Genomic DNA, 57,671 nt, shown 5'->3' with positions numbered 1-57,671 from the left:
GACCGAAGGCGTTAAAAAGCTACAGCAATTAGCTGGTTTACCTGGAGTTGCTACAGCCGTACCAGTTACTTTTGCGCTAACACTTAAAAAACAGTGATCTCGTTAACGGCGCTTAGTAAGCAATTAAGCGAGCCTAGCAAACCGTTTGATAGTTGGCGGCCTACCGAGTGTGGTGAGCTGCCGATTATGATTAACGAGCATGGGCAGTGGTTTTACGATGGCAGCGAAATTACTCGTCCTGCGATGGTAAAACTGTTTGCCAGTGTTTTATGCAAAGAAGGTGAGCAGTTTTATTTAAAAACACCCATCGAAAAAATAGCGATAGAGGTGCAAGATGCGCCTTTCGTTATCGTAAGCTGGCATATTGAAAGCACAGCGCAAGGGCAGGTTATGTGTTGTATAGATAATTTAGCACGGCAATGGTTAATCAGTGCTGAGCAGCCTCTTTATATAAAAAACTATAAAAATGCAGCGGTGCCTTATTTGCAATTACCTTATGGGTGTAGCGCGCGGGTATCACGGAGTGTGTTTTATCAGTGGGCTGAAATAGCCGACGCTGATGAGCGCGGCTATTTTATAAAATCAGCAGGGGGAAAGTTTTATCTTTCGTAGGTGCTTATTTTTAAGCGTCTGAGCTGTCTTCATCACTTTGCGGTGGTGCAACAGCCACAATTGGCCCTAAATACCACTCATCTAGCTTTTTAGCGACTTCCGGTAAACCTGTTCCCTTAAGTGATGAAAAAGCGTGTACAGTAATATCACCGTCTAGTTCACTTAATTCACGGCGTACTTGCAGTACTTGTGCTTTACGCGCACCTTGCTTGAGCTTATCGGCTTTAGTTAAAAGCGCCAGTACTGGGATTTCGCTGCCAATAGCCCAGTTAATTAGATCTTTGTCTAAATCTTTTAATGGGTGGCGAATATCCATTAATATAACAATACCTTTTAAACTTTGACGTTTTTGTAGGTACTCACCCAGTGACTTTTGCCACTTCTTTTTCATTTCAATAGGTACTTTAGCAAAACCATAACCGGGTAAGTCGATTAAGCGCATATCATCTACTTCACCTAATTCAAAGGTGTTGATTAACTGCGTACGACCTGGCGTTTTACTGGTACGTGCAAGTTTTTGATCTGTAAGTGCATTAAGAGCACTTGACTTACCTGCATTAGAGCGACCTGCAAACGCGACTTCAATTCCCGTATCAGCAGGTAATTTAGTGATGTCTGGCGCGCTTGTAACAAAAGACGCAGTATTATATTTGATACGAGATTTGAGCACAGGCTCTCCTAAAAACGTAAAAGTTAATCTTATTGAGCTAAATTCACTCAGGGCGCGTATTTTATACTATAAAGGATGTATTAAAAAGCGTATTTAAACACCTAAAAACTCGATAAATGGCACTATTAAAGCTGCTTAAAGGTTAATCTAGGTCAAAACCCTATAAATTATAAGCTTAATATGAGTAGAAAACGTGCCAGAGAATTTTTTATCGTGTAGAATACATGAATTACAACATCCATATTGTAGATGATACAGGGTCGGAAACAGAGAATTCACCATGAAAAAAATAGCACTATCTTTAACAATATTGCTTGGTGCGTTGTCAGCAAGCAACGCAACAGCATTTGATGGCGATGTAAACGCAGGTAAAGAAAAATCAGCAACGTGTGCGGCTTGTCACGGCCCAGACGGTAATGCACCGGTTAATATTTACCCTAAACTTGCAGGCCAGCACCCAGATTACATCCTTAAACAACTTAAGGATTTAAAATTAGGTATGACTTCAGGCGGTAAAGAAGGCCGTATGGATCCTGTAATGAGCGCGATGGCTATGCCACTTAGCGAACAAGACATGAAAGACCTATCTGCTTATTTTTCTTCATTGAACATGACTGAAGGCGCCACCCCTAAAGACGTGGTTGAAGTTGGTCAGATGCTTTACAAAGCAGGCGATGCTGAACGTGGTATTCCGGCTTGTGCGGCGTGTCATGGTCCGCGAGGCAACGGTTCGTCTCTTGCTAAGTTTCCTAAAATTTCTTTTCAGCACCCAGAGTACATTAAAGCTCAGCTAGAGAAGTTTCGTGATGGAACCCGTAAAAACGACCATAACGGTATGATGCAAGATATAGCGAAAAAGCTAACTGATAAAGATATTGAAGTACTATCTCAATACTTAGGTGGCTTACACTAAAGTCGTATTTATTTAGTATTAGCTAGTGTAATACTATGTAATATGATTAAAAAGCAGCTTGCGCTGCTTTTTTTGTGTCCACATTTTAACGATATCACCCTTTAGTTTGTGAGACATTTGCTATGCTGTTTTGTAAGAAATAGCTTATTTTAAAAATAATTTTACAGTTAAATTTATGTTTATTATAAGTTTTTTGTTTTTTATATGTGCTCTATGTAAGAAAAATTATATAAACCAGTTGTAACAAAAATATTAACGGGTAAATTAACCACTGTCGCAAAACAACAATAACAACATGGATTATGCTAAAGGAAAATGGCGCGACACGACTGAATAGCACATTGAAGGTGCTACAAAAGGAAATAACAAGAAAGCGTCAGGATGACCGTAAATAATAAAATCTCAAGGAAGTTTAATAATAAAAACAAAATGGAATGTAACAAGGAAGGTTAAAATAATAACAATACGGACTGATAATAATAAAAATAATAAAGACTAAAAAAAGTCGAAGGGAGAAGTGTCCAGATAATGGCGCTCAGATTAGTAGGCGGTAGAGATGTTTTCTCTACCGCCTTTTTATTTGTCCTGTTACAATACCCACCGTTTAGCAATAAGCTAATGCGCTAATTCAACGAGCAACCCAAGCTTTATAATGCGCAAATCGAATTCTTCTGGCTAGGCCAGCACTGCGATGCTCATGTTATGTGCCTCGCTCAAAACCTCTTAAGTGAGATGATCAAGATATGAGTAGAAAGAAAAAATCACGCAAAATTCCTTCAAACGGCCCTGTTCGTTTAAGCCAAGATAAGCTTAAAGAAATGCGTGCGTTAAAAGAGCAACGAGTTAAAAAGCCAAAGGGCGCTAAGCCTGGTTCTCGTAATGCGCCTGAGCTATTAGATAGCGATACTAAAAAAGCAAACTCAGCGCCAAAAGATAAGCGCGTCGGCAGTAAAAAAGCCGTGCCTTTAGTGGCTAGTGCACCACAGCCGCAAGTAGAAATGAAGCGTAACTTAAAGCCAACAGTTGAGCTTAAAAAGGTTACAGAGCCAGAGCTTACGCCTGAGCAAGAGCTAGAAGCGCTTGAAAACGATGAGCGTTTACTTAAGCTCGTTGAGCGCCATGAGCAAGGTGAAATGCTGACGGGTAAAGATGCGAAGTACTTTAATAGCCGTATTGCTCGCCACCAAGTACTTTGTAAGTTACTAGGTATCGAAGATGAAGACGAAGACGAGTTTGAAGATGATTTTGAAGATAACTTCGAAAGCGACGGTAACTCAGATTTCGATAAGTACCTTTCAGATGATTTAGCCAATGAGTGGCTAGATGATGATGACGACAAATAGTAAGGGCGCTTAATGAGTACCGCAGTGATTGTAGCCTTGTTTGTAGGTGCTGTTATTATTGCTGGCTTAGCATTTTATGCAGGTCAGTTGCTCTATAAGCTTAACGCGCAAAAAAAGTTAATTGCGCAAAAGCAAGCTGAGCAACAGCAAAAGCTTAAGCAGTCGCGCTTAAAGCGTAACGCTAAACTTGCAGATAGCATTCATCTAATTGCTCGTGCAATGGCTGAAGAGCAATGTGAGTACTCTGAAGGCTGTTTACGAATTTGGGTTTTAATGTCTCAGTACGCTTTTGAAGATGAGCGAGATTTAACGCTAGCGTACCCAGGCATTTATAAAATGTATAACGTTGTGAAAGAAATGCCGACCCACGATGCACGCAAAAAATACTCTAAAAAAGAGATTTTTAAGCAAGATACAGCACGTTGGCGAGCTGAAGAAAACTTTAGTGATGAGATTAAAGCCGATTGCGACAAAATCATTGTTGAGTTTAAAGCTGCGCCGGGCAGCGAAAACATCGTGTTTAATTAAACCCTCTAGAAAATACAAAAAGCAGACTCAGGTCTGCTTTTTTTATGCCTGCTTATCGACACGTTTTTACCACCTCAAACGTGATAAGCGAATTGGTATAGCACTAATTAAATCACACGTGAGAAACGGGTTTTACTTATTTGCTTTTGTAAGTGAGCATCAAAGCACATACATATAATACGAATAAATAGATTTCCGCGAGGCGTGACGCGTATTACCTTATCGTTTATATGCACCATGTCATCGTCTATTAAAGGCTTTAGCGCTAACAGCGCATCCGCAAAATACTCATTAAAATGTATAGAATGCTTTTTCGCAAATGCGTGCGTGTCTAATTCAAACTGGCAAATAAGTGATTTAATAGCCTCCGCGCGTATTACATCATCGTGCGTTAAATGCATTCCTTTATGTATAGCACTGCCGGCTTGCGTTTCAATTGCGTGATAATAATGCTTAAGCACTTTTTGGTTTTGTAAAATGGCAGTGCCAATTTGCGAAATAGACGAGACCCCTAAACCTAATAAGTCGCAATTACCGTGGGTGGTATAGCCCTGAAAGTTGCGATGTAGCTGCCCTTTATTTTGCGCGACTGCAAGTTCGTTGTCGGCTTTTGCAAAATGATCCATACCAATAAACTGATAGCCTGCAAAGGTCATTTGCGCCAAGGTGTTTTTAAACATGGTTAGCTTGTCGTGGGCACTGGGTAAGTCAGCCTCTTTTATTTTACGTTGCGCTGCAAAGCGCTCTGGTAAATGCGCGTAATTAAATACAGAGACTCTATCTGGGCTTAAGGCAATTAATTGCGCTATTGTTTTTTCAAAGCTTTGGGGTGTTTGTTTAGGTAGGCCATAAATCATATCTGCATTTATTGACTTAAAGCCAAGCTCGCGGGCTTGGGTTATCAGTGCTTTAACGGTATCTACTTGCTGTGTGCGGTTAACTGCTTGTTGTACTTCATCGTTAAAATCTTGAATACCAAAGGATACGCGGTTAAAGCCTAAAACCCGTAAGTGTATAAGCATATCTTTAGCAAGGGATCGTGGGTCTATTTCAATGCCTCGCTCAGTGTTGCGGGTAAAGTGAAAGTGCTGCTCTAATAAGTTAATTAAGCGCGTCATTTGCTTTACAGTTAAAAAGGTTGGCGTACCACCCCCTAAATGTAATTGCTCCACTGTGTAGTGTTTAAATAAAGGGGCATGCGCTGCTATTTCTTTTGTTAAGTAATCTAAATATACATCGGCTTTAGACTGATGGCGTGTGATCACCTTGTTACATCCGCAGTAATAGCAAAGCTCACTGCAAAATGGGATATGAATATACAAAGAAAGTGAGCGACTAGAGGATGATTTTATAGCGCTAACAAGGTCTTGTTGCTGATACCCCTCGCTTAAAGATAAAGCGGTAGGGTAGGAGGTATAGCGTGGCCCTGACACGTTATACTTATTTATAAGAGTTTGATCCCATTTCGGAAGCTTTATCATCACGCGCACCTTATGTATTAATGAGGTGTTGAGTATAAAAAGCTTTTAAGGGAGGGGTTTTGATCTACAACAAAAAAGGTGCCTAAGCACCTTTTTAAAAGAGTATTTTTTGTTAATACGTTATGTTGTGGGCATCTTTTAAGTATTGAAACAATTCTTTATAGCCTTTGCCTGGCTTTTCAGCTTTAACTTCTTTAGCGGCGTTGCGTACCAATTGGCGCATTTTTTGGCGCTCAAGGGTTGGGTATTGCTCAATAGTTTCGTTAATTAAATCATCGCCTTGCTCAATTAAGTCGGTACGTAATTGCTCAATTTTTTTAATTAAAACCTCAGCTTGGTTATTTTTATTAAGCATTACGTCAATAATGGCTTTAATTTCTTCAACGTTTTCTACTGTGCGTAGCGTTTTAGCAATGTAATTTAAGTGGCGGCGGTACGCATCGCTTTTATTACTGATTTTATCAGCAACTACCATGGCTGCTTTCAAATCGTCATTGAGTGGTAAGCGTTCGCGTTGCTTTTTCCCCATTTTAGCAATTTCAGAACCTAACTGATGAAACTCTTGCGCGTCGCGCTTTAGTTCACTTTTTGATACGTAAATAATTTCTTCTTCAATTTCAGCAGGCTTGCCTTTTTTCTTCGCCATGGGGTGCTCTTAAGTAAAAATAACTTTTGCCATTATACGCGATTCTTTTAGTGATTAATATTAGCTGATGTGGTGCAGTGAGTGTGTTAGCATTTAAAGATAAGAAATGCGTGCAATATTGCCTTAAGGCTCAGGACTTAATTTATGAAAAGCCAACAACACGATCCAATTTATTCTCAAATCTCTCAAGTAAAAGATGCCGTAGCTGAAGTGCTCGAGCATGCTAAAAAATTGGGTGCCACTGCCGCAGAAGCTGCTATGTCTAGTACATCGGGTTTATCGGTAAGTACACGCATGGGTGAAGTAGAAACCATAGAGTTTAACCAAGATGGTGGTTTAGGTATCAGTGTTTATGTAGGGAATAATAAAGGCTCGGCGTCTACTGCTGATCTAAACCCAAAAACACTGCGCACGGTAGTAGAAAAAGCCATTGATATTGCCAAATTTACCTCAGACGACCCTTTTAATGGTATTGCCGATAAAGAATTACTCGAGTTTGCCCCTAAGGACCTTGATTTATATCACCCGTGGGATGTAAGCCCTGAGCAAGGTATTGAGCTATGTCATGCTGCAGAGCAAGCCGCTTTAAATGCTGATGAGCGTATTGTTAATTCAGATGGTGCAAGTTTTTCATCGCACCAAGGCTTACGTGTGTATGGTAATAGCCATGGTTTAATTGCTGGTTTTCCACGTACGCGCCACAGCATTAGCACTATGGTAATAGGCAAAGAAGGCGAGCACATGCAGCGCGACTCTGCTTATACTGTTGCTCGCGATCAGGGCGGACTTAACGACGCTGCTGCGGTAGGCCTAGAAGCCGCCACCGAAACTCTGGCTAAACTAAATAGCCAAAAGCTGGGTACTATGAAAGTCCCTGTTATTTTTAGAGCCGATATTGCCAACTCATTGTTTGGCCATTTAGTGTCGGCAATTGGCGGCGGGGCGCTTTATCGTAAATCGAGCTTTTTACTCGACAGCCTAGGCACCCAAGTATTTAGTAAGAACGTTAATATTGCTGAGCGTCCTCATATATTAAAAGGATTAGCGTCGTCGCCTTTTGATAGCGAAGGGGTAAAAACGATTGACCGTGAAATTATTCAAGGCGGTGAGCTGCAAACCTACTTATTAGCAAGTTATGCAGCGCGTAAATTAAATATGGCTCCAACAGGCCATGCAGGCGGTATTCATAACTGGTTAGTTGAGCAAACGCACAACGATTTATCGGCTTTATTAAAAACCATGGGAACAGGCTTATTAGTTACCGAGCTGATGGGGCAAGGCGTAAACACCGTTACGGGCGACTACTCGCGTGGAGCAGCTGGTTTTTGGGTAGAAAACGGTGAAATTCAGTACCCTGTTAGTGAAATTACCATTGCCGGAAATTTAAAAGACATGTTTAAAGGTATTTCGGCCATAGGGGGCGATATTGAGCGCAGAGGCGGCATTCAAACCGGCTCAGTACTTATAGAGCAAATGCAAATAGCAGGCGCTTAATAGCAATTAGCAATAATACTTAATTAAGCGAATTGGTATAATATAAAAGCACATATTTAAGCCGAGTATTTAAACGCTTGGCTTAAACGTGCTTTATTTAAATTTTTGAGGTGTTGAATGGCTAAAGATAGGTACGCACCAAAACCCCTGACTGACATTATGGCAGGCCTTAATAATCGCTTATCAGCCTATGCAGGTAAAAGCCAAGCGCTTGATAAGCAACAGGTGTTGCTTAAAGAGTTTTTAGGCCCAAAGCTTGCTGAAAAATGCCGTGTGAGTAATTACCGCGATGGCACGTTGATGATTGAAGCTGTATCGGCGGCAATTGCCCTTAAACTTAATTATTTAAAAATGGATATGCAGTCGCATTTTAGAGCGGCAGGCATGGCAGAGCTCGGACAAATTAAAATTGTTGCAAACCCTCAAGCAACAGCGCGCTTAAGCCCAACAACAGATAAACCCGGCCCCGCAGGTAAAGCACCTGGCAATTCAAGAAAAATGAGCCAGCAAACTTCAGATTACCTTAATGCCATTGCCGCATCAGCCCCACCTTCGCTGAAAGAAAAGCTAGAGCGCCTTGCTCGCCATGGTAAAAAATAACTCGCAAAAGCGCGATTATGGTTGTTGGTAGGGCTATTTTGTTACCTCGTCTCATAGAAAATACTTTGTTACATATTCTATTTTATTGTTTCTTTAATGGGGTTTATCATACAAATTCGGCGTGTTGTTTTAACCGCCTAAATATTAATTTCATTAAGTGAAAGCATTGCAGGGCGCTTTTATTTTTTCTCTGCCATGCAATAGTTTAATGAAATAGATATTTTATTCTTTACTAACAAACGGAATAATTATGAAAAAAGTAACTATTACCGCTGCAAGTATCGCACTTGCACTGGGCCTAGTAGGTTGCGGTGAAAAACAACAAGAAACGCAAGTGGCCGACACCGCTGCCGTTACAGCACCAGCAGAAAAAACGCTTGAGCTAGGTGTAAACCTTGCCAATATGGATGAGTCGGTTCGTGCACAAGATGACTTTTATTACCATGTGAATGGACAGTGGCTTGCTAAAACAGAGATCCCTGGCGATAAGTCGAACTACGGCTCGTTTACACAATTATACGACGAGTCGCAAAAAGCGATGAAAACAGCGCTTGAAAGTGCCGCTAATAATAGCAGTGCTAAAAAAGGCAGCGATGAGTACAAAATTGGCGCTTTTTACAAAAGCTACATGGATAAAGACACACGTGATGAGTTAGGTATTACACCTTTACAACCTTCACTTAATACCATTGATAGCCTAGATTCAAAAGCTGATCTTGCTCCTTTAATGGCTAAGATTCAGCAGCAAGGCGCTAGCTTACCATTTGGCTGGTTTGTAAATAACGACGCTAAAAATTCAAGTGAATACGCGCTGTACTTATCGCAATCTGGACTTGGCTTACCTGATCGTGACTATTACTTAAAAGATGATGAAAAATTTACTAAAATTCGCGCATCTTACGAGCAATACATAACAGATATTTTAGCTAAATCAGGCGTTGAAAATGCCGCTGATGCCGCGAAAAACGTTATCGCATTTGAAAGCGCTTTAGCTGAGGCGCAATGGAGTAGAGTACAAAGCCGTGATGCAACTAAGTCATACAATAAAATGACCGTAGCTGAGGCAAATAAGCTAACAGGCGACTTTGATTTAGCTGCATTTTTCAAAAGTGCAGGGGTAGATACCTCAGACATTATTGTACGTCAGCCAAGCTACTTAGAAGGGTTTGCTGATGTGTACAAAGAAACAGATTTAGCAACGTGGAAAAACTACTTAAAGTTTCATTTTGTAAGTGGTTACGCGCAGTTACTGAGCACTGACTTAGTTGATCTTAAATTTGATTTTTACAGCACCACATTACGCGGCGTAAAAGAGCAAGCGCCACTTTGGAAAAAAGCGGTTGATGCATCTAACAGCGTACTTGGCGAAATTTTAGGTAAAGTATACGTAAAAGATAACTTCCCGCCTGAAGCAAAAGCACGTATGGAAGAGCTGGTAGATAACGTTATTAAAGGTTACGGCGTTGCTATTGAAAACCTGGAGTGGATGAGCCCTGAAACCAAGCTTGCAGCCCAAGAAAAGCTAAACAAATTTACCCCAAAAATTGGCTACCCAGATAAGTGGAAAGACTACTCACAGCTGAGCATTAACCCTGGTGAATTAGTGGGTAACTACATACGTTACAGCCAGTGGGCTTATAGCGACATGATTGCTAAATTAGGCAAGCCAGTGGACCGCTCTGAGTGGCACATGACGCCACAAACAGTGAATGCTTACTACAATCCAGTAAATAACGAAATTGTATTCCCAGCTGCTATTTTACAGCCACCGTTCTTTAATTTAGAAGCCGATGACGCTGTAAACTACGGTGCAATTGGCGCAGTAATTGGCCACGAGCTAGGTCACGGTTTTGACGACCAAGGTGCTAAATACGATGGTGACGGTAACTTACGTAACTGGTGGAGTGAGTCTGACCTTAAACAGTTTGAAGAGCGTACCGGCGCGTTAGTAGCGCAATACAACGAATATAAACCATTTGAAGATGCGGGTGTTAACGGCGAGCTTACCCTTGGCGAAAACATTGGCGACCTAGGTGGTTTAACGGTGGCTTATAAGGCGTATCAATTATCGTTAAGTGAGAACAAAGCGCCTGTTATTGATGGCTACACCGGCGATCAGCGTTTCTTTATGGGTTGGTCACAAATTTGGCGTCGTAAGTACCGCGATGAAGAGCTACGAAACCGCTTAATGACAGACCCGCATTCACCAAGTCACTACCGTGTTATCGGTATCTTGTCGAACATGCCTGAGTTTTACCAAGCGTTTGACGTAAAAGAAGGCGACAAAATGTATATCAAACCAGAAGACCGCGTAAAAATTTGGTAATTGATAGCCTGTTAGTTAACTTGAATCTGGTTATGAGATAAATTAGCCAGCATTTAGGTTGATAAATAAAAGCCAGTAAGTGTTTAGCTTGCTGGCTTTTTTATATTTAAATACTGAGTACTAATACCAATGCGCAATAATACCAATGCGCAATAATACCAATGCGCAATAATACCAATGCGCAATAATACTTAATTTAGGGCTACTCTATGAGTGTTTTATGCATCCAGCTTTGATTGCTTAAAATATTTTTATACAAAGCCAGCTGGTTTTGCGCACGTTCTAAATTATGTTCTGCATGGGTGGTTTTAAAGTACACGTCGTTATTTAAGTAATCAGTTAAAAACCGCACACTGAGCATTAGCGGCATAACTTTAGCGCCAAGTAGCAAACTTGCTTGCTCTTTGTTGCTAATAGCCGATTTAAGGGGGGCAAGGTAGCCTTTAACAAGCGCTGTAAATACCTCTTTACGAATAACCACTTTATCAAGATTAATTGAATCTTCTGCCTCAGCGCAGCAAAATGTGCGCACCATGTCTCCAAAGTCATATAATAAAAAGCCTGCCATACATGTATCTAAATCGATAACTGCTTTTGCTTTATATGTATTGCTGCAATACAGCATATTATTTATTTTAGTGTCGTTGTGGCACACTCGGGTGGGCAAATCGGCTGTTACGTCAGCGAGTTCTTTTACTAAATGCTGTTGTGCAATGCAGTAGTCAATGTCGTTTTTACACTGCTGGAGCCGCTCTTTAGTGGCGGTGCTAATAGCTGTATTAAGCTGCTCAAAGCGCATAGCTAAGTTATGAAAGTCAGTAATAACAGGGTAGAGACTTGATGCGTCAAAATCGAGCAAGGCACGTGTAAAGGTGCCAAATGCAAATGCGGCTTGCTGTGCGTGATGGGGCTCTGTAACCACATCTTCGCTAATACTTTGGCTAATAAAATTAAGCACGCGATAGTACGCGTTGTTAATTGTAATAAGGTATTCACCTTGGCAGGTACTTATATGCTTAACAATGTCGAGCGGGTAAGTATTTGCTTGTTGTTTAGCGCTTAGGTGCTGCTCAATTAACTGTGCGTTATTAACCAGTTGTGCTGGATTTTTAAATACATGAGTATTAAGCTTTTGAACAACAAATTGCTGCGCAGCATTAGTTAACAGCCACGTGGTGTTTATATGTCCGCTGCCTAAAGAGCTCACCTGAGTAAGCTCAGGGTTTAGCGCTAATAGCTCACTTAATTTATTTTGTATTGCTGTATTCATGTACTTTAGGCGTATCGCGCTTGTATTTTTTCGATAATCTCAGCGTTAGCAGCAGGGAACTCATAGTTACTAAGCTGATTAATAGCGACCCATTCACTTGGTTGCCCTTCGGCGCCATGTGCTTCACCGCTAAAGTTACTCACAACGTGAATATCAAGTTTTACACATTTATCGCCATAGTCATGTTCAATTACCATAAGTTGGCTAGAGCTATGAATAGTAATGCCAACTTCTTCACTTAATTCACGCTTAAGTGCAGCAAATACGCTCTCGCCAGCTTCTACTTTCCCGCCTGGAAATTCCCATAAGCCACCTTGATGTTGCTCATCGGCGCGCTTGCAGATAAAGATGGCGTTATTTTTTTTTATTACGCCTACCGCTACATTTACAATTTTTGTTGTCATGTTTTTTCTCCATAAAAAAAGCGACGCTAGCGTCGCTTTTTAATTACATACAATGCGTCGTTACTTTAATTTACCACAACATTGCTTAAACTTTTGTCCTGAGCCACACGGACACGGATCGTTACGGCCAACTTTAGGCGCTGTTCTTGCCATTACAGTTGCGCTTTGAGGTGCTTCACCGCCTACATGTTCAGCTTCTTCGTGTTGGTACTCGCGAGGGGCATTTTCACTTTTACGGTGTTGCTCTTCTACTTTTTCAACATCTTCTTCGGCACGAACTTGTACTTTACTTAAAATGCCCACTACATCAACTTTTAAGTTTTCAAGCATTTCGGTGAATAGCTCAAACGACTCGCGCTTGTATTCTTGCTTAGGATTCTTTTGTGCATAGCCACGTAAGTGAATACCTTGGCGTAAATGATCCATTGCAGCAAGGTGATCTTTCCAGTGCTGATCAAGACTTTGAAGCATAATCGCTTTTTCAAACTGACGTAGTACAGAGTCGCCAACTTGCTCTTCTTTTTGCTTGTAAGCTTGCTCAACCGCTTGCTCAATACGTTCACGAAGTTTTTCTTCGTATAGTTTATTGTCATCAGCTAACCACTGCGTGATAGGCAGCTCAATCAGGAAGTCTTGTTTTAAGCGCTCTTCAAGGCCTGGGATATCCCACATTTCAGCAAGGCTTTGTGGTGCAATGTATTGATCAATAACACCGGCAAGTACATCACCACGGATTGCTGTAATGGTTTCTGAAATATCGCCTTCTTCAAGCAGCTCGTTACGTTGAGAGTAAACAACACGACGTTGATCGTTTGCTACATCATCGTACTCAAGTAATTGTTTACGTACATCAAAGTTACGTGCTTCTACTTTACGCTGAGCGTTTTCAATTGCACGGTTAACCCAAGGGTGCTCAATGGCTTCGCCGCGTTGCATGCCTAGTTTACGCATCATGTTAGTCATGCGCTCGCCGGCAAATATACGCATTAGCGCATCATCCATCGATAAGTAAAAACGGCTAGAGCCGGCATCACCCTGGCGACCAGCACGGCCACGTAATTGGTTATCTATACGGCGCGATTCATGACGCTCAGTACCAATAATGTGTAAACCGCCAGCGTCAATTACTGCATCGTGACGAATTTTCCACGCCGCTTTAATTTCAGCAATTTGCTCATCTGATGGGTTTTCTAGTTTTTCAACTTCGCTGTTCCAGTTACCACCAAGCACAATATCGGTACCACGACCGGCCATGTTGGTTGCAATTGTTACAGTACCTGGTAAACCAGCATCCGATACGATGTCAGCTTCTTGCGCGTGGAATTTAGCATTAAGTACGTTGTGCTTAATTTTTTCTTTGCGTAAAAACTGCGATAAATACTCAGAGCTTTCAATCGAAATAGTACCTACAAGCACAGGCTGTCCGCGCTCTTGGCAATCTTTAATATCGGCTAAAATAGCTTCGTATTTTTCTTCTTGTGTTAGGTAAACTAAATCGGCGCGATCATCACGGATCATCGGCTTATTAGTTGGCATAACAACCGTGTCTAGGCCGTAAATAGATTGAAACTCAAATGCCTCAGTATCGGCTGTACCTGTCATACCGGCTAAAGTTTCGTATAAACGGAAGTAGTTTTGGAAAGTGATTGAAGCCAGTGTTTGGTTTTCGTTTTGAATTTTTACACCTTCTTTAGCTTCAACAGCTTGGTGTAAACCTTCAGACCAACGACGACCTTCCATTGAGCGCCCTGTGTGCTCATCGATAATGATAACTTCGTTTTCTTTAACAACGTAATCAACATCTTTTTGATAAAGCTTGTGGGCACGAAGTGCGGCATACACATGGCTCAGTAAGGTAATGCTACCGGCTGAGTAAAGCGAGTCGCCTTCTTCAATCAAGCCACGTTCAGTAAGTAGGTCTTCTACTTTAATTTGACCGCGCTCAGTTAAATGAACTTGCTTAGACTTTTCGTCGATTGTGTAATCGCCATCGCCTTCAATGCCTTCTTCGTCTTCTTTTTCTTGAAGCTCTAAAAGCGGCACAATTTTATTGATCTCGATGTATAGCTCAGAGCTATCTTCAGCTGGGCCTGAGATAATAAGTGGTGTACGCGCTTCATCAATTAAGATTGAATCCACTTCATCCACTACTGCATAAAACAGTGGGCGTTGTACGCGCTCATCAATGCTAAATGCCATGTTGTCACGTAGGTAGTCAAAACCAAACTCGTTATTAGTACCGTATGTAATATCGGCACTGTAAGCTTGTTTTTTCTGTTGTGGCATCATGCCTGGTACGTTACAGCCCACAGTAAGGCCTAAGAACTCAAATAACTCGCGGTTTGTTTCAGCATCACGTTTAGCAAGGTAGTCGTTCACGGTAATTACGTGCACGCCTTTGCCTGTTAAGCCATTTAAGTAGGCTGGAAGTGTGGCTGTGAGGGTTTTACCTTCACCGGTACGCATTTCTGCAATACGACCTTGATGTAAAACCATGCCGCCTAATAGCTGTACGTCAAAGTGACGCATGCCATTTACACGCTTTGACGCTTCGCGTACCACAGCAAATGCTTCAGGTAGAATGTCGTCAAGGCTTTGTCCGTTATCGTAACGTTCTCTAAACTCAGCTGTCTTAGCTCTTAAATCTTCATCAGAAAGCGCTTCTAATTGCGTTTCTAGCGCATTAATTAGCGCGACCGTCTTTCTTAGGTTTTTAATAGTGCGGTCATTGCGACTACCAAAAATCTTGGTAAATAAATTAGATATCATGATAAAACCGTTACAATGTATTCTTTGTTAACCGAGTGTCGGCTAACCCATTTTTTACAATTGGTAATTAATATGTACTTTTACATAACCTGCAGAACATATTAATTAGCAATTTTGTATTAAAGAGCCTCAAAGCACTGTTTAATACGTGTGCTACTATACCAGACTCTGCCAAACAACAAACTATCTCAACTAAAAGATGTGTATTAAAAACAGAAAAATTTGATCTGATGCGTAAAAACCACTTTAACTGATTTAATTACGCTAAAAAATAGCAGCAAGTTGTGAAGATATGGTGTTAAAAAATTTAAAAACAAGAGTGCTAGGGCATGCGGGCCTTGGGTGATTGAAATTCATTCAATCCACAATGCTCAACACGCCCTAGGTGGGTTAATTTTATACTTAGTTACCCACCTTATTACGCTATGTATTTAAAGCTTAAACTGATTAACCGTTTTGTTTAAGGCAACAGCAAGGTCGCTTAAATCGCGCGCTTCATCTGCTAAAATGTGTGCGTGATCAGCGGTGCTGTTTACTAAGCCATTAATTGCTGCAAGGCTGGTATTAATATCCTCTGCGACAACGGTTTGTTGCTCAGTTGAAGTGGCAATTTGGTGGCTTTGGTCTTGCACTTTAGTTACCGACTGAGCAATGTTTTGTAATGAACTTAGCACTTCTTTTGTTTGCGATACTGAGCCTTCAGTTTGCTCTTGCCCTTGTAGCATCATTACCGACGCTTGTTGGGCAATTTGCTGTAAGCGAGAAATCATATTACGAATATCGTCTGTTGATTCTTGCGTACGGCTTGCCAGTGAACGTACTTCATCAGCAACTACCGCAAAACCACGGCCATGCTCACCTGCACGCGCAGCTTCAATGGCGGCATTTAGAGCAAGTAAGTTGGTTTGATCGGCAATGGAGTTAATTACATCCACCAATGCACCAATGTTATTACTTTCTTGCTCAAGCCCTGCTACCACTTTAGACGCTTCACCTATGTGTAGCGCAAGTTCGGTCATCACACGTTGTGCTTGAGTTGAGCGGTCAGCCCCTTCGGCAGTAATAGCTTGTACTTCTTCGGCGGCGCTGTTGGTATGCTGTGCGTTACGCGATATTTCAAGTACAGTGCTGGCCATTTCGGTCACGGCGGCACTAACGCTGTCTACTTGTTGTTTTTCTTGCTGTATTTCGGTGTTGGTTTGAGCAGACACGTTTTTAAGTTGCGCTGCGGCATTGGTCAACTGCTCAGCTTGTGCGGCTGTTTCTAACATCATGGCGCGCAGCTTATCAATGAATGTATTCATGTGATTGGCAAGCTGGCCGACCTCATCCTGGCTGGTAATATTAATCTTTTGGGTTAAATCGCCTTCGCCCGATGCAATATCACGCATTATATTAGTTAAAGTGGTAATAGGCTGCGAGATCATGTGGGTTGCCCATAATATCATTGCTAAAATGATCACTAAAATAATCACCACTGCGGTGGTTGTGGTGGTAACCGCCTCATTAACGGGGGCTTCAATCATGCTGGTTGGGATCAGTATACCTACATACCAATCTAGATAAGGTTGCTCTAGTTGTAAGCGATGATACACCACATAATACTCTTCTCCTTTTAAGGTCACCAATTGGCTGCCTTCGAGGTTATTACGCATTTGTGCATTAAGCTCTGTAAAGCCTGAAGTATTATTAAACTGGCTTTCAAGGCCATCTAGCCCTTCTTTACCTTTAGGGCCTTCGTCGGTGTTAGACAGCTTATGGCCGGTAGCATTTGAAAAGTGTACAACCTTTTGATTGCCATCGAGTAAAAAGCCATAACCTTGGCCGTTAAAGCGAATACCTTCAACCATATCGTTGATTTTATTAAGCTGCAGATCAACGCCGCCCATACCAATAAGTTTACGCTGTGCATTGTATACCGGCTGCTGTACAACTGCTGAGGCAACCCCAGTGGTTAAATCGACCGATATAGGGCCTACGTAAAGTTTATTAATTTGCAGGGCTTCTTGCCACCAACCACGTTTATAGGCGTAGTAAGGTTGGCCATTGTAATGGCTGGTACGCTCGTTTTCTTTAAAGTATTCACCGGTGGTTGCTGATGCGAAAAACGCCGACAGTACATTTTCGTCATTTGAGCTAATGCGTACAAAGTCTTGATTTACTTCGTTGTAGCCGGGGGCATTTTTAATCGGCTGGTCGCGAGTATCCCAATTTTCAAAAAAATTAACTAAATGCGGGTTATTAACAAACGTAGAAACCAGCTTGCCATACTTTGCAAAGTAGCTTTGCATTGAAAGTTGTTCGCTTTGTAGGTAGCTTTGAGCTTCGCGCTCAATGTTTACTCTGGAAAGGTTCGCGATGTGATTTACAAAAAATGTTGAAGCAATAATTAGCAAAATGGTGATGGTGCCACCAATCAATAATAATATTTTCTTCCGTAATGATAAATTATTTAGCATAAGTGCACGTATTATTGTTTTTTAGTAGGTTGTATCTAATCATATCTTACTTTAAATCTCTATGAAGTTAGATAAAAAGCACTAATTATGCGTTTAAAATGAAGGGTTATGCAAAAATGGAAACAAAAGCTAATAAATTAGTAGTATTAGGCGCAGGCTGGTTGGGTCATACTTTGTGCCTACAAGCTAAACAGGCGGGTTGGCAGGTACAAGGTACGCATAGAAGTGATGAGCACACAGACGATTTTCAGCGTCAATTTGTACTGATTGATGGGCAACTAATACATCAAATAGATTTACACGATGCTTACTGGGTGTGTGCAATCCCCCCACGAAGCAGACACAGTGAAAGTAACTACCCAGAAACACTAAGCGCTGCACTTTCACTTTCTAAACAATTAAATGCAAAGGGCTTTATTTTGTGCTCATCTACCGGTGTGTACGACCAAGAGCCGGGTGTTTACACTGAAAGCAGTGAAATAAGTTGTACTAATGAGCGACAAATAAAACTATACGATGGCGAAGAAAAGGTGCTTGATCAAGACGGTAAGGTACTGCGTTTAGCAGGGTTATTAGGACCTAACCGCGAGCCGGGGCGCTTTGTTGCTGGGAAAAAATTAAATTCATCGAGCCAGCAGGTGGTTAATATGGTGCATCAACAAGATGTGATAAACGCCATTTTTGCGGTAATAGAAAACTATAACTCGGGGCAAAATATTTACAACGTGGTAAATCCATCGCACCCAACTAAAGCGAATTATTATGCACAAAAGTGTGCAGAGCATGGCGGCGAAATGCCAACCTTTACCAGTAATGAAAGTGCTGAGCGCAAAGTACTTGGCTCAGCAATTGAAGCGTTAGGTTTTAGCTATCAGCATGGAATTTAAAATGCGATGGTAGTGGGTTGTGGTGAATAAAGTCGCACAATGCCCCTTGTGCTAAAAGTGTATTGGTTGCGTCTATATCGGGGGCAAAGTAGCGGTCTTTATCGTAGTAACTTACATGCTCGCGCAGCAGAGCTTTTGCTTTTTCTACTTGTGGTGAAGGTTTAAGTGGGGCTCTAAACTCAAGCCCTTGAGCAGCTCCAAGCCATTCAATTGCTAATACCCCGCGGGTGTTATTGGCCATTTCCTTTAAGCGCCTTGCTGCAAAGGTTGCCATAGAGACATGATCTTCTTGATTTGCTGATGTTGGCAAGCTGTCTACCGAGGCGGGGTGCGCAAGCGATTTGTTCTCGGAGGCAAGCGCAGCTGCGGTTACTTGGGCAATCATAAAACCTGAGTTAACTCCGCCGTTTTCAACTAAAAAAGGTGGCAGTGTAGAGAGGTTTGAATCAATAAGTAGCGCGATTCTTCGCTCTGCCAGCGCGCCTATTTCTGCAATCGCAATGGCTAAGTTATCAGCTGCCATTGCAACGGGCTCTGCATGAAAGTTACCACCGGATATAATATCGCCCACATCGGCAAATACCAGCGGGTTGTCGGTAACGCCGTTTGATTCACATAACAACACTTCTGCGGCGTGGCGTATTTGTGTTAAACACGCGCCGAGTACCTGAGGTTGGCAGCGAAGGCAGTAAGGGTCTTGTACTTTTTCGCAGTTTACGTGAGATTGGCTAATTTGTGATTCAGTACTAAGTAGCTCTCTAAATACACTGGCCGTATCAATTTGCCCGCGTTGCCCCCGTATTTCGTGAATGCGTGCATCAAAGGGCGCGCGGCTGCCCATTGCAGCTTCTATGCTAATAGAGCCTATAACACAGCTTTGTGCATATAAATCCTCTGCTTTGAAAAGCCCTTGTAACGCAAACGCGGTAGAGGCTTGTGTACCATTTAACAGTGCCAGTCCTTCTTTTGCGCCTAATGTAATAGGTGAAAGATTGGCAATTTTCAGCCCTTGCTCTGCACTTATAATTTCACCTTTGTGGCGCATTTTGCCTTCACCTAATAGTGGAAGGCACATATGAGCAAGAGGCGCTAAATCGCCCGAAGCACCCACAGACCCTTTTTGTGGTACGCACGGGTACACTTCACTGCACAGTAGTTGCATAAAAAATGCGATCACCTCTAGGCGTATCCCTGAGTAGCCCCGAGACAAAGAGTTTACTTTTAAGGTCATCATTAGTCTTACAGTACTGTCGTCCATGAACTCCCCAATACCGGCAGCATGCGAAAGTACAATACTGCGCTGCAGTAGCTCAAGCTCGTCATCTGCTATTTTTGTATTGGCTAATAAGCCAAAGCCGGTGTTAATACCGTACACCGTTTGGCGTTTGTTTATTACGTTTTGAACAGTTTGTGCGCTGGCCGCTATTTGTGTACTGGCGCCATCGACTAAGTTAAGTGTGACAGCTGAGTCATTAATTTTTCTTAGGGTGCTTAAATCTAACTGCCCTGGTGTGAGAGTGTATGAAATCATGACTATTCCTTGTTTAGCATAGGGAGATCTAGGTGGTGCTCTTGCGCGCAATTTTTTGCAATGTCGTAGCCTGCATCAGCATGGCGCATAACGCCGGTAGCAGGGTCGTTCCAAAGCACACGAGCTATGCGTTGCGCAGCTTGTTCACTACCATCTGCAACAATAACCACGCCTGCGTGCTGGCTAAAGCCCATGCCCACTCCGCCGCCATGGTGCAGCGACACCCACGTTGCGCCACCCGCAGTATTAAGCAAAGCATTAAGTAACGGCCAATCAGAAACGGCGTCTGAGCCATCTTGCATACTTTCGGTTTCACGGTTGGGGCTTGCTACAGAGCCAGAGTCGAGATGATCGCGACCAATTACAACCGGCGCTTTAAGCTCGCCATTTTTAACCATGTCGTTAAAGGCCAGTGCAAGGCGGGCTCGGTTTTTTAAACCAACCCAGCATATGCGCGCTGGCAAACCCTGAAATTGAATGCGCTCACGCGCCATATCAAGCCAGTTATGTAAGTGGGTATCTTCTGCGATAAGCTCTTTCACTTTTGCATCGGTTTTATAAATGTCTTCGGGGTCGCCTGAAAGCGCAACCCATCTAAATGGGCCAATTCCTTCACAAAATAACGGACGGATATAAGCAGGCACAAAGCCCGGAAAATCAAACGCGTTAGTAACGCCTTCTTCAAATGCCATTTGGCGAATGTTATTGCCATAGTCGGTAGTGGCAGCACCGGCTTTTTGAAGTGCTAGCATGGCGTTTACTTGCACTGCCATAGATTGCTTAGCGGCTTTAACCACTGCCTGTGGGTTTTGTTCACGCATTTTTGCTGCGTGTTGCATGTTCCAACCTTGCGGTAGGTAGCCGTTGAGTGGGTCGTGCGCTGAGGTTTGGTCGGTCACTATATCAGGGGTAATATTACTGTTTGCCAGTGCAGTAAAAATATCGGCAGCATTACCTAATAAGCCTACCGATAATGCCTTACCTTTAATGCAAGCATCGGTAACTAGCTCAAGCGCGTGCTCAAGTGTCGTGGCTTTTACATCAACGTAGCCGGTTTTAATTCGAAAATCGATGCGGGTTTCGTCGCATTCCACAACTAATGCGCTAAAGCCTGCCATCGTCGCGGCGAGTGGTTGTGCGCCTCCCATACCGCCAAGGCCTGCTGTTAAAACCCATTTACCTTTTGCATTACCGCCAAAGTGTTGCTTTGCCATTGCTACAAAGGTTTCGTAAGTGCCTTGCACTATGCCTTGTGAGCCAATATAAATCCAAGAGCCCGCGGTCATTTGCCCATACATCATTAAGCCTTTTTTATCTAGCTCATTAAAGTGCTCCCAATTTGCCCAATGTGGCACCAGGTTAGAATTAGCAATGAGAACGCGCGGCGCGTTTTCGTGGGTTTTAAATACGCCCACGGGCTTACCCGATTGCACAAGCAGGGTTTCGTCGTTTTCGAGCCTATCAAGGGTTTCAATTATTTTATCAAAGCTTGGCCAGTCTCTTGCCGCACGGCCAATACCGCCATATACCACTAACGCGTGAGGGTGCTCTGCCACATCAGGGTCTAAATTGTTCATTAACATGCGTTTAGCGGCTTCTGTTTGCCAACTTTTAGCGCTAATTTTATCGCCATGAGGCGCGCGGATTTCTCGGTGTGTGTCGAGCCGGTTGTTCATGAATTTCTCCTGTTGTATATACAAGATGGTCAGCTACAAAAAAACGCCCTTGAGCGTTACGTTGTTATTATTTTTTAAATGTTAAGTGCCCGCCCAAACGGTATTTACTGCCCGGTGATACTAAGCGAGCAAAGCTCACTATGCCTTTTGTAGACCAAGTACGACGAATAACCTGTAAGCAGGGCTCTTCGTTATACAGGTTAAGCCATTGGCACATTTGCGAGTTGGGCATAACCGCTTCCACTGTGTGGCGCGCTTGTGTGAGCGGCGCTACGCTCGATAAGTATTCATGCGGGGTGAGGGCGCTAAAGTCTTGCTGTAAATAACCCGCGGCTAAAGCTGGGTTTACAAATCGCTCTTCAACTTGCAGTGGTTTGTCGTTCTCATTGTGTACAAGCACACTGCGATACACCACGCTATCTACTTCAACGCCAAGCGCAATGGCTATGGGTGCTACCGCATTGATTGATTCAAGCACCTGCACACTACAGCTGTATTGCCCGTTACGTTCTTTTACTTCATCGGCTATGTTTTTAATTTCAAGTAGTGACGACTGCGATTTAAAACTTGCTACAAACGTACCTAACCCTTGGCTGCGCGTTAAAATACCGGCATCTGTTAATTCGCTCAGTGCACGTCGTGCGGTCATACGGCTTACAGAAAATTGGCTGCTAAGCTCGTTTTCTGAAGGGACACGTTGGTTTTCTTGCCATGCGCCATTTTTTATTTTATCGACAATAAATTGTTTTATTTGTGCAAATTTAGGTGTGGTCATTACTATTATTAGCTGTACTTAAAATAAACTATTTAATAAAGATGGCATAATTATCTTGTATATACAAGGTGTATTGTTAGACTGTATTTTAAGCACGTTAGGGAGCTAAGCATGCAAAATAAAACAACGGGTTACACCTTAGAAGATCTCGACTTATTATTAACTGATGCCAACATAGCAACCATGGATGGCACAATAGATGCAGCTTATGGGGCTATAGAAAATGCGGCACTGGCGATTAAAAACGGCGAAATTGTATGGTTAGGTGAGCAATCAAACTTACCCAGTTTTGATGCCTTTGCTACCCCTACATTAAGTATTAAAGGGCAATGGTTAACGCCTGGGCTTATTGATTGCCATACACATTTAATATTTGCAGGCTCCCGAGCTGAGGAATTTGAGCAGCGCTTACAAGGTGTAAGCTATGAACAAATAGCTGCACAAGGTGGCGGTATAGCCAGTACCGTTAAGGCCACTCGCGCGGCAGATCATGAGCAGTTATTTGTTGATGCAAAAGATCGCTTAAACACTTTACTTGCCGAGGGCGTAACGACTGCTGAGATAAAGTCGGGATACGGGCTTGATGTTGAAAACGAAATAAAAATTTTAGAAGTGGCGCGTTTGCTTAATGAGCATCATCCTATTGATATTAAAACCACGTTTTTAGGTGCACATGCGCTACCCCCTGAATACAAAGGCCGTGCAGATGAATACATAGATTTAGTATGTACGCAGATGCTTGAGCACGTAGTGGCTAATAACCTTGCCGATGCTGTGGATGTATTTTGTGAAAATGTAGGCTTTAGTCTTACACAAACAAAACAAGTGTTTGATGCAGCTACAAAACATAACTTGCCGGTAAAATGCCATGCTGAGCAGCTTTCTAATCAGCAGGGCGCACAGCTGGTGGCTGAGTATAAAGGCCTTTCAGCTGATCATATTGAGTACCTTGATGAAAACGGCGTAAAAGCCATGGCAGAGACTGGCACTGTGGCTGTTTTATTACCTGGGGCTTTTTATTTTTTACGAGAAACACAGCTCCCTCCCATCGATTTGCTGCAAAAATACAATGTGCCTATTGCTATTGCCAGTGACTTTAACCCAGGCACCTCGCCTTTATGTTCTGTGCAATTAATGATGAACATGGCATGTACTTTATTTAGGCTCACCCCTGAGCAGGCTCTTGCGGGAGTAACCCGCAATGCAGCGCAGGCACTAGGTTTGAAAGACAGAGGCGTGCTAAAGGTTGGTGCAAGGGCTGATATTGCGCACTGGCAAATAGGTCACCCTGCACAATTAAGTTACCAATTTGGCGTAAATAAACTGTTAAATCTATGGATTTTGGGTAGAATTAATTAGTTTGTATTATTTTTGTCCATATTTAACATGCTTTTATTAAATTTTATTGCTAATGGAGTGGCGTAAGCTTGAGTATTTTGACTGACAGTAACTTTCCAATATTTTTTAGCGGCGCGCTGTTAATGGCGATGGTCGCTACGTTATTTGCGGTTAAAAATACCAGTATTAAATTTAGTTACTTATGTACAGGCGCTGTCGGTTTAGCCATTTTAAGTAGCGGGGCTGCTTGGTTAGCAATCTTGCTCGCTTTTGGTTTTTGCTTTCATTTATGGCAAGCGTTTGAGCGTAATAGTTGGAGCATGATTATCACAAGTGCCGTTTCAGGGTTGCTATTTGTGGTGTTGTTTTCAGCGCATTTACTTATGGATGTGCCCCTATTTTGGGTGGTGGTGGCTATTATTCTGCTAGCGGTTGTAGGACTAATGAGCGAGGAAGAAGAGCTCAAAGTTGAAGATTCGCATAACATTAATGAGCCTGAACCGTACCAAGATAACTCTCCTCTTGCTGCATTTGCAGATAAACAGCAATTACGCCAAGGCTATTACAGCTGGTGTGAAGAAAAACAGCTAGAAGCAGCACTGGTGATTGTTCGTCTAGAAGGGTTTGAGCAAGTTAATCAGCACATAGGCAGAGATTTTGGTGATTTGCTTTTGGCTCAATCGGCCAACAGAATAAAAGACTTACTAAATAACGACAATGTGATTGATTTAGGTGGCCAAGAAAAATTGGCGCATTTAGGCGGTCTTAACTTTGCCTTTATTTGCAGCTTAGCTGTGCACAAACATAGCCATGAACACATCATTGAGCAAATTATTGGCGCAACACTTAAACCGTTTAACGTCGCTAATTGTACCGTAGAGGTAAAAGCAAGGGCGAGTTACGTTAATTGCGATGAGCAAGACGCTAACTTTGATAACTTAGTATCGTGTGCATATTTAGCCCTTGATAGTCAGCCTAAAAAAGCGGTGGTTGTGTACCATCAACAAATGATGGTTGAGCAACTTGAGCAGCAAGCCCGTTTAAAAGAGCTGGCTAATATTGATTTTGTAAGCGAGCTTGAACTTTATTTTCAGCCTATTATTCGCAATGACGACGGCCAAATTGAGTTTTTAGAGCTTCTGTTGCGTTGGCAGCACCCTCAACAAGGTATTTTATCTGCCCACCGGTTTATTGATGATATTCATATTGCGGGTTTAGCTTACCCACTGGCTAAGTTTGTTATAGAGCGGGCCGCAGAGCTTGCCATGGCACTTCGCATAGAGGGGATTGCTATACCGCTGAGCATTAACTTATTCGGCCCCGAAATGCTTAACGAAGAGTTTGTTGAGTTTGTAGATAGCGTGGTAAGTGAGCACAACTTACAACACGGAGATTTAATTGTTGAATGCCCGCTGCATATATTCACAGATTTAGATAATAAGGGCCGTGCGATGATTGCCCGATTAAATAATATAGGTTTAAAAATATGCGTTGATGGGCTAGGCGATAACCCCATTGTTCTTTCTAAGCTGCCAAATCTAGCTGTTGAATACATTAAGGTGGCGCCATCGCTTACTGCAGATTTTAGCAATCAAAATAATATTCGCAGCCTAGTAGGCGGTATGGTTGAAATGCATAACCAACAAAATACCAAGGTTATTTTTGAGGGCGTTGAAACCTTAGACCAATTAAAGTTTGTAAAAAGTTTAAAAGCGCACGCAGCACAAGGTTATTATTTTGGCCACCCGTTAAGCAGCATTGGCTTAATGAGTTGGCTAAAGCAGTGGCAGGCTCACCAAACTCAATAAGTTTTGCCAAGCTGCAATAATTATTTTGTAAGGAAAATTCTGCAATTAGCTGCGATAGAATTACTCACTTATGAGCGTATAGCGTGCAAAAGTGAGTTATACACCTGCCAATAGTAAGCTCAATTAACTCACCATTTTAGCTAAGCTAGTAAGGCAATTCTGCGCCCTTAAAAAATGCAGCGATTAATTAAGCTAATTACAAGTAACGCGTTTTTGCATGTAAGTAGGCATTAACTAATGCACTAATAATTTGCCCACAGCTTTGCATACCTGCTGTTAACCCAGCTGGGTGATTTAGCGGTGCAGCTTCACACAAATGTAGGTAGCGGGCAGTGCTGTGTTTTGCTGTTAAATACACATAATGCTCAGCATCACTAACGCTAAAGCCGCAGCATGTATACGCGCTGGCCGGTAAAAATGAAATACTGTCTAAGTCGAGTTCAATACCAAGTGGCGCATTATTAAACGCTGCTAAGGCGTGCTGTACGGCATTGGTTAGTGATATTTCTCGGCGTATATTAATAGCTTGATAGCTGTGAAAACTACATTGATTTTGCGCGATTAAGTCAAAAATGGCTTGGTTATTTTTTTGCTCATGCAGGCCAATAATATGATATTGCTGCAATGCATTGTTCCTCAAAGCATAGCTAAAACCATTGCCGCTGTGGCGACCTTCGCAAGGCCGTAAATCTGCATGGGGATCAAAATTTATAGCGTTAACTGAAGCCCCACTATGTTTGCTTAAAGCACTGAGTATGCCAAAGCTATTATTGTGCCCACCGCCGATAATAATAGGCTCAAGGCCCGCATTAAATATAAGCGTTAATACCGCCTCTACTCGCTCATCTATTGTTGCGCATAGTTTGCGTAGTTGGGCCAGCTCTTCAGCATGCTGGTTATTTAAGCCTTGCGCTTGCGCCATTACATCATCAACGTCAATTTCGCCTAACAGCAATACCTGCTGGGTCGCGTTAAACTGGTTAACTGGTTGGTTCAAAAAGTATTGTAAAAAAGCGGGCCAAGCTTGATGTGAGCCGCCATTGCCTAAATTAGCGCGAGGGCCTATATCTTCACATATACCAAGTAATACGTAGCGAATACCAAATTGCGCTGCATCGTTAAGGGCTTGTTGTACATTTACATGGGTGTCTAATAGGGCAACAGACTGCCAAGTTTTTGTTTCGTTAACGCGTGTGGAGCAATAGGGTTTAACGGCGTTTTCATCATACACTTTTAAGGTAGGGTGCACTGTGTTGAATCCGTGTTGAGCAGCAAAAATTATTCGTGGTGGCGTAAGCAGTGCTCTATTGAGCACTGCTTGTTACTTTATTCTTCGATAACTTCTAGTTCAAGTTCTTCTGCTGATAATACAATGCCAGTACTATCTGCATAGATAAAATCGTCATCAAAAAACGACACACCAGCAAAGTTAACGCCAATGCCATCTTCACCAGCGCCTTCGCTGTCGGCGGCCACAGGAATTGATGCAATCGCTTGAATACCTAAATCAATTTCTTCTAACTCATCTACATGACGCACAGCACCAAATACAATAATGCCGTTCCAGTTGTTATCAAGCGCAAGCTCTGCAAGTTCAATGTCGATAAGGGCGCGTCGTGTTGAGCCACCACCATCGATAAGTAGTACTTGATCAGTACCGTCTTGTGAGAGTATTTCACGGATCAGTTCATTATTTTCAAAACATTTAACCGTTTTAATTCGGCCGCCAAACGTGTGTCGACCACCAAAGTTGATGAACATCGGTTCAAGCACGTCAACCACATCGGCAAAAAAGTCACATAAGTCAGAAGTGCTGTAATCCATTATTTTATCCTCAAAGGGTACATAAGTTACCCTCAGTATACCCTCCTTATATGCAATAACAACGACTTAATAGCAGTAAATTTATTCAAAAAATGCCGAAATTAGAAATGGCAACAATAGTGTCTTAAAAGCGTCACTCAATTGTTATTTTCTGCCACTAAGCTTTAACTATGGTTAGATATTGTGCAGCTAAGGGTAAATAATGAACGACAATAACGTGCTTAAAAAAATGGCTCAAATGGATGAACAACTCTTTTTAACTCTGTTTAATTATAATTCACCCAAATGGCTGAAAACGGCTGCGCTTGGTTTATCTAAAAGTGGTAATGGTGGTTTATATTTACTTATGTGTGGCGCTGTTTGGTGGCTAAGTACCAATGAGCAGCATCAGTTATTGCCAATATCGGTGTTACTGGGGTTTGCAATTGAAAGGCCTATTTATTTTTTAGCAAAACGTAGCTTTGGCCGAATCCGCCCCTGTGATTGCTTAGTCAGTAATGCGTATATTGTGCCTAGTGACAAATTTAGTTTGCCTTCGGGACACAGTGCAGCAGCATTTTTAGTTGCGGTAATATTGAGTCACTTTTTTGCAGAGTATGCGTGGCTTTGGTTTAGTTGGGCATCGGGGGTGGCGGTTTCTCGCGTAGTATTAGGCGTACATTTTCCGGCAGATATAATAATTGGCGCTGTTATTGGCAGTTCATGTGGTCTATTTGCGCTTGCTTTGGTGGTGCCTGTATGAAGATATTATACGGCATACAAGGCACAGGTAATGGCCACATTACGCGCGCCCGTGTTATGGCAAGTTGTTTTAAAGAGTTAGGTATAGATGTAGATTACGTTTTTTCAGGGCGCCCTGAAAAAGACTACTTTGATATGCAGGACTTTGCTGATTACAAAACGTTTCGAGGGTTATCGTTTAGCACTAAAAATGGCCAAGTAAAAAGCTATCAAACATTAAAAAATGCCCGTGTGTGTAAGTTAGTTAACGATATAAAATCATTTAATGTAAAAAAATACGATTTTGTCTTAAATGACTTTGAGCCTATTTCAGCTTGGGCTGCAAAGCGTGCAGGCGTGCCTGTAGTTGGTATTAGTCACCAGGCGGCCTTTTTATCTAATAGCGTGCCTATGTTTGGCCGCGGTTTATTTAGAAAATCTCTCATTAAGCACTACGCGCCAGCAAGCACCTATTTAGGCGTACATTGGCAGCCCTTTGCAGATAATATTATACCGCCCTTTATTGCAAACCATGACCATGGCAATCCTGTCGCCGTTATGAATAAAGTGCTGGTGTATTTACCCTTTGAGAACCTCGACAACATTATTGATTATTTAAAGGACTTCCCAGAAAAAGAGTTTTACTGTTACCACCCGCATGCGCAGGATAAATCCCTTGGGCATATTCATTTGCGCACTCCTTCACGAGCGGGGTTTTTAAACGACTTAGCAAATACCAGTGGCGTAATTGGTAATGCAGGCTTTGAGCTGGCAAGTGAGGCCTTAAAGCTTGGGAAAAAATTATTACTTAAACCTCTTGATGGTCAGTTTGAACAAGATGCAAATGCACAAACATTGCGGGCGATGAAAATGGCCCATGTAATGAATTATTTAAACCCGCAAGCGCTGGATGATTGGAATAGTGCCCCGCAAAACAAACAAATTAATTTTCCCAGTGATCCTGCCCCTTTGGTTAAATGGCTACTTAATAAACAGTGGCATGACACTCACTCATTGCATAAAGATTTATGGGGGAGTGTTAATCTAAAAGCATGAGTTATATGTATAAAAAGTTAATAAAAAGTTCAATATAAAGCGCCAGAACGTACTACACTATTAGTGCATATTAAATATAGGTGTTTTCAATGAATTTTTTACAAAACTTAACCATTAAAAGGCGTTTGCAACTTAATGCAGTGGTAGTCGGTCTGGCAATGGTCATTTTGTTGTGTGTGATAATTTATGAGTCACGCGTAACACTCAATCTGAATAAAACAATTCAGCTTGCAGAAGAGCTCAACGTACATGCACTAGAGCTTAGAAAGCATGAAAAAAACTTTCTTTTTTACAAGCAGCAGGAAGCACTTACATCATTTGATAAGGATTTTAAACAGCTAAGCACTAAAATCAAAAAGCTGCAGGAGGTAATGCAACAGCAGGGCATTACCACAGCGCAAATTGAGCATTTTCATACGCTTATTACTAACTACAACAACAATTTTTCAGAGGTTGTTAGGTTACAGCAACAGATAGGTTTAAACCCTAAAGATGGGTTGTATGGCAAGCTCAGAACTGCAGTGCACGAAGTTGAGGTGCTATTAAAAGAGCAAGATAACTTTGAGCTTTTATCGGCAATGCTACAGCTGCGACGCGCTGAGAAAGATTTTATGCTGCGCTTTGATGCAAAATACTTAACTCGCTTTAACGAACTTATTAGTACGTTTAAACAAAAAATTACCCAAGCTGATTTGCAAAGTAGTTATAAGTCGCAAATAAGCCCTTTAATAGATACGTATCAAAGTGCTTTTCAAAATCTTGTAAAGGCACAAACGCAGTTAGGGCTAGATTTAGACTCTGGTGCACTAGGCGTTATGCGTATTAACGTAGAAAAAAGCGATCAGGTTGTTGGTCAAATTGTTGAGTCAACCAAGCTGGAAGTTGAGAAAAGCGTTGACCAAGCGCAGTTTATTGCCATCGTTGTATTTGTTATTTCGGGGATTATAGTGTTGGCGCTGGTGTACTTTACTAGCCACTCAATTATTGTGCCTATTGAGCGGGTATATCACACCATAAACGACATACGCCGTAATAACGACTTAAGCGTAATGATAGAGCAAACAGGTAATGATGAAGTTACCATTATGACGTCGGACTTTAATAGTTTAATAGGCGATTTTAAAAACCTCATAAACGAAGTGAATACCGCGCTTAATACGTTAAATGTGGCAACAGAGCACTTATCTGAAAGTACCTCTGCAACAAGTTCAGGCATGCAAGAGCAGTTACACGAAGCGGATATGGTTGCCACTGCGGCTACGCAAATGCAGGCAACGATTCAAGATATTTCTCATAATACCGAAGCTGCTGCTAAAAAAGCAGAGTCAACCAATCTAAGCGCGCAGCAAGGGCGTAATGAAGTAGACTCTACGGTTAAGCACATACGCGATTTATCTTCGTCGTTAGGTAACGCATCAAGTGTGGTATCGCAACTTGAAAAAGACGGTGAAACCATAGGTTCTGTGCTCGATGTAATCAGAGGCATTGCAGAGCAAACCAATTTACTCGCATTGAATGCCGCGATAGAAGCCGCTCGTGCTGGGGAGCAAGGGCGAGGATTTGCTGTTGTGGCGGATGAAGTACGCTCGCTTGCGCAACGTACACAAGAGTCTACCAGTGAAATTGAAGGCATTATTAATACGCTTCAGCAGCGCACGCAAGAGGTAGTAAGTATTATGCATCAATGTCGCTCGCAAGGTGATGAAAGTGCTTCACAAGCTATTAAAGCGGGTGATTTACTGGGTGCTATTACCGAAGATGTGCAAACCATAATGGAAATGAGTACTCAAATTGCCGTTGCTATTGATGAGCAAAGTCAGGTGGCATCAGAGGTGAACAAAAATGTAGTACGCATTAGAGACATTGCCCAAGATGCCTCTGAGCATGCAGTTAATAATGCGCAAACCAGTGAAGAAGTCTCTGAACAAGCGCGCGTATTATTTGCGGCTATTGATAAATTTAAAGTGTAATACAGTGTAGCGTTTAAAAAGCCAATAAGGTTTAGGGAACAAACTTTATTGGTACGCTATCTTTGTTTTGTTCGTGCTCGGCAAGACGCGCTTGGTATTTATCCCACAAGGTTTCGTGCTGCGCTTGTAGTGTTTCAAAGTAGCTCCAGCTAAATAGCCCGCTGTTATGGCCATCATCAAAGTCTAATCTCAGTGCGTAATGCCCCACCGGTACAATCTTTTTTATACCAACATGTTGTTTATTAAGTACCAACTTCATTGGCTCTGCACCATGCCCTTGCACTTCGGCCGAGGGAGAGTGAACGCGTAAAAACTCGCAGCTAAATACAGCCATACTGTCATCATCAAAGTAAACATCTAGGTTTTTACTCACGCTATGATAATGCACTTTTGTTACGTGTTTCATTTTATATATCCCATTAAAAAGCCCCCAACATGGAGGCTTTTAGTATAGTATTTTCGCCTACCTTATAAAATAAAGCGGCTTAAATCTTCATCTTCAACTAATGCGCCTAAATGTTTTTCTACATAAGCGGCATCAATAGTAAGGGTAGAGCCTGCTTGTTCAGATGCATCGTATGAAATTTCTTCCATTAGCTTTTCCATTACCGTATGTAAGCGACGAGCACCAATGTTTTCGGTTTTCTCGTTTACCTGCCAAGCGGCTTTAGCAATGCGCTCTATTGCATCATCGTTAAACTCAACATTTACTTGCTCAGTTTTAAGCAATTCACGTTGCTGCTCAGTAAGGGAAGCATGTGGCTCGGTAAGAATTCGTTTAAAGTCATTAGCACTTAGTGCTTCAAGCTCTACACGAATAGGTAAACGACCTTGTAGCTCAGGGATCATGTCTGATGGTTTAGCCATTTGGAACGCACCCGATGCAATAAATAGCATGTGGTCTGTTTTCACCATACCGTGCTTAGTATTAACGGTTGAGCCTTCAATTAGTGGAAGTAGGTCGCGTTGTACACCTTCACGGCTAACATCTGGGCCTGACGAATCGCCACGCTTACAAATTTTGTCTATTTCATCAATAAACACAATGCCGTTTTGCTCTACTGCAAAAATAGCCTGCTCTTTTAGCTCTTCAGGGTTAACTAATTTAGCGGCTTCTTCTTCGGTTAATAACTTAAAGGCTTCTTTAATTTTTAACTTACGCTTAGTACGTTTGTCGCCACCCATGTTTTGGAACATGCTTTGCAGCTGGTTGGTCATATCTTCCATACCAGGAGGCGCCATAATCTCTACATTTGGCTGTGCTTGCGCTAGATCTATTTCTATTTCTTTATCATCAAGCTGGCCTTCGCGTAATTTTTTACGGAATGTTTGACGAGTAGATGAGTTGTCATCGCGCTGCGTTTCACCGTATTGATCTTTAGCCGGTGGTAAAAGTGCATCTAAAATACGCTCTTCTGCTGCTTCTTCTGCACGGTGTTTAAACTTTTTAGTTTGTTGCTCGCGGGTCATTTTAATTGATACATCAACTAAATCGCGAATGATAGTCTCTACTTCTTTACCAACATAACCCACTTCAGTAAATTTAGTCGCCTCTACTTTAATAAAAGGCGCATTAGCGAGTTTAGCTAAACGGCGGGCAATTTCAGTTTTACCGACACCGGTTGGGCCAATCATTAAAATGTTTTTAGGGGTTACTTCGCTGCGTAAGTCATCGTTTAGTTGCATACGGCGCCAGCGATTACGCAGGGCAATAGCCACGGCTTTTTTAGCATTAGCTTGACCAATAATATGCTGATCTAACTCGTGTACAATTTCTCTTGGGGTCATAGCAGACATAATGGGTCCTATTATAATTCTTCGATTGTTTGGAAGTTGTTGGTAAATACACAGATGTTGCCAGCAATGGTCAGGCTTTTTTCTACGATATCGCGAGCGCTTAAATCGGTGTTTTCTAATAGGGCAGTGGCTGCTGATTGAGCAAAGTTACCACCGCTACCAATAGCAATTAAATCGTTTTCTGGCTGCACTACATCACCATTGCCGGTGATAATTAGTGAAGCAGTTTCATCTGCAACCGCAAGGAGTGCCTCAAGCTTGCGTAAAGCTCTGTCGCTACGCCAGTCTTTGGCCATTTCTACAGCGGCTTTAGTGAGGTTACCTTGGTGCATTTCTAGTTTGCTTTCAAAGCGTTCGAAAAGGGTAAAGGCATCAGCAGTACCGCCGGCAAAACCAGCAATTACTTTGCCATTATAAAGGCGTCGAACTTTACGGGCGTTGCCCTTCATTACGGTATTACCAAGTGAAACTTGGCCGTCGCCACCAATTACTACTTTATTGTCGCGGCGTACACTTACGATAGTGGTCATGTTATTCCTCATCATCAAGCTGCGGGGGCAGCTTGTAAAAAACGATTATGATGAGGTTATATGGGTGAATGGACTAATTTCAAGTCCAGCCCCAAATTCCGCAGCTAACAACATGCACTCGCTTGAGTTTGTTTTTGTCGCTTTCGGCTTGGCGCTTTGTTTTATAAGGGCCTAAACGCACTTTATACCAAACACCATTAGTACCTGTGGTCTTTTTAATTTCAGAAATTAAGCCCGCAAAGGCAATTTTAGCTTTGAGGGTTTCGGCTTGTGCGTGTGTTCTAAACGACCCACACTGCATAACATAGGGGCCTTTTTGCTCAATTTCTCTTACTTCAACTTGGATCTCGTGCTCTTTAATTTCTTCAATGAACTTAGGAGCGCGAGGTTTAGCTATTTCTACTTTTTCAGCTGTTTTAGGGTGCGCCTGCTGCTCAACAAGCTCAGGGTCGGCGTTATTTTTAATAAACCATAAGCCGTAAGCAAAGCCGCCTACAAACAAAACAGTAATAACAACTAAAAGTATAGGAAATGGTTTTTTAGCAGGGGCTTGCTTGGTGTTTTTTCTACCCGCTGGTTTTTTATTAATATAATCGTGCTGTGCCATTTGGCTTTAACCTAAATCATGTCTATAGGGTCAACATCAAGACTCCAGCGCACTTTTTGTGCAAGTTTGCTGGTGCTTAAATAATCGACCATTTGCGCAAGATACTGATGCAATACTTTGCGGTCTTGCGCTTGAATATGCAATTGAAACCGGTACATACCCGCCACTCTTTCTAGTGGAGCAGGAATTGGACCGAGCAATTGTATACCAGATACACCGTTAACAGGAACCAAATCCGTCAAAAAATCGACAACGAGCTTAATACTGTGCCCTTGTGCTCTAACTATAGCCATATTGGTAATGGGTGGAAGGTCGGCATCATCACGCTCACTTAAAGCAAAACGGGCAAAATCTTGGTAGCCATTATTTACTAAGTCCTGCAATAAAGGGTGTTCAGGAAAGTGGGTTTGCAGTAATACTTGGCCTGGCTCACCAGAGCGACCCGCGCGCCCAGCAACTTGAGTTACCAGCTGGGCTAAATGCTCTGTGGCTCTAAAATCGCACGAGTACAAGCCGCTATCTACATCTAATATAAGCACTAAGCTAACATCGGCAAAATGATGACCTTTAGCCAACATTTGTGTGCCCACTAAAATACGCGCCCCGCCTTGGTTTATCTCCTCTAAGGCTTTTTCTAAGCTCCCTTTACGGCGGGTTGAATCGCGGTCGATGCGGGTTACGGGTGTATCGGGGAATTCACTCGATAAAAATTCTTCAATTTGTTCGGTGCCTTTACCGTTAGGAAAAATTTGTGTGCTACCGCAATCAGGACACTGGTGAGGTACTGGGTGTTGCTCTCCACAGTGGTGGCAAATCATTTGGCCAATGGCTTTATGAAAGGTTGCGCTGGTGCTGCAGCGATTACACTCACTCAGCCACCCGCATTCGTGACAAATTAGCGTAGGAGAAAAGCCACGACGATTTAAAAACACCATAACTTGCTTACCACGGTTTAAATGTTGGCGCATAGTGGCAAGACTTGCGTGTGCAATACCCGCTTGGTCGGGCTGGCCTTTCATATCGAGCAACATAAACTGATTATCGGTCGCAGTTTGTGCGCGCTCTGTAAGGCTTAAAAGTTGGTATTTGTTGTTTATAGCTTTGTGCAGTGTTTCGAGCGCAGGGGTGGCACTGCCTAAAATAAGCGGTATTTTGTGCTGAAATGCCCGATAAGCGGCTAAATCGCGTGCGTGGTAGCGTAAAGTATCCTGCTGTTTAAATGAAGAGTCATGCTCTTCATCAACCACTATCATTCCTAACTTTAAAAAAGGTAGAAAAATACTCGAACGGGTACCTATTACAATTGCGCAGCTGCCTTTTTCGCAAAAACGCCATGTTTGCAAGCGTTCGTTATCGGTTAGGGCAGAGTGCCATAGCATAATTGGCGTATCGGGAAAGCGACGACGAAATCGGTTAACAGTTTGTGGTGTTAAGCCTATTTCAGGCACCAGCACTAAGGCTTGCTCGCCACGTTTAAGGACTTCTTCTAGGCATTGTAAATACACTTCGGTTTTACCACTGCCTGTCACACCTTCTAATAAAAAGCTCTTAAAGCCAACACTTTGATTTATTGTAGTGCACGCTACGGCTTGCTCTTTATTTAGTACTGGCTTGGTGCCGACTGTGGGCGCAACGCTTTGCCATTGATTATCATGCTCAATGCTTTGGGTTATAAGCTCTTTACCTATTAAGGCATCTATTGTTTTTTTACTAAAGCCGAGCGCTTTTAGCTCGGTTATCGACGACTTACCCGATTGCGCGAGTTGCTTTAATAAATTTAGCTGAGTTTTCGCTTTTAATGATGGAACCTTTGCGCCTTTTTCGGTAAGGCTAATCATGTTAATGCTGGTTTTATCTGGGTTTTCACCTTGGCGAAGCGCACCTGGCAGCGCAATGTGTATGGTTTCGCCGAGCGGATAGCAATAATAGCGTGCAGTAAAGCTAAGCAGTTCTAAATGCTGTGATGATAAAATAGGAGTTTGGTCAATAACCTCAGTAACCGCTTTAATTTTGTTATCTGGTACGTCGGTATGCGTTTTAAGAGCGAGAACAACCGCTACTTTCTTTTGATTGCCAAAAGGCACTAAAACACGCATCCCTGGCATAATAGGCGCCGAGGGCGAGATGAGTTGTTCATCTATTTTATAATCAAAGGTGCGTGGTAACGGAACTTTAATAGCAACTTCAACAAAACGCATAACAACTCATGTGATAAAGGGTAATAGCTTAATGTACTAAAAATAAGGCTAAAAACCTACATACAAATGGATGCGGTAGCGCTGGTTGGTTACTTTTTTGGCAAAAAGCGTAATTAAAGCTTGTGCGGGACAAGCTAGTTGGATAAAATCCGCGGCCTATAAATTTGTTTTAACGACGTATGGTGCCAGACTTCGGGTTTGGAGAGCGATGCGGCCTTAACTAGAGGTTCCTATGAAAGAAGGTATTCACCCTAAGTACGAAGCAATTTCTGCAACATGTTCATGCGGAAACAAATTCGAAACTCGTTCTACTCTTTGTAAAGACATTCACCTAGACGTATGTTCTGCGTGTCACCCGTTTTACACTGGTAAGCAAAAGATTTTAGACACTGGCGGCCGTGTTGATCGCTTCAACAAGCGCTTCGGTGCACTTAGCAGCAAGAAGTAATTATTGCTGTTTAGTAAAAAAAGCACCTTAGGGTGCTTTTTTTGTGCCTAAAATTCATCATTTTTACGAAAAAATTACCGATTGTTGCCGTACTACGTGTGCATAACTATTTCCTGTTCTTATTCTGAATATGCATAAACCTTTGCAGACAAACTCACAATTCTTCTCTATATTTTTTATACGTTAATTTTTAACCAAGCTGCTAAAAGTGCTTATCGTGGCGATATTTGTTTTTAACGGTGATAAACGCGCCATATTGGTGCATTTTACTATTTTAATATTCTGCTATTTTACAAAAATATTGGCAGGGCAAAATGAACCTCAAAAAGCACTTTTTGAATGAATTTTTATTTGTTTAATATTGATAACTTTTAGCGAAGTTGCTGATAAATCACTTAAAATTAACGGATATAGCATATAACAGGATAGACCTGATATTGCTTGGAATTTAAAAATAATAAGAGTATCTTAGCCCCATACTCCCTCTCACTTAACTTAAATTGCAGGATACCATCGCGTTATGTCAGATTTTCGTGAACAAGCATTACACTACCACTCTCACCCCGTTCCAGGCAAAATCAGCATTGAGCTAACAAAACCAGCCGAAACGGTGCAAGACTTAGCATTAGCATACAGCCCTGGTGTTGCAGAGCCTGTGCGCGAAATTGCAGCAGACCCAGCCAATGCATATAAATATACCGGTAAAGGTAATATGGTTGCGGTGATCAGTAATGGTACGGCAATTTTAGGTTTGGGTAATTTGGGGCCATTAGCCTCTAAACCTGTTATGGAAGGTAAGGCGCTTTTATTTAAACGTTTTGCTGGCTTAGATTCTATTGATATTGAAGTTAAGCATCGCACCACCGAAGACTTTATAAATACAGTGGCTAATATTGCCGACACGTTTGGTGGTATTAACTTAGAAGATATTAAAGCGCCAGAGTGTTTTGAAATTGAAAAAGCACTTATTGAGCGTTGCAGTATTCCGGTTTTTCATGATGACCAACACGGTACCGCTATTGTAACTGCGGCAGGTATGCTTAACGCCTTAGAAGTGCAGGGCAAATCAATAGAAGATGCCATTATTGTATGTTTAGGTGCAGGCGCAGCAGCGGTTGCTTGTATGGAGCTGTTAATTAAGTGTGGTGCACTGCGCGAACATATTTATATGCTAGACCGCAAAGGGGTTATTCATACTCGCCGCGATGACTTAAACGAATACAAACAGCTTTTTGCTAACAATACAGATAAGCGTACTCTACAAGATGTAATTGCTGATGCTGATGTGTTTGTAGGTGTATCGGGTCCTAACTTACTTGCACCTGAAGATCTAAAACTAATGGCCGATAAGCCAGTGGTGTTTGCATGTTCAAACCCAGATCCTGAAATTGCACCTGAGCTTGCGCACAGTGCACGTAAAGACTTAATTATGGCAACGGGGCGTTCTGATTTCCCTAACCAAGTTAATAATGTTTTATGTTTCCCGTTTATTTTCCGTGGTGCACTTGATGTACGTGCAAGCGCAATTAACGATGAAATGAAAATAGCCGCTGTTGAAGCTATTCGTAGTATTGCTAAAGAGCCAGTGCCTGAGCAAGTATTAAAAGCAGCGGGTGTAGAAAAGCTCGAATTTGGTGCAGATTACATTATTCCTAAACCGATGGACCCGCGTTTATTACCACGTATAGCCAAGGCGGTTGCTATTGCTGCTGTTGAATCGGGCGTAGCACAAATTGACTTACCGGAAAATTATATGGCGTAATATATAGCGCTTAAACAAAAAAACCTCAGCATGCTGAGGTTTTTTTGTTTAAAAAGACGTTTTATTCTTCGTCTAAAATAGGCACTTCTAAACCCATTTCTTGCATTATTTTTTTAACTTCTTCAGGTACTTTTTCTGCGTTATCTTTACGTAGGTCATCATCATTAGGTAATGGCTGGCCTGTAAAGGCATGCAAAAACGCTTCGCATAGTAACTCGCTGTTTGTTGCATGACGCAGGTTGTTTATTTGACGACGTGTACGCTCATCAGTTAATACTTTTAATACATTTAGCGGGATCGAAACGGTGATCTTTTTAACTTGCTCTGATTTTTTCCCGTGTTCTGCGTATGGGTGAATATACTCACCATTCCATTTAGCCATAAGATGTATCGTTGCCTCAGATTATTAATTTCTCACACGGCGTAAAAAGCGTGTAAATATGCGTGAAATTCTATCGTTTTAAAAAAGATAGTCAAATAATAGATAGCAATCTATCTTAATAAGCTGGCTGTAATAGTAAATACAGCCTCATTGAAGCTTTACACATCTGTTATTTTTAGCCATCTAGAGCTTTAAAAGCTTTGACTTATTATAATGGATAACTTACTCTTTTAGACGTCTAAACATCCAAATTAATCAGGTGACGAATATGAGCGAAAAAAACAAAGCAACCATTGCTGTACGAAATGGGGTTGATGCCGATAAACATCATGGCGCCGTTGTACCGCCAATTTATTTATCGACGACTTATTCGTTTGCCGATTTTGATACTAAGCGCGCATACGACTATGGACGCAGTGGTAATCCTAATCGCGATATTTTAGCTGACACTCTAGCAGAGCTTGAAGGTGGCGCACGCGGAATTATTACTGCTACGGGCATGGCAGCAGTGCACTTAGCCACACAGTTATTAAATAACGATGATACATTGGTTATTCCTCACGATTGTTATGGCGGCAGCTACCGTTTATTTACGTCGTTAGAAAAGCGCGGCTTGCTTAAACTTAAAGTACTTGATTTAACTAAACCAGAAAGCCTAGAACAAATTTTAACCATTAAACCTAAATTAATTTGGATAGAAACACCAAGTAACCCTGTGCTGCGCCTAACGGATATTAAAGCCGTGACGGATATAGCAAAACAGTGCGGTGCATTAGTGGCCGCCGATAACACCTTTTTATCACCGGCATTACAAAACCCAATTAAGTTTGGCGTAGATATTGTTGTGCACTCAACCACTAAATATATAAACGGCCATTCTGATGTTGTAGGCGGTGCAGTTGTTGCTGCAACACAAGAGCTTGGTGATGAGCTTGCTTGGTGGGCCAATAACATTGGTATTACCGGCGCACCATTTGATAGCTATTTAACGTTACGTGGTTTACGTACTTTAAATGTGCGTTTAAAACAGCACCAAGAAAATGCCCTGGCAATTGCTAAATACCTAGAAAGCTCTGAGTATGTTAGCCAAGTTTACTACCCAGGCCTTGAATCGCATCCTCAACATGCGCTTGCTAAAGCCCAACAGCTCGGGTTTGGTGGTATGGTTAGTTTTGATATTAAAGGCGATGTGAATGATGCTGCGGCGTTTTTAACAAGCCTTAAAGAATTTAGCTTAGCAGAATCGTTAGGTGGAGTTGAGAGTTTAATTTGTCATCCTGCGACCATGACTCACGCAGGTATGGACGCTCAAGCACGTTTAGAGGCGGGTGTGGGCGATACGCTAATTCGTATTTCGGTCGGTATTGAAGATGTAGAAGACCTACTGGCTGATTTTGAACGTGTATTTAACTTAGTTAAACCTGGGCAAAATAAAAATGTAGGGCGCGTTGGTAAAGCTGCAGGCAATGCCAATGGTGATGTAAAGCAGCAGGCTGCTCATCCAGCGTTGTGGTGATTGAGTATGGTAAACAGTGTACATAAATTTGGCGGCTCGAGCTTAAGCTCGGGCGAGCGTTATCAAAGTGTGGCAAAAATAATTATTGGCCACACACAGCCTGGCGATTGCGTGGTTGTATCTGCTGCGGGTAAAACCACCGATACATTGGTTTCGCTGTGGCAAAGTTATCAACAACAAGATAAGCAAGCCGTTGCTGATATTTTGCTGCAATTGAGTAATCACCAAACAGCATTAATTGAAGAGTTATTAAAAGCCGGTGCTAAACACACGGCTTTAGCTGTGTTAGCGCAAGAGCTAAGTGATGTAGCGGAGCAAGCCAGCAAGCAGCAGTTGCAAGAGGCAGCCTTACTGGCGCATGGTGAGCTGTGGTCTGCGCGATTATTAGCAGCCTATTTAGCGCAATTAAACATTCAAGCGTGTGCTCATGATGCTAGAGCGCTGTTTAGTGTAACAAGCGGGGAGCTTTTGCATGCGCAAAATAAACAGCAATGCAGCCAAGTCATTGATGCAAATAAGATTAACGTAGTAACAGGGTTTATCGCAGCAAGTGCTGATGGTAAAACAGTTACGCTTGGGCGCAATGGCAGTGATTACAGCGCCACCTTATTGGCTAATTATTGCGACGCACAAAATGTATGTATTTGGACTGATACGCCAGGGGTATTTAGTGCCGACCCACGTAAAGTTGAAAAGGCGATTAAGTACAACAAGGTGTGCCGTGAACAAGCTAACTTATTAGCTCGATTGGGTAACCCTGTGTTACATGCTAAAACGCTTTCGCCTTTAAAAAACAGTAATATTAAACTGGCTGTACGTAGTAGTTTTGATGTGCAAACTGCCCCTACCGATATTGTAAAACAAGGCAAAGCTAAGCAAAAACGGTTTATTACTACATTACAAAACGTTGATTTACTGCTCGTTGAAGGCCTTAACGCGGGTGAAGTGGCGCATGTTAGCCAGCTTATTCAGCACAGCCTTCATCATTTTATACACAACGGCGATACATACTTAGTTGTGCCCGCAGGTGCAACGCATCAAGTAGTGAGTTATTTTGCTGGGCGAGCAAATATCAGCGAGTCTAATTTAAATGGCTGCGCGGTGGTTGCGCCTACGCAAGATGTTTATACACTAAGTACATTAGCGGCTGAGGTTTTAAATCAGCAAAGTATTCACCCTCGTTTTATTCATCAAGATACAGGCTATACATTGCTGTTAACGGATCAGTTAATAGAAAGCGATGTACTTAGTTTATTGCACGAAAAATTAATTAATAAAGGCCAAGAAGTTGCCCTGGTTGTGGCTGGCTTAGGTAATGTAGGCGATGAATTTTTAAGCCAGCTGGATGCTCAATTTAAGCGTTTGTCGGGCGATTATAGTATTAAGCTAGTTGGGTTAATTCGCTCGCAACATATGCTATTTAATGCCTCGGGTATTACGCTTGGGCAATGGAAAAAACAATGGCAGCATAATGCGGTTGCTTATGAGCAGGCGGATTTATTAAGTGCATTAAACGAACTTGATTACGAGCACAAAGTTGTTGTTGATATAACGGCAAGCGAGCAATTTAGCCAATTATACACTGACTTTGTTGAGCGAGACTGCCATTTAATAAGTGCTAACAAGTACGCAGGCACTGCTGCATCTAATTGGTATAACGCGCTGCGCCAAAGTATTAGCGAGCGTAACTTGCATTGGCGCTACAACACCAGTGTTGGGGCAGGGTTGCCAATTAACTTTGCGTTAGCTGATTTACAAAATAGTGGCGATAAAATTACCCGTATTGAAGGTGTTTTCTCGGGCACACTCTCGTGGCTATGCAGTAAGTACGATGGCAGTGTGGCATTTTCTGACCTTGTTCTTGAAGCGCAAAAAATGGGCTTTACAGAGCCTGATCCTCGCGAGGATTTATCGGGCCGCGATATGCAACGTAAATTGCTGATACTTGCACGCGAGCTTGGCATTGAATTAGATTTAAATGATATAAGCTTACAAGCATTAATGCCTGATGAGTTAGCCCAAGGTTCATGGGGTGACTTTTTAGCGGATAAAGATAAGCTAAATGCGTTTATTAAACACCATGCCGATGCGGCAAATGCTCAAGATGCTGTACTTAGGTATACCGGTTTACTGGCATTAGAGCAGGGTAAAGTATCGGCGAAGGTAGGTATTACTTACGCGCCTAAAGGGGACGCCTTAGCTAACTTAACACCTGGCGATAATATCTTTGTTATTAATAGCCAGTGGTACAACGAAAACGCCTTAGTAATACAAGGCCCAGGGGCGGGCAAAGAAGTGACCGCCGCGGGCGTGCACTCTGATTTATATTGGTTAGTTAAAAACTTAAAATAGCGCAGCAAATATTAATAGTAAAACGGCAGCTTGTGTAAGCTGCCGTTTTTGTTTTTAGAATAACTCTTCTTCTGTTTTTGTATCTTCTTCAAAAATATCAGTTGGCTGAGACAGCACATATTTTGTAGGCGCAGTGCCTTTTTCAAAATATTCAAAGCGACTGGTGTAGTCGTTTTTATGACTTAACAAACCTGTTTTTAAATCGATACGAATTGAAACTAGACCTTCAGGAGGCTCTATTGGCGCCTCTGGTGTGCCCTCAAGCGCCACTTTCATAAAATCAACCCAGGCAGGCTGTGCCGTTTTGGCGCCCGATTCAGCACCAGAGATTTGACTGCTATCTAGGTTGTTATTATAGGTTGAGCGTCCTAACGAGTTACCTGGGTTGTCAAAACCAACCCATACAGACGTTACTACATTGCGGTTAAAGCCGCTAAACCAAGTATCAACAGAGTCATTGGTTGTGCCTGTTTTACCCGATAGATCGCGTCTATCTAATGCTTGCGCACGCCAACCTGTCCCGCTCCAGCCTGTTTTATGGGTCCAGCTACCGCCACCCCATACTGCGCTGTGCATTGCTTCAGCAATTAAAAAAGCATTTTGCTTTGAAATAACACGTGGTGCACAACGTGGTTGCGTGGCTGTATCATCTGTTATGTCGGTATCTAGGTTATTGTTGGCAAAGCTATCCACTGCTTGAGAGATGGGTAATAGCTCGTCTTCATCGCAAGCAAGAGCCGGGTTTGCTTTAAATAGTACATTGCCATAGGCATCTTGAATTTCAGATATAAAGTAAGGTTCAATTAAGTGACCGCCATTAGCAAATGCGCTCATGCCGCGAGCAAGCTCTAATGGCGTGATTGATGCACTCCCTAATGCTAACGATTCACTGCGGTTGATATCAGCATCTTTAAAACCAAACTTAAGCAAGTGATCGGCGGTGCGTTGTAACCCTACACCGCGAAGTAAGCGCACAGAAATAACGTTTTTAGATTGTGCAAGTGCACGGCGAATACGTATAGGGCCATTATAAACGGCTGGGCTGTTTTTTGGTCGCCACGCTACACCTAAACTTTTATCCCACTGGTTTATTGGCGCGTCGTTTAAAATAGAGGCCAATGTATAGCCATTTTCGAGCGCAGCAGAATAAATAAAGGGTTTAATATTAGAGCCAACTTGGCGTTTAGCTTGTACCGCTCGGTTGTATTGGCTTTGCTCAAAACTGTAACCGCCTACTATAGCTTTAATACGGCCATCTTGTGGGTCGAGTGAAACAAGTGCACTGGCAGCTTCTGGTATTTGGCTTAGTAGGTAACTGTCGTCGTCATTTTTACGCAGCCATATTTGCATGCCAGGGGTAAGAATGTCAGTAGCGGCTTTAGGGGCAAAACTTTGGCGGTAGCGAGTAATGTATTTGCGCGCCCATTTTAAATTATCCCAATCAAGTGTGGTGCGCTGGCCATTTTTTAAAATAACGTCAGCGGTTTTCTCTGCCACATTTAACACCACGCCAGCATGCAAATCAGCTATTTCTTTAACAGGTTTTAGCTTTTCTATAATTTGCTGCTCACTTAAGGCGGGCTGTGTTTCTGGATCCCATAACACGTCTACAGACCCACGAAAGCCATGACGCATATCGTAGTTATGTAAATTATTAACTAAAGCTGTTTGCGCAGCCTTTTGAACTTTAGACTCCACAGAGGTAAATATTTTAAAGCCAGAGTTATATGCTTTTTCTACACCGTAGCGCTCAACCATCTCAGCACGAACCATCTCAGAGATATAAGGGGCGTAAAGGTCTATCTCAGCACCGTGAAAATAAGCAGTGATAGGCTGGTTAGCCGCATCGTTGTATTGCTGTTGCGTAATATAGTTTTCAGTAAGTAAGCGACCAAGCACTACATTACGACGTGCTTTAGCTCTAATTGGGTTACGAATCGGGTTAAGCGCCGAAGGGGCTTTAGGTAAACCGGCAATCATTGCTATTTGTGCAAGAGTTAGGTCTTTTAGCTCTTTGCCATAGTAAACTTGAGCAGCAGCACCAATACCAAATGCACGATTACCTAGTTCTATTTTATTAAGATACAGCTCAAGAATTTCGTCTTTTGTTAATACACTTTCAATATGTAGGGCTATAAAAATCTCTTTAACTTTACGAATATACGCTTTTTCTCGTGTTAAAAAGAAGTTACGAGCAAGCTGCATAGTAATGGTACTCGCGCCTTGTTTTTTCTCACCTGTTGAAATTAACACAATAGCAGAGCGGACAATACCAATAGGGTCTATACCAATATGGTCATAAAAACGGTTATCTTCTGTGGCTAAGAAGGCATTAATTAAAGGTTGAGGTATTTCGTCTATAGTAACGGGGATGCGGCGTTTTTCACCAAATTGATTAATTAAGAGTCCATCTTTGGTAAAGACTTGCATAGGGGTTTGTAATTGCACGTCTTTTAAAACTTGCACACTGGGGATATCAGGTTTAACGTAATAATAAAGGCTGATTAAAGTGATCAGACCAATTAACGTGCAAATGATAAAAAATTGTAATGTTCTTTTTAATAAAATCACTTATATTTCCCTAAATGGACTCCCAATTGCGAGTTTAGACTGCTAGTATATATTGATTAAAAAATGAATAATATTTTTTACTATAAAAATTATAACTTGTTTATTATTAAAACAAAGGTCAAGTTGCAAACATGCTAAGTCAACTATTTCAAAAGCCATTACCTGCGATGGTCGGAATTGATATCGGATCGCACTCTATCAAAGCAGTGCTTTTAAGTGAAATTGAAACGGGATTTCGACTAGAAGCACTTGCAATTGAACCCATGCCAAAAGGTGCAATGAGCGAGCGCTCTATTCAGGATATCGAAGCAATTGGTAACATAATTACAAAATTAAAAAGAAAACTACCAAAATCGTTAAAATCAGCGGCAGTGGCTGTATCAGGACAAACCGTTATCACTAAAGTTATTTTTATGGATGTTTCATTAAGTGACGCTGAATTAGAGTCGCAAATTGAAATAGAAGCTGACAGCTTAATACCTTACCCCCTTGATGAAGTGAGTTTAGATTTTGAAAAGCTCTCTACCAACGAAGCCGACCCGAGTAAAATGAATGTGTTGTTATCTGCTGCGCGTACAGAAAGTGTTGAAGCCCGTGTGGGCGCGCTGGAGGCGGCAAACTTAACCGCTAAAGTGGTTGATGTTGAAAGCTATGCGTTAAGTAGAGCGATGGAGGTGTATTATCAGCAACTGCCAAGTGATGCCTTTAATAAGTGTGTTGCCGTGGTAGATATTGGCGCTGTATTAATGTTGGTGAGTGTCGTTCAAGCGGGTGAAACAATTTATACCCGCGACCAAGTATTTGGTGGCGACCAATATACTAATAGTATTGTATCTTATTATAATAAAAGTTTTGATGAGGCCGAAATAGGCAAAACAACGGGTGATTTACCTGCTAATTATACTTTTGAAGTGCTGGCACCGTTTCAGACATCACTATTGCAACAGGTGCGCCGTGCGGTACAAATGTTTTTAACAACCACAGGTAAAGATCAAGTAGATTATATAGTGCTAACCGGCGGTACATCAATGATAGACGGTTTAGATAGGTTGTTAATTGAAGAGCTCGGTATTCATGCTGTGGTGGCTGAACCGTTCGCTAATATGGAAATTTCGCCAAAAGTAGACAGAAATGTAATGCAAAGAAATAGAACGCAGTTTGCAATTGCTACTGGTTTGGCATTGAGGAGCTTTTCATCATGCCACATATAAATCTACTGCCGTGGCGAGAGCTACAACGAGAAGAATCAAAAAAGAAATTTATAACTATATTAATAGCAGTAGTACTAGGTAGTTTTGCAAGTATGTACTTACTTAGCTCTTTTTACGCGGGTTTAAAAGATGGGCAGAACTTAAAAAATAATTATTTAAGCTCAGAAATCAGTACTCTTGATAAAAAAATTAGTGAGATTAGAGATCTCGATAAGCGAAAAGAGAATTTACAACAACGAATGCGGTTGATTGAAGAGCTACAAAGCAGCCGTAATTTAGGTACTCAAATTATGGATGAAGTAGCTAAAATTGTTCCTCAAGGCGTGTATTTAACTAAGCTTGAGCGGCGTGGTACACAAATACATGTGTTAGGGCGCAGTGAATCAAACAATCGTTTATCTACTATGCTACGTCAGGTACAAGGCTCTTATCTATTAGAAAGGCCAATCATGCAGGGCATTGTGGCAGGCGATCAAACATCACGGTTACTCAGTGATTTTAATATGGAGTTTTATGTAAAGCCATTTGATAAAATTGGTGAGGTAAGTGATGAACCTTGATTTAAAAGCCTTAAATGAAATAGATTGGAATGAAATTGAGCTCGACAACATTGGTGAATGGCCGGTTGCAGTAAAAGCAATTTGTTGCTTATTTGTCGCCGGTTTAGTGTTGTTTTTTAGTTACAGCTTATTGGTATCTGATGAAATAGACAGCTATCACAGCGCGGTAGCAAAAGAAGTCGAGCTGCGTACTACCTACAGAACTAAATATGCTGTAGCCAGTAAGCTTGATATATATCGCCAGCAAATGGTTGAGATGGAAGATAAGTTTTCACAACTACTAAAGCGATTACCTACCTCAAATGAAACCCCTGGCCTTTTAGACGATTTATCTTATGTAGGTACTACTAGCGGTTTAACATTTTTGAAAATTGGCTGGTTACCTGAAATCGAAAAAGAGTTTTATACCGAGCTGCCTATAAAAATTGAAGTAATAGGTACTTACCATGAGTTTGGTGAATTTGTAGGAAAAGTAGCCCAATTACCACGAATTGTAAGTTTACATGACTTTTCGATTGTATCATCTGGTGAAAAGCAACTAACATTCAGTGTGGTAGCAAAAACGTATCGTTATGAAGAAGGGGTTAAAAAGTGAGACTAGTCCCTTTATTATCATTGTCTGTTTTATTGTTGGCAGGTTGTAACGACGATACGTCTGAGCAAAAAGAATTTATTGACCAAGTTAAGGCCAGCACCACGCCTAAAGTTGAGGGAATACCTGAATTAACGCAGTTTGAACATTTTGAATATAATGCATCGCAGCTGCGTAGTCCTTTTGTGGCTCCACAGCCTGAAATTATTCAAAATAAACTAACGCAAATTAAAAATTGTTTACACCCTGACCCTGATAGAGTGAGAGAGCCACTAGAAAAGTATCCGCTCGATAACCTATCAATGAAAGGTACATTAGGCTCTAGCGGTCAAATGTGGGCACTGATCACCGCAGCGGATGAAACGTTGCATAGGATAACGGTAAATAATTACTTAGGCACGTATGACGGTAAAGTTAAGTCTGTAAGTAGTGATTATGTAGAACTAGTTGAATTAATCCCTGATGGGTCGGGTTGTTGGAAAGAGCGGCTGACTAAATTGGAAATGTTAGAGGCGGCAAATAATGGCGCAAATTAATAATAAAAAAGGTAAAACCCACATGTATAAGGATGTACTTTGGCATCATCGTTTTCAAATGGTGTTATTTGTCATATTGGCTCTTTTTGTTGTAAAAACAGCCAGTGCAGCGCCATTACTTTATGATGTACGTTATAACCCCTTGCTAAAAGGCGAGACAGAGTTACAACTTGTATTTGACGAAGAGCTAACACAACAACCTAAAATTCAAGTACACAACACACCAGCACGCATAGAAATGTTATTTGATGGTGCAGAACTAGAACAGGGTCTTGAAAATGTGCCGGTCGATCACGCAGGTATTAACAGTGTGAGCAGCGTACTGACAGAGCAAGGCTTAAAAGTTACGGTAAATTTAGAGCGTTTAAAAATATACGAAACACAAGTTAATAATAACTTAGTGTCGTTGCGCGTATCTGATAACCCGCTTACTGAACAAGCTTCTGATGAAAGCAGCAATGGTAATAATGCCTCAAGCGCTTATATTAATCGGATTCAATCTATTGATTTTCGCCGTGGTGAAAAAGGTGAAGCAAAAGTTTTAGTATTTTTACAAGACACGCAAGCTGCAATAGAAGTACATGAAAGTGGTGGAAAAATAATTGCAGAGTTTCATCACACAGATATTTTAGACGACTTACTGTATGAATTAGATGTGCTAGATTTTGGTACTGTAGTAAGTACCATTGAGACCTTTAAAGAAGATAGCTTAAGCCGTGTAGTTATTGAGCCTAATGCTGCTTTTACCTTTACCTACCAGCAAATAGATAACATTTTAACGTTAACCATTGAAAAAGATGAAACGCAAAATGCCTATTTAGATGGCGGCAAGGAATATCAAGGTCGTCCAATGACCTTAAACTTCCAAGATATTTCGGTTAGAGCTGTACTGCAAATCATAGCGGGTTATAACGAGTTTAACTTAGTAACGAGTGACTCAGTAACTGGCAATATTACACTTCGTTTAGATGGCGTTCCATGGGATCAGGCTTTAGATGTTGTACTGCGTATTAAAGGCCTTGATAAGCGCATGGATGGCTCTATATTGATGGTTGCGCCAGCTGAAGAGCTCGCTGCACGTGAAGCTAAAGATTTACTAGCAAAACAAAAGGTCGAGGATTTAGAGCCGCTTTACAGTGAGTATATTCGTTTAAACTACGCTAAGGCTGAAGATTTTGCGGATTTACTGAAAACCGACACTAACAGCATCATTTCTGCCCGAGGCAGTGTATCGGTTGACCAGCGTACCAATACATTACTTATTAAAGATACAGCGAAGAGCATTGAGAGCATTCGCCGTATGATTGAAACACTCGATATCCCAGTGCAACAGGTTGTTATTGAATCACGTATGGTAACAGTGCGCGATAACGTCACAGAAGATTTAGGCGTGCGTTGGGGATTTAGTGATCAACAAGATAGTGATGGTATATCTGGCTCGCTTGAAGGAGCTGAGTCTATCTCAAATGGCACTATTCCTGATTTATCAGACCGTCTTAATGTAAACCTACCTATTACTAACCCTGCGGCAAGTATTGGTTTACACATAGCTAAGTTGGCTAATGGTACTTTAATTGATTTAGAGCTAAGTGCTTTAGAAGAAGAAAATAAAGGTGAGATTATTGCGAGCCCGCGCATTACTGCAGCTAATCAGCAAAAAGCACGTATTGAGCAAGGTACTGAAATCCCCTATACCGAATCAGCCTCAAGTGGTGCTACTACTGTAAGCTTTAAAAAAGCGGTATTGAGCCTTGAGGTTACACCGCATATAACGCCTGATAACAAAGTTATTTTAGACTTAGTTATTACACAAGATACTCGTGGCGAAACGGTTCAAACCGGAACAGGTGAAGCGGTTTCGATAGACACTCAACAAATTGAAACACAAGTGCTGGTTGATAACGGCCAAACCGTTGTGCTGGGTGGTATTTTTCAGCAGCAAATAATTAATACCACAAATAAAGTACCTGTACTTGGTGATATTCCGTATGTTGGACGCTTATTTAAGAGCACCAGCGAGTTTAATGAGAAACGTGAATTACTTATTTTCGTGACACCGAAAATACAAATAGACTAAAATTTAGTGGTTTTATGTTCGTCAACGAGTGTTTATTGATAATAATTGCTCGTTATATGGCTTTTTATTGTAATAGACTTGAAATACCCGGCCAATTACTGAGATAATCCCCTCCTTAATTTTGGGGCCAGGTCGTTAGGCGGGGTTTTATTTCAAATTTTAGAGTTCGTTTGTACTAAAAGATATGGCTGAGAAACGTAATATATTTCTAGTTGGCCCCATGGGGGCTGGCAAAAGCACGATTGGTCGTCACATCGCTGACCAATTACACCTTGAATTTGTCGATTCTGATCAAGAAATCGAACGCCGTACCGGTGCAGATATTGCCTGGGTGTTTGATCTTGAGGGTGAAGAAGGCTTTAGACTTCGTGAAGAATCTGTTATTGGCGACTTAACCGAAATGCAAGGTATTGTACTTGCAACCGGTGGTGGTTCAGTAATGAGTAAAGAAGTTCGAAACAAGCTTTCGGCTCGTGGTATCGTTGTATACCTAGAGACACCTATAGAAAAGCAAGTTGCACGCACGCAACGCGACAAGCGTCGCCCATTACTGCAAACTGAAGAAGCACCTCGTAATGTACTAGAGCGCTTAGCAGAAGAACGCGAGCCACTATACAAAGAAGTTGCCGATTTTGTTGTACGCACCGATGAGCAAAGCGCTAAAGTTGTTGCTAACCAAATCATCGAGAAATTAGATTTTTAAAAACCAATAATAAAGGAAATAACAAAGCATGCTTGAATTAACTGTTAATTTGGACGAGCGAAGTTATCCTATTTTTATTGGTCAATCTGCACTTCAAGATAATGGCCGCCTTGTTCACCACATTGGTGATTGTCGGCCTATCATTATCACTAACGACACAGTTGCGCCTTTATATTTACAAGGACTGCTTGATTCGTTAGCTGATCTAGACCCTCTTTCTTTTGTCATTCCCGATGGTGAGCAATACAAGTCACTTGAATGGTTTGAGAAAATATCTGCTTTTTTATTGCAAAATAATTGCGGCCGAGACACATGCTTAATTGCACTAGGTGGCGGCGTTATTGGCGATTTAACAGGCTTTGTTGCTGCATGTTATCAGCGCGGTGTACCGTTTATTCAAATTCCGACCACGGTACTATCACAAGTTGACTCCTCTGTAGGGGGCAAAACAGCGGTAAATCACCCACTGGGTAAAAACATGATTGGGGCGTTTTATCAGCCGCAAGCGGTTTTTATTGATACTAATTCACTTCACACTTTACCGGCGCGCGAATTTGCTGCGGGTATGGCCGAAGTTATTAAGTATGGTTTAATTTACGATACCGAGCTATTTGCTTTTATTGAGCAAAATGTAGAAAAGCTACAGCAACTAGATGAAGCAAGTTTGCAGCATATTATTTATAGATGTTGTGAAATTAAAGCGCTTATCGTGGCGCAAGATGAAAAAGAAAATGGCCTTCGTGCATTACTCAACTTAGGGCATACCTTTGCGCATGCAATTGAAGCGCAAATGGGATACGGTTTATGGCTACATGGCGAGGCTGTTGCTACCGGAATGGTACTTGCTGCTAAATTAGCGCATACACGCGGTGATTTATCGCAAACTGAGGTAGATAGAATTGTAACGCTACTCAAGCTTTATAATTTACCGACTGAGATCCCAAGTGAAATGACTGCTGAGCAGTTTTTAATGCATATGCGTAAAGACAAAAAAAATAAAAAAGGCACTATCCGCTTTATTTTACCTACTCAATTTGGTCAATGCGCATTGGTAGATGACGTATCAGACGACCAAGTTAGAGCGTTAATCGAGCAATAATGCAGGCGCAAATTTTACCAAGCCGTGCGGCGTTGGTGGATAGAATCGCTCTGCAATTTGAATACGGGCAAAACTTAATTGTATTACTAGGCACCTCTGGCTTAGGCAAAAGTTATATGCTCGAAACCTTCATCACCGACAAATACAACAGTTTTAATAAAGCATTTGTACAAGTAAGTGCCAGTGTAAATGATGTATCACTGATGAGTGATATATTAGAGCAAAGCTTTAACTCTCCGCTGATTGATCACGATTTATCGTTAAGTGAAAACTTTTACCAATTGTTGCAGCAGCAGCCGTGTGAGGCTTGTTTGTGGGTGCTCGATAATGCAAGGCACTTATCTGAAGAGTTATTACAGGAATTAGAGTTACTTGCCAAAAACAGCCCTGTAACGCTTTATATCATGCTAGCTTCGCAATCAAAGCTAGCTATTAATAATGCGGTTGAAATTTACTTAGAGCCTTTATCTGCACATGAATCTAAACAGCTAATGAGCTGGTATTTTCCTAATTTACCGTATGATGAAGACCCCGTATTTAGCGCATTTTTAAATGAAGCGAATGGCAACCCCAGCTTATTATTAGCATGGCAACCAACGGAGCATGTGGCTGATATTGTAAAAAAAGATAAAGTGTCGTGGCGAGTACACTTAATCTCGTTGTTAATTATAATTATGCTACTTATCATTGGGTTGCTGTATAAAAATGACATGACCCAGTGGTGGCAAACGTACTATCAAAATCAACAAAGCCAGGACATAGATACCGCTATTCCTGCTTCTAAAATTGTCGCTATCCCAAGCGCGGATAAAGAAGTCAGTAATGACAATTCTGATATATCAAAAGCGGATTTGCCTTTAGAGCCGGTCAGCGATAAATCACAAGGTAATGTAGCGCCCCATAAAAACGATGTGCCGGCGATAATGCAAAGTTTAACGCGTCAGGCTCAACAAAGCGCTCAAAGCGCTCAAAGTGAGCAAAGCGAGGCGTTACCACAAAGCTTAAACACTCCTGAGACTATTGAGCCAATTGAAAGTGACGATAAAGAAAGCCCGCAGCCTAAAATCTCAAATAACGTATCCGATAACGCTTGGTATTTAGCTCAGCCAGATAATAATACAACTGTGCAGCTGCTAGCCGTTACACAGGAAAAAATCACCCGTGAGTTTATTATTCAACATAATTTAAGCCAGCGCGCTAAGGTATATCAAACTAAGCGAAATAATAAAGTGTGGTGGGTGGTTACTATTGGCAGTTATGCATCACTCGCTGATGCTAAAAGTGCGTTGTCTGCCTTGTCGAGTGCGCTTAGAAAGAACAAGCCTTTTTATAAAAAAATCAGCAAAATAAAACAAGAAATTGCACGACTTGATCAGTAAACTGACTCACTTTAGTGTAAAATCGCGCTACAGCAGATTGAAGTTAAGAACCAATGCAACAAAAGAGTAGAGCCTTCCTTAAATGGGCTGGCGGTAAATACAGCCTAGTTGAAGATATTAATGCACGTTTATCTCAAGCCAGCAAACACGCTGAAACCTTGGTAGAACCTTTTGTAGGTGCAGGCTCGGTATTTTTAAATAGTAATTTTAAACACTATTTACTCAACGACATCAATGCTGATTTAATTAACTTATACAAAGAGCTCAAGCGCTCGCCTGATGAGTTTATAAGTGACTCTAAAAAACTATTTGTTGATTTAAATAACCACCCAGACGCTTACTACGAATACCGTGTACAGTTTAATAAAAGCAGTGATGTGTATGAGCGCGCAATGCTCTTTTTATACATGAATCGCCATGGTTACAATGGGCTGTGTAGGTATAACCTCAAAGGCATTTTTAACGTGCCATTTGGTAAATATAAAAAGCCTTATTTTCCAGAAAAAGAAATGTACTTTTTTGCCGAAAAAGCACAAAAAGCCACATTTACCTGCCTAAGCTATGATGATGTGTTTAAGCTTGTGCCAAACAATGCGGTTATTTATTGCGATCCGCCTTATGTACCGTTAAGTAAGACAGCGTCGTTTACCTCTTACGCTAAAGGCGGGTTTAATTTAGACGATCAAGCAAACTTGGCAAACTTAGCTGAGCAAGCTGCGTTTGAAAACAATACCCCAGTGCTTATATCTAACCACGATACCGTGTGGACGCGAAAAATTTATAGCCAAGCTACACTTGGTAAAATTCAGGTAAAACGTACTATCAGCCCTAAAGGTGGATCACGCAACAAGGTCGACGAGCTAATGGCTATGTATTTAGCACCCAAGCAACCACTGCGTAAATTGTCACTACAAAAATAACAAAAAACAGCACAGCTAAAGCAATAATAAAAAGAGGGGAGTGTTGTTGGAAGTCGGCTTGGCGTTTGTGCTCTGATTGCACACCAAAAAATGCTGCTAGCACACTTTGCAACGCGCTAATAAAGTGCAGCATTATTTAAAATAGAGGTTTTATTGAAGGCGTATTCTTAGCGTCTTCTGAGCTAGTTAACAGCTCTAATAAATCTAAATAATGAAACTGCGCACTGCGGCTATCGCCTGTTAGCCACGAAAACCACGATGAGTCTTCTTCTACTTTCGCACACGTTAAGGTGTTTGAAGCGTTTTTACTACTTGCCTGATGCTGACAATTGCTAACTAAGCTTAAATCTTGCTTAGAACTTGGCGCAAAACTAAATGCCCCAATAAATAACAATGCCGACGCAATTAAGATCCCTATTTTAAATGCACGCATAATATTAGCCTAAAATTAAGTTACTCTTTTAATAATAACAAAAGCTGTATAAATAACAAACTAATATTTATCTGTAATAGCTAAGGCCTGTTGAAACTTGCGAGTTAAAGTGTGTTCTCAAGCTAAGAGTTTTTAAATCGCGCCCCGAAGTTTGTAATCGAGTGGGCACAATAACTGCTCTTGCGTTAATCTAATAGCTTGTATCATGTAAGCATGGCTTGTGCATCCTACTCACGGCCTTACCAAAAATTAAACATGCTGCCCAAAACTCAACCACTAAAGCTCAACACGCCCTAAAGCTTTTTATAAATAAATACTTATATATTTAAATCGATATTTTTAGTTATGCCTAATTTACAGTGTATTACTTGGGAAACCTCAGCATTTACGGTACATTAAGGCATACTTTACTGATTGACGGATTACTATGTTAAACCCTGAACAAAAATACTTAATTGCGCCTTCTATTTTGTCAGCCGATTTTGCAAAATTAGGCGAAGATGTGGATAAAGTACTCGCTGCAGGCGCTGATGTAGTACATTTTGATGTCATGGACAATCACTACGTGCCTAATCTCACTATTGGGCCTATGGTGTGCAAAGCGCTTAGAGATTACGGTGTAACAGCGCCTATAGATGTGCACCTAATGGTAAAACCAGTCGATAGTATAATTCCTTTGTTTGCAGAGGCCGGCGCATCAATAATTACTTTTCACCCTGAGGCCAGCGAGCATATAGACCGCACCATACAGCTCATTAAAGACCATGGTTGTAAAGCGGGTTTAGTATTCAACCCTGCCACTAGCCTTAGCTACCTCGATCACGTTATTGATAAGCTAGATACTATTTTATTAATGTCGGTAAACCCAGGCTTTGGCGGCCAAAGCTTTATTCCCCACACCCTTGAAAAACTAGCTCAAGCTAAGCAGCGTATAGTTGCGTCGGGTCGTGATATTCGCCTAGAAGTAGATGGTGGTATTAAGGTTGATAACATAGCCGCAGCAGCGCAAGCAGGTGCCGATATGTTTGTAGCAGGGTCTGCTATTTTTAATGAGCCTGATTACAAGGTTGTTATTGATCAAATGCGTGAGCAGTTAGGAAACGTAAAGTAATGAAATATGATGTAGCTTTGTTCGACCTTGACGGCACACTTGTTGATAGCGTTTACGATTTATACCTAGCAGTAAACTTAACACTGAGTGATTTAGCGTTTCCTATTGTTAGCCAAAGCTTGGTTGAAAGCTGGATAGGCAACGGTATTGAAACCCTAGTCAAGCGTGCACTCAGCGGTGATATGCAAATTAGCGAACATTTAGATGAAGCGCTTAGTGCAAAAGCCATTGCCTTATTTTACCAACATTATGAGCAGCTAGTGGGCAAGTATAGTGTGTTGTATCAGCATGTAGAAACAGGGCTCAGTGCTTTGCGGGGCATGCCAAAAGCACTTGTTACTAATAAGGCGCGTCTATTTACCGAGCTACTACTTGATAAGCTTTCCCTTACAAGTCACTTTGAAGTGATAGTGTGTGGAGACGATATGGCTAAAAAGCCTTCACCAGCGCCTTTACTGTATGCATGTAAAAAGCTAAATGTTGAGCCGAGTAAGGCTATTATGATTGGCGATTCAAAAAGCGATATATTGGCAGCACATGCCGCTAAAATTGATGTAATAGCGGTGGATTATGGTTATAACCAAGGCGAAAATCTTGAGGATTATAATCCACAGTACCTATGCGATAACTTCTTAGATATAATACCAACACTAACACAGCGTTAAAATTTTTAATTAACTAAACACTAAAGGAAAATCATGAGTAAACCAGTAGTTTTAAGTGGCATTCAGCCAACCGGTGGTATGACAATAGGCAACTATGTTGGCGCTATTAACCAGTGGCTAAAGCTACAGGAAGACCACGAAAGTTTCTTTATGCTTGTTGATTTACACGCGATTACCGTGCGCCAAGAGCCTGAACTTCTTCGCTCTCGTGTATTAGATGGTATAGCGTTATACGCGGCATGTGGCATAGACCCTGAAAAATCGGCCTTATTTGTACAGTCGCAAGTGCCAGAACACGCGCAGTTAGCATGGGTGCTAAATTGTTACGCACAAATGGGCGAGCTTAACCGCATGACTCAGTTTAAAGACAAGTCATCTAAGCATGCTAACAATGTAAACGTAGGTTTATTCTCGTACCCAGTATTGCAAGCTGCGGATATTTTATTATATCAAGCTGACCAAGTACCGGTAGGGGATGACCAAAAGCAGCACTTAGAGTTAACGCGTGATATAGCGACACGCTTTAATAATTTATACGGTGACGTATTTAAGTTACCTGAGCCATACATTCCCGAATTTGGCGCACGCGTAATGAGCCTTCAAGATCCGCTCAAAAAAATGTCTAAGTCTGACGAAAACCCTAATGGCTACATCATGCTATTAGATGAGCCTAAAAAGATTGAGAAAAAGCTTAAAAAAGCAGTAACCGATTCAGACGAGCAAGCGCGTATTTACTTTGACCGTACTGAAAAGCCAGGCGTTTCTAATTTACTTACTTTATTAAGCGTAGCCACTAAGCGCTCAATTGAAGACTTAGTGCCAGAGTATGAAGATAAAATGTATGGTCACCTGAAAAAAGACACAGCCGATGCAGTTGTTAGCATGATTGAGCCAATCCAAGCTCGTTTTAAAGAGATCAGAGAAGATCAAAACCTACTTGATAGCATCATGAAATCAGGCGCAGAAAAAGCCAGTGTACGTGCAGAAAAAACACTTAAATCGGTTTACGATGCACTAGGGTTTATTCCTCGTACATAAATTGCTTTATTAGGGCGTGTTGATCTTTGCGGATTGAAATTTGTTCAATCTAGGGGCGATTAAATCGCGGCGCGAGGTTTGTAA

At 41.7% G+C, this 57,671-nt stretch carries 51 protein-coding genes (1 of these 51 running past the window's edge); 30 read left to right on the top strand and 21 right to left on the bottom strand.

All coding sequences use genetic code 11. From position 1 onward, the window contains the following. Nucleotides 1–97 carry the end of a YceI family protein gene (locus MTF64_RS18045; protein WP_248452222.1) on the top strand. It extends 491 nt beyond the left edge of the window, so the window shows 97 of its 588 coding nt (coding positions 492–588); the start codon falls outside the window, past its left edge; its stop codon occupies nucleotides 95–97. Further along, nucleotides 94–612, top strand: coding sequence for a DUF1285 domain-containing protein (locus MTF64_RS18040; RefSeq protein ID WP_248452221.1), 519 nt, complete (start codon nucleotides 94–96; stop codon nucleotides 610–612). Before MTF64_RS18045 ends, MTF64_RS18040 begins: the two co-directional genes overlap by 4 nt. A gap of 10 nt (nucleotides 613–622) precedes the next feature. Here the strand turns inward: MTF64_RS18040 and yihA are convergent, their stop codons facing one another. Next, nucleotides 623–1,282 carry a ribosome biogenesis GTP-binding protein YihA/YsxC gene (gene yihA, locus MTF64_RS18035; RefSeq protein WP_004589310.1) on the bottom strand — a complete coding sequence of 220 codons (660 nt, stop codon included), beginning with the start codon at nucleotides 1,280–1,282 and terminating at the stop codon, nucleotides 623–625. Nucleotides 1,283–1,562: 280 nt separating this feature from the next. Here yihA and MTF64_RS18030 point away from each other — a divergent pair, with 280 nt between their 5' ends. The 3 genes from MTF64_RS18030 to MTF64_RS18020 all read left to right on the top strand — a co-directional run bounded on the left by MTF64_RS18030 (nucleotide 1,563) and on the right by MTF64_RS18020 (nucleotide 4,066). Continuing rightward, nucleotides 1,563–2,195 (top strand): c-type cytochrome, encoded by a 633-nt coding sequence (locus MTF64_RS18030; protein WP_004589311.1) that lies wholly within the window; start codon nucleotides 1,563–1,565, stop codon nucleotides 2,193–2,195. 743 nt (nucleotides 2,196–2,938) lie between these two features. Then, nucleotides 2,939–3,538: a Der GTPase-activating protein YihI gene (gene yihI / locus MTF64_RS18025; protein ID WP_004589312.1), complete on the top strand. Its 600-nt coding sequence runs from the start codon at nucleotides 2,939–2,941 to the stop codon at nucleotides 3,536–3,538. Nucleotides 3,539–3,550: 12 nt separating this feature from the next. Further along, nucleotides 3,551–4,066, top strand: coding sequence for a DUF2489 domain-containing protein (locus MTF64_RS18020; RefSeq protein ID WP_004589313.1), 516 nt, complete (start codon nucleotides 3,551–3,553; stop codon nucleotides 4,064–4,066). A gap of 107 nt (nucleotides 4,067–4,173) precedes the next feature. Here MTF64_RS18020 and hemN read toward each other — a convergent pair whose 3' ends face one another. Further along, nucleotides 4,174–5,547, bottom strand: coding sequence for an oxygen-independent coproporphyrinogen III oxidase (hemN, locus tag MTF64_RS18015; RefSeq protein WP_248452220.1), 1,374 nt, complete (start codon nucleotides 5,545–5,547; stop codon nucleotides 4,174–4,176). A 112-nt stretch (nucleotides 5,548–5,659) separates the two neighbouring features. After that, the gene (yjgA, locus tag MTF64_RS18010; protein WP_004589315.1) at nucleotides 5,660–6,193 is read right to left on the bottom strand and encodes a ribosome biogenesis factor YjgA; all 534 of its coding nucleotides are present in this window, start codon (nucleotides 6,191–6,193) and stop codon (nucleotides 5,660–5,662) included. 144 nt (nucleotides 6,194–6,337) lie between these two features. Here yjgA and pmbA point away from each other — a divergent pair, with 144 nt between their 5' ends. From pmbA to MTF64_RS17995, 3 genes are all read left to right on the top strand, one after another. Beyond that, a complete protein-coding gene (gene pmbA, locus MTF64_RS18005; protein WP_004589316.1) occupies nucleotides 6,338–7,687 on the top strand; it encodes a metalloprotease PmbA in 1,350 nt (449 codons plus the stop codon). Between the two features lie 117 nt (nucleotides 7,688–7,804). Further along, nucleotides 7,805–8,287, top strand: a complete 483-nt coding sequence (locus MTF64_RS18000) for a DUF721 domain-containing protein (protein ID WP_121636872.1) — start codon at nucleotides 7,805–7,807, stop codon at nucleotides 8,285–8,287. 250 nt (nucleotides 8,288–8,537) lie between these two features. Beyond that, the gene (locus MTF64_RS17995) at nucleotides 8,538–10,613 is read left to right on the top strand and encodes a M13-type metalloendopeptidase (RefSeq protein ID WP_248452218.1); all 2,076 of its coding nucleotides are present in this window, start codon (nucleotides 8,538–8,540) and stop codon (nucleotides 10,611–10,613) included. Between the two features lie 202 nt (nucleotides 10,614–10,815). Here MTF64_RS17995 and MTF64_RS17990 read toward each other — a convergent pair whose 3' ends face one another. From MTF64_RS17990 to MTF64_RS17975, 4 genes are all read right to left on the bottom strand, one after another. Further along, a complete protein-coding gene (locus MTF64_RS17990; protein ID WP_248452216.1) occupies nucleotides 10,816–11,883 on the bottom strand; it encodes a phosphotransferase in 1,068 nt (355 codons plus the stop codon). A gap of 5 nt (nucleotides 11,884–11,888) precedes the next feature. Beyond that, on the bottom strand, nucleotides 11,889–12,287 hold the full coding sequence (gene mutT, locus MTF64_RS17985; RefSeq protein ID WP_029773387.1) for an 8-oxo-dGTP diphosphatase MutT: 399 nt from the start codon (nucleotides 12,285–12,287) through the stop codon (nucleotides 11,889–11,891). A 60-nt stretch (nucleotides 12,288–12,347) separates the two neighbouring features. Next, nucleotides 12,348–15,056 (bottom strand): preprotein translocase subunit SecA, encoded by a 2,709-nt coding sequence (gene secA / locus MTF64_RS17980; RefSeq protein WP_248452214.1) that lies wholly within the window; start codon nucleotides 15,054–15,056, stop codon nucleotides 12,348–12,350. 431 nt (nucleotides 15,057–15,487) lie between these two features. After that, a complete protein-coding gene (locus tag MTF64_RS17975; protein ID WP_029773386.1) occupies nucleotides 15,488–17,515 on the bottom strand; it encodes a methyl-accepting chemotaxis protein in 2,028 nt (675 codons plus the stop codon). 116 nt (nucleotides 17,516–17,631) lie between these two features. Here MTF64_RS17975 and MTF64_RS17970 point away from each other — a divergent pair, with 116 nt between their 5' ends. Then, nucleotides 17,632–18,402 (top strand): NADP-binding protein, encoded by a 771-nt coding sequence (locus tag MTF64_RS17970; protein WP_248452213.1) that lies wholly within the window; start codon nucleotides 17,632–17,634, stop codon nucleotides 18,400–18,402. Here the strand turns inward: MTF64_RS17970 and hutH are convergent. From hutH to hutC, 3 genes are all read right to left on the bottom strand, one after another. Next, complete coding sequence (hutH, locus tag MTF64_RS17965; protein ID WP_248452212.1) at nucleotides 18,380–19,933, bottom strand: histidine ammonia-lyase; 1,554 nt, start codon at nucleotides 19,931–19,933, stop codon at nucleotides 18,380–18,382. The two genes, MTF64_RS17970 and hutH, sit on opposite strands and share 23 nt — an antisense overlap. Before the next feature lie 2 nt (nucleotides 19,934–19,935). Next, nucleotides 19,936–21,609, bottom strand: coding sequence for a urocanate hydratase (gene hutU, locus MTF64_RS17960; RefSeq protein ID WP_126005641.1), 1,674 nt, complete (start codon nucleotides 21,607–21,609; stop codon nucleotides 19,936–19,938). A gap of 67 nt (nucleotides 21,610–21,676) precedes the next feature. Further along, on the bottom strand, nucleotides 21,677–22,384 hold the full coding sequence (gene hutC / locus MTF64_RS17955) for a histidine utilization repressor (protein ID WP_024032172.1): 708 nt from the start codon (nucleotides 22,382–22,384) through the stop codon (nucleotides 21,677–21,679). Between the two features lie 111 nt (nucleotides 22,385–22,495). On the opposite strand from hutC, the gene hutI reads away from it, so the two are divergent. Together hutI and MTF64_RS17945 are read left to right on the top strand one after the other, a co-directional pair. After that, a complete protein-coding gene (hutI, locus tag MTF64_RS17950; protein WP_248452211.1) occupies nucleotides 22,496–23,743 on the top strand; it encodes an imidazolonepropionase in 1,248 nt (415 codons plus the stop codon). A 122-nt stretch (nucleotides 23,744–23,865) separates the two neighbouring features. Next, nucleotides 23,866–25,530, top strand: a complete 1,665-nt coding sequence (locus MTF64_RS17945; RefSeq protein WP_248452235.1) for a GGDEF domain-containing phosphodiesterase — start codon at nucleotides 23,866–23,868, stop codon at nucleotides 25,528–25,530. A gap of 196 nt (nucleotides 25,531–25,726) precedes the next feature. Here MTF64_RS17945 and MTF64_RS17940 read toward each other — a convergent pair whose 3' ends face one another. Beyond that, nucleotides 25,727–26,779, bottom strand: coding sequence for a formimidoylglutamase (locus MTF64_RS17940; RefSeq protein ID WP_248452210.1), 1,053 nt, complete (start codon nucleotides 26,777–26,779; stop codon nucleotides 25,727–25,729). A gap of 77 nt (nucleotides 26,780–26,856) precedes the next feature. Further along, the gene (gene rraA, locus MTF64_RS17935) at nucleotides 26,857–27,354 is read right to left on the bottom strand and encodes a ribonuclease E activity regulator RraA (protein ID WP_004589330.1); all 498 of its coding nucleotides are present in this window, start codon (nucleotides 27,352–27,354) and stop codon (nucleotides 26,857–26,859) included. 202 nt (nucleotides 27,355–27,556) lie between these two features. Here rraA and MTF64_RS17930 point away from each other — a divergent pair, with 202 nt between their 5' ends. The 3 genes from MTF64_RS17930 (at nucleotide 27,557) to MTF64_RS17920 (ending at nucleotide 31,100) form a co-directional block, all read left to right on the top strand. Continuing rightward, nucleotides 27,557–28,096 (top strand): phosphatase PAP2 family protein, encoded by a 540-nt coding sequence (locus MTF64_RS17930; protein WP_029771744.1) that lies wholly within the window; start codon nucleotides 27,557–27,559, stop codon nucleotides 28,094–28,096. Continuing rightward, a complete protein-coding gene (locus MTF64_RS17925) occupies nucleotides 28,093–29,130 on the top strand; it encodes an MJ1255/VC2487 family glycosyltransferase (RefSeq protein WP_024031313.1) in 1,038 nt (345 codons plus the stop codon). Before MTF64_RS17930 ends, MTF64_RS17925 begins: the two co-directional genes overlap by 4 nt. A gap of 89 nt (nucleotides 29,131–29,219) precedes the next feature. Continuing rightward, nucleotides 29,220–31,100, top strand: coding sequence for a methyl-accepting chemotaxis protein (locus MTF64_RS17920; protein ID WP_004589333.1), 1,881 nt, complete (start codon nucleotides 29,220–29,222; stop codon nucleotides 31,098–31,100). Nucleotides 31,101–31,131: 31 nt separating this feature from the next. On the opposite strand, the gene MTF64_RS17915 is transcribed toward MTF64_RS17920, so the two are convergent. From MTF64_RS17915 to priA, 5 genes are all read right to left on the bottom strand, one after another. Beyond that, entirely contained in the window at nucleotides 31,132–31,506 is a 375-nt protein-coding gene (locus MTF64_RS17915; protein ID WP_004589334.1) for a gamma-butyrobetaine hydroxylase-like domain-containing protein, read from the bottom strand. Between the two features lie 62 nt (nucleotides 31,507–31,568). Next, nucleotides 31,569–32,897: an HslU--HslV peptidase ATPase subunit gene (gene hslU, locus MTF64_RS17910; protein ID WP_004589335.1), complete on the bottom strand. Its 1,329-nt coding sequence runs from the start codon at nucleotides 32,895–32,897 to the stop codon at nucleotides 31,569–31,571. Nucleotides 32,898–32,908: 11 nt separating this feature from the next. Next, a complete protein-coding gene (gene hslV, locus MTF64_RS17905) occupies nucleotides 32,909–33,427 on the bottom strand; it encodes an ATP-dependent protease subunit HslV (protein ID WP_004589336.1) in 519 nt (172 codons plus the stop codon). A gap of 79 nt (nucleotides 33,428–33,506) precedes the next feature. After that, nucleotides 33,507–34,034 carry an SPOR domain-containing protein gene (locus tag MTF64_RS17900; protein WP_248452208.1) on the bottom strand — a complete coding sequence of 176 codons (528 nt, stop codon included), beginning with the start codon at nucleotides 34,032–34,034 and terminating at the stop codon, nucleotides 33,507–33,509. Between the two features lie 11 nt (nucleotides 34,035–34,045). Further along, nucleotides 34,046–36,232, bottom strand: a complete 2,187-nt coding sequence (gene priA, locus MTF64_RS17895) for a primosomal protein N' (protein WP_248452204.1) — start codon at nucleotides 36,230–36,232, stop codon at nucleotides 34,046–34,048. Nucleotides 36,233–36,464: 232 nt separating this feature from the next. Here priA and rpmE point away from each other — a divergent pair, with 232 nt between their 5' ends. Continuing rightward, the gene (gene rpmE, locus MTF64_RS17890; protein WP_004589339.1) at nucleotides 36,465–36,680 is read left to right on the top strand and encodes a 50S ribosomal protein L31; all 216 of its coding nucleotides are present in this window, start codon (nucleotides 36,465–36,467) and stop codon (nucleotides 36,678–36,680) included. Nucleotides 36,681–37,200: 520 nt separating this feature from the next. Further along, nucleotides 37,201–38,442, top strand: a complete 1,242-nt coding sequence (locus MTF64_RS17885) for a malic enzyme-like NAD(P)-binding protein (RefSeq protein ID WP_029771819.1) — start codon at nucleotides 37,201–37,203, stop codon at nucleotides 38,440–38,442. A gap of 61 nt (nucleotides 38,443–38,503) precedes the next feature. Here the strand turns inward: MTF64_RS17885 and metJ are convergent, their stop codons facing one another. After that, nucleotides 38,504–38,824, bottom strand: coding sequence for a met regulon transcriptional regulator MetJ (gene metJ / locus MTF64_RS17880; protein WP_004589341.1), 321 nt, complete (start codon nucleotides 38,822–38,824; stop codon nucleotides 38,504–38,506). A gap of 268 nt (nucleotides 38,825–39,092) precedes the next feature. Between metJ and metB the strand changes: the two genes are divergently transcribed. Together metB and metL are read left to right on the top strand one after the other, a co-directional pair. Continuing rightward, nucleotides 39,093–40,340 (top strand): cystathionine gamma-synthase, encoded by a 1,248-nt coding sequence (gene metB, locus MTF64_RS17875; RefSeq protein WP_248443248.1) that lies wholly within the window; start codon nucleotides 39,093–39,095, stop codon nucleotides 40,338–40,340. 6 nt (nucleotides 40,341–40,346) lie between these two features. After that, nucleotides 40,347–42,692 carry a bifunctional aspartate kinase/homoserine dehydrogenase II gene (gene metL, locus MTF64_RS17870; protein WP_248452202.1) on the top strand — a complete coding sequence of 782 codons (2,346 nt, stop codon included), beginning with the start codon at nucleotides 40,347–40,349 and terminating at the stop codon, nucleotides 42,690–42,692. Nucleotides 42,693–42,746: 54 nt separating this feature from the next. On the opposite strand, the gene MTF64_RS17865 is transcribed toward metL, so the two are convergent. Next, nucleotides 42,747–45,263 carry a PBP1A family penicillin-binding protein gene (locus MTF64_RS17865; RefSeq protein ID WP_248452200.1) on the bottom strand — a complete coding sequence of 839 codons (2,517 nt, stop codon included), beginning with the start codon at nucleotides 45,261–45,263 and terminating at the stop codon, nucleotides 42,747–42,749. Nucleotides 45,264–45,394: 131 nt separating this feature from the next. Here MTF64_RS17865 and MTF64_RS17860 point away from each other — a divergent pair, with 131 nt between their 5' ends. From MTF64_RS17860 to MTF64_RS17820, 9 genes are all read left to right on the top strand, one after another. Next, nucleotides 45,395–46,474: a pilus assembly protein PilM gene (locus MTF64_RS17860; RefSeq protein ID WP_248452199.1), complete on the top strand. Its 1,080-nt coding sequence runs from the start codon at nucleotides 45,395–45,397 to the stop codon at nucleotides 46,472–46,474. Beyond that, a complete protein-coding gene (locus MTF64_RS17855) occupies nucleotides 46,462–47,034 on the top strand; it encodes a PilN domain-containing protein (RefSeq protein ID WP_096041061.1) in 573 nt (190 codons plus the stop codon). The genes MTF64_RS17860 and MTF64_RS17855 overlap by 13 nt, the downstream gene beginning before the upstream one ends. Beyond that, nucleotides 47,024–47,629, top strand: a complete 606-nt coding sequence (locus MTF64_RS17850) for a type 4a pilus biogenesis protein PilO (RefSeq protein WP_096041062.1) — start codon at nucleotides 47,024–47,026, stop codon at nucleotides 47,627–47,629. Before MTF64_RS17855 ends, MTF64_RS17850 begins: the two co-directional genes overlap by 11 nt. Further along, the gene (locus MTF64_RS17845; RefSeq protein ID WP_096041063.1) at nucleotides 47,626–48,162 is read left to right on the top strand and encodes a pilus assembly protein PilP; all 537 of its coding nucleotides are present in this window, start codon (nucleotides 47,626–47,628) and stop codon (nucleotides 48,160–48,162) included. Before MTF64_RS17850 ends, MTF64_RS17845 begins: the two co-directional genes overlap by 4 nt. Then, complete coding sequence (locus MTF64_RS17840) at nucleotides 48,149–50,239, top strand: type IV pilus secretin PilQ family protein (RefSeq protein ID WP_096041064.1); 2,091 nt, start codon at nucleotides 48,149–48,151, stop codon at nucleotides 50,237–50,239. The genes MTF64_RS17845 and MTF64_RS17840 overlap by 14 nt, the downstream gene beginning before the upstream one ends. A gap of 184 nt (nucleotides 50,240–50,423) precedes the next feature. After that, nucleotides 50,424–50,942, top strand: coding sequence for a shikimate kinase AroK (gene aroK / locus MTF64_RS17835; protein WP_004589350.1), 519 nt, complete (start codon nucleotides 50,424–50,426; stop codon nucleotides 50,940–50,942). Between the two features lie 28 nt (nucleotides 50,943–50,970). Next, nucleotides 50,971–52,041, top strand: a complete 1,071-nt coding sequence (aroB, locus tag MTF64_RS17830) for a 3-dehydroquinate synthase (RefSeq protein WP_096041065.1) — start codon at nucleotides 50,971–50,973, stop codon at nucleotides 52,039–52,041. Further along, nucleotides 52,041–53,420, top strand: a complete 1,380-nt coding sequence (locus tag MTF64_RS17825) for an AAA family ATPase (protein ID WP_096041066.1) — start codon at nucleotides 52,041–52,043, stop codon at nucleotides 53,418–53,420. Before aroB ends, MTF64_RS17825 begins: the two co-directional genes overlap by 1 nt. Nucleotides 53,421–53,473: 53 nt before the next feature. Further along, on the top strand, nucleotides 53,474–54,340 hold the full coding sequence (locus MTF64_RS17820; RefSeq protein WP_024032526.1) for a Dam family site-specific DNA-(adenine-N6)-methyltransferase: 867 nt from the start codon (nucleotides 53,474–53,476) through the stop codon (nucleotides 54,338–54,340). Here the strand turns inward: MTF64_RS17820 and MTF64_RS17815 are convergent. Further along, on the bottom strand, nucleotides 54,288–54,473 hold the full coding sequence (locus MTF64_RS17815; protein WP_024032525.1) for a DUF2970 domain-containing protein: 186 nt from the start codon (nucleotides 54,471–54,473) through the stop codon (nucleotides 54,288–54,290). The genes MTF64_RS17820 and MTF64_RS17815 overlap by 53 nt on opposite strands. A 3-nt stretch (nucleotides 54,474–54,476) precedes the next feature. After that, nucleotides 54,477–54,773: a hypothetical protein gene (locus tag MTF64_RS17810; protein ID WP_096041067.1), complete on the bottom strand. Its 297-nt coding sequence runs from the start codon at nucleotides 54,771–54,773 to the stop codon at nucleotides 54,477–54,479. A 427-nt stretch (nucleotides 54,774–55,200) separates the two neighbouring features. On the opposite strand from MTF64_RS17810, the gene rpe reads away from it, so the two are divergent. Genes rpe through trpS form a run of 3 tightly spaced genes read left to right on the top strand, consistent with a single transcriptional unit; the run spans nucleotide 55,201 to nucleotide 57,587 of the window. Beyond that, a complete protein-coding gene (gene rpe / locus MTF64_RS17805) occupies nucleotides 55,201–55,884 on the top strand; it encodes a ribulose-phosphate 3-epimerase (RefSeq protein ID WP_029771856.1) in 684 nt (227 codons plus the stop codon). Next, nucleotides 55,884–56,549 (top strand): phosphoglycolate phosphatase, encoded by a 666-nt coding sequence (locus MTF64_RS17800; RefSeq protein WP_004589357.1) that lies wholly within the window; start codon nucleotides 55,884–55,886, stop codon nucleotides 56,547–56,549. Before rpe ends, MTF64_RS17800 begins: the two co-directional genes overlap by 1 nt. A 33-nt stretch (nucleotides 56,550–56,582) precedes the next feature. Then, nucleotides 56,583–57,587: a tryptophan--tRNA ligase gene (gene trpS, locus MTF64_RS17795; RefSeq protein WP_029771853.1), complete on the top strand. Its 1,005-nt coding sequence runs from the start codon at nucleotides 56,583–56,585 to the stop codon at nucleotides 57,585–57,587. Nucleotides 57,588–57,671 lie beyond the last annotated feature (84 nt).

The sequence above is a fragment of the Pseudoalteromonas sp. 2CM41L genome (assembly GCF_023161905.1).
In the GTDB taxonomy this organism is placed as follows: domain Bacteria; phylum Pseudomonadota; class Gammaproteobacteria; order Enterobacterales; family Alteromonadaceae; genus Pseudoalteromonas; species Pseudoalteromonas atlantica.
This window is presented reverse-complemented; position numbering and strand designations above follow the sequence as displayed.

Coding starts and splice junctions, on each gene's coding strand:
- MTF64_RS18030 (WP_004589311.1), top strand. CDS start 1,563: ATGAAAAAAATAGCACTATCTTTAACAATATTGCTTGGTGCGTTGTCA.
- yihI (WP_004589312.1), top strand. CDS start 2,939: ATGAGTAGAAAGAAAAAATCACGCAAAATTCCTTCAAACGGCCCTGTT.
- MTF64_RS18020 (WP_004589313.1), top strand. CDS start 3,551: ATGAGTACCGCAGTGATTGTAGCCTTGTTTGTAGGTGCTGTTATTATT.
- hemN (WP_248452220.1), bottom strand. CDS start 5,547: ATGATAAAGCTTCCGAAATGGGATCAAACTCTTATAAATAAGTATAAC.
- yjgA (WP_004589315.1), bottom strand. CDS start 6,193: ATGGCGAAGAAAAAAGGCAAGCCTGCTGAAATTGAAGAAGAAATTATT.
- pmbA (WP_004589316.1), top strand. CDS start 6,338: ATGAAAAGCCAACAACACGATCCAATTTATTCTCAAATCTCTCAAGTA.
- MTF64_RS18000 (WP_121636872.1), top strand. CDS start 7,805: ATGGCTAAAGATAGGTACGCACCAAAACCCCTGACTGACATTATGGCA.
- MTF64_RS17995 (WP_248452218.1), top strand. CDS start 8,538: ATGAAAAAAGTAACTATTACCGCTGCAAGTATCGCACTTGCACTGGGC.
- MTF64_RS17990 (WP_248452216.1), bottom strand. CDS start 11,883: ATGAATACAGCAATACAAAATAAATTAAGTGAGCTATTAGCGCTAAAC.
- mutT (WP_029773387.1), bottom strand. CDS start 12,287: ATGACAACAAAAATTGTAAATGTAGCGGTAGGCGTAATAAAAAAAAAT.
- secA (WP_248452214.1), bottom strand. CDS start 15,056: ATGATATCTAATTTATTTACCAAGATTTTTGGTAGTCGCAATGACCGC.
- MTF64_RS17975 (WP_029773386.1), bottom strand. CDS start 17,515: ATGCTAAATAATTTATCATTACGGAAGAAAATATTATTATTGATTGGT.
- MTF64_RS17970 (WP_248452213.1), top strand. CDS start 17,632: ATGGAAACAAAAGCTAATAAATTAGTAGTATTAGGCGCAGGCTGGTTG.
- hutH (WP_248452212.1), bottom strand. CDS start 19,933: ATGATTTCATACACTCTCACACCAGGGCAGTTAGATTTAAGCACCCTA.
- hutU (WP_126005641.1), bottom strand. CDS start 21,609: ATGAACAACCGGCTCGACACACACCGAGAAATCCGCGCGCCTCATGGC.
- hutC (WP_024032172.1), bottom strand. CDS start 22,384: ATGACCACACCTAAATTTGCACAAATAAAACAATTTATTGTCGATAAA.
- hutI (WP_248452211.1), top strand. CDS start 22,496: ATGCAAAATAAAACAACGGGTTACACCTTAGAAGATCTCGACTTATTA.
- MTF64_RS17945 (WP_248452235.1), top strand. CDS start 23,866: ATGGCGATGGTCGCTACGTTATTTGCGGTTAAAAATACCAGTATTAAA.
- rraA (WP_004589330.1), bottom strand. CDS start 27,354: ATGGATTACAGCACTTCTGACTTATGTGACTTTTTTGCCGATGTGGTT.
- MTF64_RS17930 (WP_029771744.1), top strand. CDS start 27,557: ATGAACGACAATAACGTGCTTAAAAAAATGGCTCAAATGGATGAACAA.
- MTF64_RS17925 (WP_024031313.1), top strand. CDS start 28,093: ATGAAGATATTATACGGCATACAAGGCACAGGTAATGGCCACATTACG.
- MTF64_RS17920 (WP_004589333.1), top strand. CDS start 29,220: ATGAATTTTTTACAAAACTTAACCATTAAAAGGCGTTTGCAACTTAAT.
- MTF64_RS17915 (WP_004589334.1), bottom strand. CDS start 31,506: ATGAAACACGTAACAAAAGTGCATTATCATAGCGTGAGTAAAAACCTA.
- hslU (WP_004589335.1), bottom strand. CDS start 32,897: ATGTCTGCTATGACCCCAAGAGAAATTGTACACGAGTTAGATCAGCAT.
- hslV (WP_004589336.1), bottom strand. CDS start 33,427: ATGACCACTATCGTAAGTGTACGCCGCGACAATAAAGTAGTAATTGGT.
- MTF64_RS17900 (WP_248452208.1), bottom strand. CDS start 34,034: ATGGCACAGCACGATTATATTAATAAAAAACCAGCGGGTAGAAAAAAC.
- priA (WP_248452204.1), bottom strand. CDS start 36,232: ATGCGTTTTGTTGAAGTTGCTATTAAAGTTCCGTTACCACGCACCTTT.
- rpmE (WP_004589339.1), top strand. CDS start 36,465: ATGAAAGAAGGTATTCACCCTAAGTACGAAGCAATTTCTGCAACATGT.
- MTF64_RS17885 (WP_029771819.1), top strand. CDS start 37,201: ATGTCAGATTTTCGTGAACAAGCATTACACTACCACTCTCACCCCGTT.
- metJ (WP_004589341.1), bottom strand. CDS start 38,824: ATGGCTAAATGGAATGGTGAGTATATTCACCCATACGCAGAACACGGG.
- metB (WP_248443248.1), top strand. CDS start 39,093: ATGAGCGAAAAAAACAAAGCAACCATTGCTGTACGAAATGGGGTTGAT.
- metL (WP_248452202.1), top strand. CDS start 40,347: ATGGTAAACAGTGTACATAAATTTGGCGGCTCGAGCTTAAGCTCGGGC.
- MTF64_RS17860 (WP_248452199.1), top strand. CDS start 45,395: ATGCTAAGTCAACTATTTCAAAAGCCATTACCTGCGATGGTCGGAATT.
- MTF64_RS17855 (WP_096041061.1), top strand. CDS start 46,462: ATGCCACATATAAATCTACTGCCGTGGCGAGAGCTACAACGAGAAGAA.
- MTF64_RS17850 (WP_096041062.1), top strand. CDS start 47,024: ATGAACCTTGATTTAAAAGCCTTAAATGAAATAGATTGGAATGAAATT.
- MTF64_RS17840 (WP_096041064.1), top strand. CDS start 48,149: ATGGCGCAAATTAATAATAAAAAAGGTAAAACCCACATGTATAAGGAT.
- aroK (WP_004589350.1), top strand. CDS start 50,424: ATGGCTGAGAAACGTAATATATTTCTAGTTGGCCCCATGGGGGCTGGC.
- aroB (WP_096041065.1), top strand. CDS start 50,971: ATGCTTGAATTAACTGTTAATTTGGACGAGCGAAGTTATCCTATTTTT.
- MTF64_RS17825 (WP_096041066.1), top strand. CDS start 52,041: ATGCAGGCGCAAATTTTACCAAGCCGTGCGGCGTTGGTGGATAGAATC.
- MTF64_RS17820 (WP_024032526.1), top strand. CDS start 53,474: ATGCAACAAAAGAGTAGAGCCTTCCTTAAATGGGCTGGCGGTAAATAC.
- MTF64_RS17815 (WP_024032525.1), bottom strand. CDS start 54,473: ATGCTGCACTTTATTAGCGCGTTGCAAAGTGTGCTAGCAGCATTTTTT.
- MTF64_RS17810 (WP_096041067.1), bottom strand. CDS start 54,773: ATGCGTGCATTTAAAATAGGGATCTTAATTGCGTCGGCATTGTTATTT.
- rpe (WP_029771856.1), top strand. CDS start 55,201: ATGTTAAACCCTGAACAAAAATACTTAATTGCGCCTTCTATTTTGTCA.
- MTF64_RS17800 (WP_004589357.1), top strand. CDS start 55,884: ATGAAATATGATGTAGCTTTGTTCGACCTTGACGGCACACTTGTTGAT.
- trpS (WP_029771853.1), top strand. CDS start 56,583: ATGAGTAAACCAGTAGTTTTAAGTGGCATTCAGCCAACCGGTGGTATG.